General features: G+C 51.1%; 51 protein-coding genes, 1 tRNA gene and 1 riboswitch (2 of these 53 cut by a window edge). Of the genes, 21 read left to right on the forward strand and 31 right to left on the reverse strand.

The annotated features are described in order from the left end of the window. The 8 genes from ABDW36_RS01575 to ABDW36_RS01610 form a co-directional block, all read left to right on the forward strand. Positions 1-198, forward strand: partial view of an aminotransferase class V-fold PLP-dependent enzyme gene (locus tag ABDW36_RS01575; protein WP_343700124.1) — the end only. Its footprint begins 999 nt before the window's first position; the window shows 198 of its 1,197 coding nt (coding positions 1,000-1,197); its start codon lies beyond the left edge, outside the window; the stop codon is at positions 196-198. Between the two features lie 70 nt (positions 199-268). Then, on the forward strand, positions 269-595 hold the full coding sequence (locus ABDW36_RS01580; RefSeq protein WP_343700125.1) for an iron-sulfur cluster assembly accessory protein: 327 nt from the start codon (positions 269-271) through the stop codon (positions 593-595). 235 nt (positions 596-830) lie between these two features. Further along, positions 831-1,568: a gliding motility-associated ABC transporter permease subunit GldF gene (gene gldF / locus ABDW36_RS01585; protein WP_343700126.1), complete on the forward strand. Its 738-nt coding sequence runs from the start codon at positions 831-833 to the stop codon at positions 1,566-1,568. Positions 1,569-1,571: 3 nt separating this feature from the next. After that, positions 1,572-3,287, forward strand: a complete 1,716-nt coding sequence (gene gldG / locus ABDW36_RS01590; protein ID WP_343700127.1) for a gliding motility-associated ABC transporter substrate-binding protein GldG — start codon at positions 1,572-1,574, stop codon at positions 3,285-3,287. A gap of 49 nt (positions 3,288-3,336) precedes the next feature. Then, complete coding sequence (locus tag ABDW36_RS01595) at positions 3,337-4,287, forward strand: TerC/Alx family metal homeostasis membrane protein (protein WP_343700128.1); 951 nt, start codon at positions 3,337-3,339, stop codon at positions 4,285-4,287. A gap of 63 nt (positions 4,288-4,350) precedes the next feature. Next, a complete protein-coding gene (locus ABDW36_RS01600; RefSeq protein ID WP_343700129.1) occupies positions 4,351-6,843 on the forward strand; it encodes a bifunctional UDP-N-acetylmuramoyl-tripeptide:D-alanyl-D-alanine ligase/alanine racemase in 2,493 nt (830 codons plus the stop codon). Between the two features lie 62 nt (positions 6,844-6,905). Beyond that, positions 6,906-7,574, forward strand: coding sequence for a lipoprotein signal peptidase (locus ABDW36_RS01605; protein ID WP_343700130.1), 669 nt, complete (start codon positions 6,906-6,908; stop codon positions 7,572-7,574). Positions 7,575-7,798: 224 nt separating this feature from the next. Then, positions 7,799-8,770 (forward strand): sulfite exporter TauE/SafE family protein, encoded by a 972-nt coding sequence (locus tag ABDW36_RS01610; RefSeq protein ID WP_343700131.1) that lies wholly within the window; start codon positions 7,799-7,801, stop codon positions 8,768-8,770. Positions 8,771-9,044: 274 nt separating this feature from the next. On the opposite strand, the gene fumC is transcribed toward ABDW36_RS01610, so the two are convergent. The 4 genes from fumC to ABDW36_RS01630 all read right to left on the reverse strand — a co-directional run bounded on the left by fumC (position 9,045) and on the right by ABDW36_RS01630 (position 12,705). Further along, entirely contained in the window at positions 9,045-10,442 is a 1,398-nt protein-coding gene (fumC, locus tag ABDW36_RS01615) for a class II fumarate hydratase (protein WP_343700132.1), read from the reverse strand. 66 nt (positions 10,443-10,508) lie between these two features. Continuing rightward, complete coding sequence (locus ABDW36_RS01620) at positions 10,509-11,285, reverse strand: enoyl-CoA hydratase-related protein (protein WP_343700133.1); 777 nt, start codon at positions 11,283-11,285, stop codon at positions 10,509-10,511. 92 nt (positions 11,286-11,377) lie between these two features. Continuing rightward, entirely contained in the window at positions 11,378-12,178 is an 801-nt protein-coding gene (locus tag ABDW36_RS01625) for a hypothetical protein (RefSeq protein WP_343700134.1), read from the reverse strand. Between the two features lie 107 nt (positions 12,179-12,285). Beyond that, a complete protein-coding gene (locus ABDW36_RS01630; protein WP_343700135.1) occupies positions 12,286-12,705 on the reverse strand; it encodes a cobalamin B12-binding domain-containing protein in 420 nt (139 codons plus the stop codon). 87 nt (positions 12,706-12,792) lie between these two features. Here ABDW36_RS01630 and ABDW36_RS01635 point away from each other — a divergent pair, with 87 nt between their 5' ends. Then, positions 12,793-14,460 carry a glutamine--tRNA ligase/YqeY domain fusion protein gene (locus ABDW36_RS01635; protein WP_343700136.1) on the forward strand — a complete coding sequence of 556 codons (1,668 nt, stop codon included), beginning with the start codon at positions 12,793-12,795 and terminating at the stop codon, positions 14,458-14,460. Positions 14,461-14,531: 71 nt separating this feature from the next. On the opposite strand, the gene gltX is transcribed toward ABDW36_RS01635, so the two are convergent. Continuing rightward, positions 14,532-16,061 carry a glutamate--tRNA ligase gene (gene gltX / locus ABDW36_RS01640; RefSeq protein ID WP_343700137.1) on the reverse strand — a complete coding sequence of 510 codons (1,530 nt, stop codon included), beginning with the start codon at positions 16,059-16,061 and terminating at the stop codon, positions 14,532-14,534. Positions 16,062-16,116: 55 nt separating this feature from the next. Between gltX and ABDW36_RS01645 the strand changes: the two genes are divergently transcribed. Next, a complete protein-coding gene (locus ABDW36_RS01645; RefSeq protein ID WP_343700138.1) occupies positions 16,117-16,731 on the forward strand; it encodes a polysaccharide deacetylase family protein in 615 nt (204 codons plus the stop codon). Positions 16,732-16,788: 57 nt separating this feature from the next. Here ABDW36_RS01645 and ABDW36_RS01650 read toward each other — a convergent pair whose 3' ends face one another. Continuing rightward, on the reverse strand, positions 16,789-17,667 hold the full coding sequence (locus tag ABDW36_RS01650; protein ID WP_343700139.1) for a hypothetical protein: 879 nt from the start codon (positions 17,665-17,667) through the stop codon (positions 16,789-16,791). Between the two features lie 118 nt (positions 17,668-17,785). Here ABDW36_RS01650 and ABDW36_RS01655 point away from each other — a divergent pair, with 118 nt between their 5' ends. Then, positions 17,786-18,562, forward strand: a complete 777-nt coding sequence (locus ABDW36_RS01655) for a TatD family hydrolase (RefSeq protein ID WP_343700140.1) — start codon at positions 17,786-17,788, stop codon at positions 18,560-18,562. Positions 18,563-18,604: 42 nt separating this feature from the next. Further along, the gene (locus ABDW36_RS01660) at positions 18,605-19,639 is read left to right on the forward strand and encodes a type I asparaginase (protein WP_343700141.1); all 1,035 of its coding nucleotides are present in this window, start codon (positions 18,605-18,607) and stop codon (positions 19,637-19,639) included. On the opposite strand, the gene ABDW36_RS01665 is transcribed toward ABDW36_RS01660, so the two are convergent. Then, on the reverse strand, positions 19,634-20,566 hold the full coding sequence (locus ABDW36_RS01665; protein WP_343700142.1) for a TIM barrel protein: 933 nt from the start codon (positions 20,564-20,566) through the stop codon (positions 19,634-19,636). The two genes, ABDW36_RS01660 and ABDW36_RS01665, sit on opposite strands and share 6 nt — an antisense overlap. Before the next feature lie 94 nt (positions 20,567-20,660). Here ABDW36_RS01665 and ABDW36_RS01670 point away from each other — a divergent pair, with 94 nt between their 5' ends. Together ABDW36_RS01670 and ABDW36_RS01675 are read left to right on the forward strand one after the other, a co-directional pair. Continuing rightward, entirely contained in the window at positions 20,661-20,906 is a 246-nt protein-coding gene (locus tag ABDW36_RS01670) for a YdeI/OmpD-associated family protein (RefSeq protein ID WP_343700143.1), read from the forward strand. Between the two features lie 66 nt (positions 20,907-20,972). Then, positions 20,973-21,059, forward strand: a tRNA-Ser gene (locus ABDW36_RS01675). A gap of 47 nt (positions 21,060-21,106) precedes the next feature. Here the strand turns inward: ABDW36_RS01675 and ABDW36_RS01680 are convergent. From ABDW36_RS01680 to ABDW36_RS01710, 7 genes are all read right to left on the reverse strand, one after another. Further along, on the reverse strand, positions 21,107-22,237 hold the full coding sequence (locus ABDW36_RS01680) for a HigA family addiction module antitoxin (protein ID WP_343700144.1): 1,131 nt from the start codon (positions 22,235-22,237) through the stop codon (positions 21,107-21,109). A gap of 2 nt (positions 22,238-22,239) precedes the next feature. Then, positions 22,240-22,581: a type II toxin-antitoxin system RelE/ParE family toxin gene (locus ABDW36_RS01685; protein ID WP_343700145.1), complete on the reverse strand. Its 342-nt coding sequence runs from the start codon at positions 22,579-22,581 to the stop codon at positions 22,240-22,242. A gap of 168 nt (positions 22,582-22,749) precedes the next feature. After that, positions 22,750-23,853 carry a type I restriction endonuclease gene (locus ABDW36_RS01690; RefSeq protein WP_343700146.1) on the reverse strand — a complete coding sequence of 368 codons (1,104 nt, stop codon included), beginning with the start codon at positions 23,851-23,853 and terminating at the stop codon, positions 22,750-22,752. 39 nt (positions 23,854-23,892) lie between these two features. Further along, a complete protein-coding gene (locus ABDW36_RS01695) occupies positions 23,893-24,882 on the reverse strand; it encodes a DUF4407 domain-containing protein (protein ID WP_343700147.1) in 990 nt (329 codons plus the stop codon). 9 nt (positions 24,883-24,891) lie between these two features. Then, positions 24,892-25,458, reverse strand: coding sequence for a hypothetical protein (locus ABDW36_RS01700; RefSeq protein WP_343700148.1), 567 nt, complete (start codon positions 25,456-25,458; stop codon positions 24,892-24,894). Between the two features lie 1,010 nt (positions 25,459-26,468). Further along, positions 26,469-27,134, reverse strand: coding sequence for a response regulator (locus ABDW36_RS01705; RefSeq protein WP_343700149.1), 666 nt, complete (start codon positions 27,132-27,134; stop codon positions 26,469-26,471). Continuing rightward, positions 27,131-28,966 (reverse strand): tetratricopeptide repeat protein, encoded by a 1,836-nt coding sequence (locus ABDW36_RS01710; RefSeq protein ID WP_343700150.1) that lies wholly within the window; start codon positions 28,964-28,966, stop codon positions 27,131-27,133. Before ABDW36_RS01710 ends, ABDW36_RS01705 begins: the two co-directional genes overlap by 4 nt. Positions 28,967-29,423: 457 nt before the next feature. Here ABDW36_RS01710 and ABDW36_RS01715 point away from each other — a divergent pair, with 457 nt between their 5' ends. After that, complete coding sequence (locus ABDW36_RS01715) at positions 29,424-30,368, forward strand: hypothetical protein (protein ID WP_343700151.1); 945 nt, start codon at positions 29,424-29,426, stop codon at positions 30,366-30,368. Between the two features lie 119 nt (positions 30,369-30,487). Here the strand turns inward: ABDW36_RS01715 and ABDW36_RS01720 are convergent, their stop codons facing one another. The 3 genes from ABDW36_RS01720 to ABDW36_RS01730 form a co-directional block, all read right to left on the reverse strand. Then, positions 30,488-31,528 (reverse strand): aldo/keto reductase, encoded by a 1,041-nt coding sequence (locus tag ABDW36_RS01720; protein WP_343700152.1) that lies wholly within the window; start codon positions 31,526-31,528, stop codon positions 30,488-30,490. 48 nt (positions 31,529-31,576) lie between these two features. Beyond that, on the reverse strand, positions 31,577-32,461 hold the full coding sequence (locus ABDW36_RS01725; RefSeq protein WP_343700153.1) for a dihydrodipicolinate synthase family protein: 885 nt from the start codon (positions 32,459-32,461) through the stop codon (positions 31,577-31,579). A 63-nt stretch (positions 32,462-32,524) separates the two neighbouring features. Beyond that, entirely contained in the window at positions 32,525-32,998 is a 474-nt protein-coding gene (locus tag ABDW36_RS01730; RefSeq protein ID WP_343700154.1) for a cupin domain-containing protein, read from the reverse strand. 109 nt (positions 32,999-33,107) lie between these two features. Here ABDW36_RS01730 and ABDW36_RS01735 point away from each other — a divergent pair, with 109 nt between their 5' ends. Continuing rightward, complete coding sequence (locus tag ABDW36_RS01735) at positions 33,108-34,553, forward strand: PLP-dependent aminotransferase family protein (RefSeq protein WP_343700155.1); 1,446 nt, start codon at positions 33,108-33,110, stop codon at positions 34,551-34,553. Between the two features lie 54 nt (positions 34,554-34,607). Here ABDW36_RS01735 and ABDW36_RS01740 read toward each other — a convergent pair whose 3' ends face one another. Then, positions 34,608-34,838, reverse strand: coding sequence for a thioredoxin family protein (locus ABDW36_RS01740; protein ID WP_343700156.1), 231 nt, complete (start codon positions 34,836-34,838; stop codon positions 34,608-34,610). A gap of 113 nt (positions 34,839-34,951) precedes the next feature. Further along, positions 34,952-35,830, reverse strand: coding sequence for a retropepsin-like aspartic protease (locus tag ABDW36_RS01745; protein ID WP_343700157.1), 879 nt, complete (start codon positions 35,828-35,830; stop codon positions 34,952-34,954). Between the two features lie 58 nt (positions 35,831-35,888). Between ABDW36_RS01745 and ABDW36_RS01750 the strand changes: the two genes are divergently transcribed. Further along, the gene (locus tag ABDW36_RS01750; protein ID WP_343700158.1) at positions 35,889-37,355 is read left to right on the forward strand and encodes a glycosyltransferase family 39 protein; all 1,467 of its coding nucleotides are present in this window, start codon (positions 35,889-35,891) and stop codon (positions 37,353-37,355) included. A 6-nt stretch (positions 37,356-37,361) separates the two neighbouring features. On the opposite strand, the gene ABDW36_RS01755 is transcribed toward ABDW36_RS01750, so the two are convergent. Further along, a complete protein-coding gene (locus tag ABDW36_RS01755) occupies positions 37,362-38,372 on the reverse strand; it encodes a LacI family DNA-binding transcriptional regulator (protein ID WP_343700159.1) in 1,011 nt (336 codons plus the stop codon). Between the two features lie 104 nt (positions 38,373-38,476). Here ABDW36_RS01755 and ABDW36_RS01760 point away from each other — a divergent pair, with 104 nt between their 5' ends. Together ABDW36_RS01760 and ABDW36_RS01765 are read left to right on the forward strand one after the other, a co-directional pair. Beyond that, entirely contained in the window at positions 38,477-39,367 is an 891-nt protein-coding gene (locus ABDW36_RS01760; RefSeq protein WP_343700160.1) for an inositol oxygenase family protein, read from the forward strand. Between the two features lie 34 nt (positions 39,368-39,401). Continuing rightward, positions 39,402-41,033 (forward strand): sodium/sugar symporter, encoded by a 1,632-nt coding sequence (locus ABDW36_RS01765; RefSeq protein ID WP_343700161.1) that lies wholly within the window; start codon positions 39,402-39,404, stop codon positions 41,031-41,033. Here the strand turns inward: ABDW36_RS01765 and ABDW36_RS01770 are convergent. Next, positions 41,013-41,705, reverse strand: a complete 693-nt coding sequence (locus ABDW36_RS01770) for a hypothetical protein (protein WP_343700162.1) — start codon at positions 41,703-41,705, stop codon at positions 41,013-41,015. The two genes, ABDW36_RS01765 and ABDW36_RS01770, sit on opposite strands and share 21 nt — an antisense overlap. Positions 41,706-41,848: 143 nt before the next feature. Here ABDW36_RS01770 and ABDW36_RS01775 point away from each other — a divergent pair, with 143 nt between their 5' ends. Then, positions 41,849-42,937, forward strand: coding sequence for a metallophosphoesterase (locus ABDW36_RS01775; RefSeq protein WP_343700163.1), 1,089 nt, complete (start codon positions 41,849-41,851; stop codon positions 42,935-42,937). A gap of 87 nt (positions 42,938-43,024) precedes the next feature. Here ABDW36_RS01775 and ABDW36_RS01780 read toward each other — a convergent pair whose 3' ends face one another. Then, the gene (locus ABDW36_RS01780) at positions 43,025-44,344 is read right to left on the reverse strand and encodes a sorbosone dehydrogenase family protein (RefSeq protein ID WP_343700164.1); all 1,320 of its coding nucleotides are present in this window, start codon (positions 44,342-44,344) and stop codon (positions 43,025-43,027) included. A 125-nt stretch (positions 44,345-44,469) separates the two neighbouring features. On the opposite strand from ABDW36_RS01780, the gene aqpZ reads away from it, so the two are divergent. Then, positions 44,470-45,177 carry an aquaporin Z gene (gene aqpZ, locus ABDW36_RS01785; RefSeq protein WP_343700165.1) on the forward strand — a complete coding sequence of 236 codons (708 nt, stop codon included), beginning with the start codon at positions 44,470-44,472 and terminating at the stop codon, positions 45,175-45,177. A 59-nt stretch (positions 45,178-45,236) separates the two neighbouring features. Here aqpZ and metE read toward each other — a convergent pair whose 3' ends face one another. The 9 genes from metE to ABDW36_RS01830 all read right to left on the reverse strand — a co-directional run. Then, positions 45,237-47,543 (reverse strand): 5-methyltetrahydropteroyltriglutamate--homocysteine S-methyltransferase, encoded by a 2,307-nt coding sequence (gene metE / locus ABDW36_RS01790; protein WP_343700166.1) that lies wholly within the window; start codon positions 47,541-47,543, stop codon positions 45,237-45,239. A 150-nt stretch (positions 47,544-47,693) separates the two neighbouring features. Further along, positions 47,694-47,889, reverse strand: a riboswitch (cobalamin riboswitch). A 102-nt stretch (positions 47,890-47,991) separates the two neighbouring features. Beyond that, a complete protein-coding gene (locus ABDW36_RS01795) occupies positions 47,992-49,194 on the reverse strand; it encodes a thioredoxin family protein (RefSeq protein WP_343700167.1) in 1,203 nt (400 codons plus the stop codon). A gap of 12 nt (positions 49,195-49,206) precedes the next feature. After that, complete coding sequence (locus ABDW36_RS01800) at positions 49,207-50,604, reverse strand: RagB/SusD family nutrient uptake outer membrane protein (protein WP_343700168.1); 1,398 nt, start codon at positions 50,602-50,604, stop codon at positions 49,207-49,209. A 9-nt stretch (positions 50,605-50,613) separates the two neighbouring features. After that, a complete protein-coding gene (locus tag ABDW36_RS01805) occupies positions 50,614-53,889 on the reverse strand; it encodes a TonB-dependent receptor (RefSeq protein ID WP_343700169.1) in 3,276 nt (1,091 codons plus the stop codon). A gap of 102 nt (positions 53,890-53,991) precedes the next feature. Continuing rightward, positions 53,992-54,939 (reverse strand): FecR domain-containing protein, encoded by a 948-nt coding sequence (locus tag ABDW36_RS01810; protein ID WP_343700170.1) that lies wholly within the window; start codon positions 54,937-54,939, stop codon positions 53,992-53,994. A 67-nt stretch (positions 54,940-55,006) separates the two neighbouring features. Continuing rightward, on the reverse strand, positions 55,007-55,594 hold the full coding sequence (locus ABDW36_RS01815; protein WP_343700171.1) for an RNA polymerase sigma-70 factor: 588 nt from the start codon (positions 55,592-55,594) through the stop codon (positions 55,007-55,009). A gap of 84 nt (positions 55,595-55,678) precedes the next feature. Next, complete coding sequence (locus tag ABDW36_RS01820; protein WP_343700172.1) at positions 55,679-56,446, reverse strand: LytTR family DNA-binding domain-containing protein; 768 nt, start codon at positions 56,444-56,446, stop codon at positions 55,679-55,681. Beyond that, positions 56,443-57,459 carry a histidine kinase gene (locus tag ABDW36_RS01825; RefSeq protein WP_343700173.1) on the reverse strand — a complete coding sequence of 339 codons (1,017 nt, stop codon included), beginning with the start codon at positions 57,457-57,459 and terminating at the stop codon, positions 56,443-56,445. Before ABDW36_RS01825 ends, ABDW36_RS01820 begins: the two co-directional genes overlap by 4 nt. Positions 57,460-57,473: 14 nt before the next feature. Then, positions 57,474-57,671, reverse strand: the 3' end of a protein-coding gene (locus ABDW36_RS01830; RefSeq protein WP_343700174.1) for a TonB-dependent receptor. 2,133 nt of this gene lie beyond the right edge of the window; the window shows 198 of its 2,331 coding nt (coding positions 2,134-2,331); the start codon falls outside the window, past its right edge; its stop codon occupies positions 57,474-57,476.

A 57,671-nucleotide genomic window follows, 5' to 3' on the forward strand; every position in this document is an offset into this window, starting at 1 on the left:
CCGGAGCCCAGCCATGTACTGACAGCTATGGGGCTGGAAGAGGAACTGGCACATTCTTCGCTGAGGTTCAGTGTAAGCCGTTTTACCACCGAGGAGGAGATAGATCACGCCATCCGGTCGGTAACAGCAGTGGTGGAAATGCAGCGGAAACTGAGAATTGACATGCCGCCAGCTGCGGCCACACAAGGAAAGCAATAAACTGACATCTAATAATATATGCGGGCAAGGCTACCAAACCCTGGCCTGTTAAAAGGAAAAGGAGGATAATATGATTTATATAAGTGACAAGGCAAGGCAGAAAGTGGAAAGCCTGCGGGCTGAGGGCTCCCTGGGCCCGGATTATTTCCTGCGGGTATCCGTGGTAGGCGGCGGCTGTTCAGGCCTCAGCTACAAGCTTGATTTTGATAACGAACCCAAGCCTAAAGACCAGGTATTTGACAACGACGGCATCAAAGTGGTAACAGACCTGAAAAGTTTCCTGTACCTCTGCAATACCACGCTGGAGTTTTCCGAAGGCCTGAACGGCAAAGGTTTTTACTTCAATAATCCCAACGCTGCCCGTACCTGCGGATGCGGTGAAAGTTTCTCCGTATAAGCAGGTTGTGGACGCATTATGCATCCGCCCATGTGCAACAAGTTGCTGATTTTCAGCTATCATATAATTGCCCGGCTATGGCCGGGCTTTTTTCTGCCCAACAGGCGGCATTCTTTCATACGGTGGACAGCGCACACAGCGCCTTATGCCCATACCTGTCTCCGTTCCATCAATTAACAAATATTTTTATTCCGTAATTCGAAATTGGTGACCGGTAATTATATATTTGTCTGCAATGTCAGCAATATTCAAAAAAGAGATTCACCAGTTCTTCAGCAGCGTCACCGGCTACGTGGCCATCATCCTGTTTTTGGTGGCCAACGGGCTGTTCCTCTTCGTATACCCGGATACCAGCCTGCTGGATGCCGGTTACGCCAACCTGGACGGGCTGTTTGAAATGGCGCCCCTCATTTTCCTGCTGCTGATACCGGCCATTACCATGCGCTCCCTGGCAGACGAGTTCAAAACCGGCACCATGGAGCTGCTGAGCACCAAGCCGGTTACCTGGTGGCAGACCGTATGGGGAAAGTTCTGGGCCTGCACCACCATTGTGATCATTGCGCTGCTCCCCACCCTGGTGTATTACCTGGCCATGTCTCAACTGGCCGCCACCAACAACGGGCTGGACAATGGCAGCATCATCGGCTCCTACACAGGCCTCTTTTTACTGGGCGGCACCTTTACCGCCATCGGGCTCTGGGCATCCTCTCTCAGCAGCAACGCGGTAGTGGCCTTCCTGGTGGCCATTTTCACCTGCTACATATTTTATAACGGGTTTGATGCGTTAAGCAAAGTGCCGGTGTTTTCCGGCGGGGCAGACTACTACCTGCAGATGGCCGGCATCCGTTATCATTATAATTCCATCAGCCGCGGCGTCATAGACAGCAGGGACGTGATCTACTTCCTGAGCATTACCGGGCTGATGCTCTATCTTACAAAAATGTCGCTGGAACGCAAGATCTGGCAGGGTTGAACTATGGAACTCACTGCAAAAGAAAAAAGAAAAAAATACCTGCAACGTACACTGGGCGTAGTAGCCGTACTGATTGCCCTGAACATTGCAGCTTCGTATATACACGGCCGTTGGGACCTTACCGCAGAAAAGCGGTACACCCTGGCCGCCTCCACCCGCAACATGCTCCGCCAGCTGGACGCCCCTGTATACATTGAAGTATACCTGAAAGGCCAGTACCCCGCCAGCTTCCGCCAGTTGGGAGACGCCACCAGGGAGCTGCTGGAAGAGTTTCAGGAATACGGCGGCAAAAATATCCGGTTTTCTTTCGTAAGCCCCGGCACCAACCTGCCGGACTCGCTGCGCATGAGCTTCCAGGACAGCCTGATGGCCAAAGGTATTTTGCCTTTCAACCTGCAGGTGCAGGAAAACGGGCAGGACAGCTATGCCGAAAAACTGATTTTCCCCGGCGCCACCATCCGCTACAAAGACCGGGAAAACAGCGTGAACCTGCTCAAAAGCCAGGGTGGCATGGACCCCATGCAGGCGCTCAACAGCTCAGTGGCCCTGCTGGAATACAGATTTGCCAACGCCATTTACCAGCTGCAGCAAACAGAACGCCCGCTGGTGGGCTATATGCTGGGGCATGGCGAGCCGGAGGGCCCCAATATTTACGATGCCCTCAAAACCCTGCACGAGCTGTACCAGGTAGATACCATCAACCTGAAAACAGACAGCCATATTCCGCAGGAGTTTGACGCCGTGCTGTTTGTGCGGCCCCTGGAAACCTTTACAGACGAGGATAAGCTGAAAATAGACCAGTACGTGATGAACGGCGGCAAGGTGCTGTGGTTCATAGACAACCTCACCGCTTCGGCAGACAGCCTGCGGGGCCGCGAGTTTGTGGCTTTTGACCGCAACCTGCAGCTGGAAGACCTGCTGTTCAAATACGGCGCCCGTGTGAACCTTGACCTGGTGCAGGACCTGCAGAGCGATATGATCCCCCTCGTGGTGGGCAACATTGGAGACAAGCCGCAGATCAGGCCCATCCCCTTTCCCTTCTTTCCCCTGCTCACGCCCGGCAATACGCATCCCATCGTCAAAAATATGGACCTCATCATGAGCCGCTTTGCCAGCTCAATAGATACCATTAAGGGCGGCGGCATCCGAAAAACCGTGCTGCTGGCCACCTCAGACCATAGCCGCACCCTTGGCGGCCCGGTGCGCATCAGCCTGGAAAGCGTGCAGCAGCAGCCTAACCAGCGGGATTTCAGGCAACGCGCCATTCCCGTGGCGGTACTGCTGGAAGGGCGCTTCCCATCGCTCTTCAACCACCGCCTCAGCCGGGAGCAGCACCAGGCCCTGCAAAGCGCCAGCGGCCGGCCTTTCAAGGCAATGGCGGATACGCTCAACCGCATGATCGTTGTGGGCGATGCGGATATTGTGACCAACGCCCTCTCTCAAAAAGAAGGCCCGCTGCAAATGGGCGTAAATGAGTTTAATCCGCAATATGTTTTTGCCAACAAGGAGTTTTTCCTCAACAGCATGGAATACCTCACCAGCAAAACGCCCATCATGGACACCCGCAGCAAGGAGCTTACCCTCCGGCTGCTGGACGGCGAAAAGCTGAAAAAAGACAAAACCCTCTGGCAGGTGCTGGCTTTTGCCCTGCCCATAGGCGCTATACTGCTGTTTGCCATGGTGTTCCAGTTTATCAGGCAACGTAAATACGCCGGATAAGCAACCGGAATCCATTATCTTTGCTCTTCAATAAAAATTTTCCGCCTGCATGACACCGCAACAATGGACGTATGCCGTCTTTGGAATTGTTATCATCCTGGCCCTCATTTTTGACCTGGGGCTGCTAAGTAAAAAAGGACAGGTCATCTCGATCAAGAAAGCATTAATTCAAACCTGTTTCTGGGTTGCGCTGTCATTTGGTTTCTTCGGGTTCATCTGGTATGAAGACGGGTCAAAGATGGCCATTGAATACCTGAGCGCCTACCTGATGGAATGGTCGCTTTCCATAGACAATATTTTTGTGTTCATCCTCATTTTCGGTTTCTTCAAGATCAAGGAAACCGCCTATGCCCGTGTGCTGCTTATCGGCATCCTGATGGCCATTGTGTTCCGTGCCATTTTCATTACCGTAGGCGTGGCCCTCATTGCGCAGTTTGGATGGATACTCTATATTTTCGGGGCTTTCCTCGTATACACCGGCTTTAAAATGTTTGTGGTAGACCAGCACGAAGAGTTTAAACCCGAGGAGAACTTTGCCTACCGCTTCATGCAAAAATACATGCGTATTTCCCACGCAGAGCCGCACGGCAGGTTCACCATCAAGCAGAACGGCAAGGTGTACTTCACCTCTCTGGCCGTGGTGGTGGTAATGCTGGCGGTGACGGACATTGTGTTTGCGCTTGATTCCATTCCCGCGGTGTTTGCCATTTCCAAAGAGCCGCTGGTGGTGTACACCTCCAACATCTTTGCCGTATTGGGCCTGCGCTCGCTGTTCTTCCTGCTGCGCGGCGCTGTAGACAAGTTCGATTACCTGCAGCAGGGTATTGCCATTGTGCTGATATTCATAGGGCTCAAAATGCTGGCGGAGATCTGGCACTTCAAGCTGCCTGTGTGGATATCACTGGTGGTGATAGTTACATGCCTGGCAGGTTCTATCGTATATTCCATCCTGTATCAGAAAAAATTACCGGTGCAACCGGAAGCAGATATTGAGAAGTAGTTGATCGCAAAAAGCGTCCTGGTGAGAGTTTCCGGACGCTTTTTTTATTAAAACCATATAAAATTGTATACCGCAGAAAGTATCAGCAAGATCCTGAAGGGTGAATTGTTGCAACAGACCGGGCATCCGGAGATCGAACATATTTTGCTGGACAGTCGCAAACTGCTTGTTGCAGAAACATCCGTGTTCATCCCACTTGTTAGCGAACGCCGCAATGCCCACCAGTACATAGACGAACTGTACAAAAAGGGCGTTAGCAATTTCATTGTAAGCGAGCCCGTATCCATTGGCCTTTACCCGAAGGCCAATATCATCATGGTAAAAAATACCCTGCAGGCCCTGCATACCCTGGTGGCCTGGCACCGCCAGCAGTTCCAGGTACCCGTGATAGGCATTACCGGCAGCAACGGCAAAACCATTGTGAAAGAGTGGCTGTACCAGCTGCTGGAAAAAGACTACAACATTGTACGCAGCCCGAAGAGCTATAACTCGCAGATAGGCGTACCGCTGTCTGTCTGGCAAATGAAGGAAGAGAACGACCTGGCCATTTTTGAGGCCGGCATTTCCCAACCCGGTGAAATGGTGAACCTGGAAAAAGTGATCCGGCCCACCATCGGCATCTTCACCAACATCGGGGAAGCCCACAACGAAGGTTTCCTCAACATCCGCCAGAAGGTAAACGAGAAGCTGATCCTTTTCATGAAAAGCGATGTGCTGATCTACTGTAAAGACTACCTGGCCCTCAACGAGTGCGTGAACAACTTCCACAACCTGGTGGGGAAAAGGGAAATCGATAACGATCTGCAGCTGCTTACCTGGAGCCGTAAAACGGACGCAGACCTGCGTGTCATCGGCGTAGACAAGAACGATAACCACACCCGCATAGACGCCCTGTACAAACAGGAGCCCATCTTCATCCGTATCCCGTTTGTAGACGAAGGCTCCATTGAAAACGCCATCCACTGCTGGGCGCTGATGCTCTACCTGGGCAAATCTCAGCAACTGATACAGGAGCGGATGGACCACCTGGGCAATATAGCCATGCGGCTGGAAATGAAGCAGGGCATCAACAACTGCAGCATCATTAATGACAGCTACAATTCAGACCTTGGCTCGCTGGCCATTGCCCTGGAGTTTCTGCAGCAGCAGCGCCAGCACCCCGTGCGCACCGTTATTCTCAGTGATATACTGCAGAGCGGTAAAAGCGAAGGCTCATTGTACGAAGAAGTGGCCGGCATGCTGGAGCAAAAAGGCATCCAGAAACTGATCGGCATCGGTAAAAATATTTCGCGGGAAAAGCAGAGCTTCAGCAAGGTAAAGGCCAGCTTTTACGCCAATACGGAAGAATTCCTCCAACAGGTAGACACCAGCGAGTTCCAGAACGAGTCCATTCTCGTAAAAGGCGCCCGCGTATTCCAGTTTGAGCGCATCGGCAAACTGCTGGAGCAGAAAGCGCACCAGACCATCCTGGAAATCAACCTCAGCGCCATTGCCCACAACATCAAGGCGTACCAGGCACTGCTGAAGCCCGGCATCAAGCTGATGGCCATGGTGAAAGCCTTTTCTTACGGCAGCGGCAGCTATGAAATTGCAAGCCTGCTCCAGTTCCATGGCGTAGATTACCTGGCCGTGGCCTATGCAGACGAAGGGGTTGAACTGCGCCGCGCCGGCATCACCCTGCCTGTTATGGTGATGAACCCGGAGCCCAGCACCTTTGAGGCCATCCTGCAATGGAACCTGGAGCCGGAGCTGTATTCCATGCATATACTGGAACAGTTTGAAGAGGTGGTACGCTACGCCAATAAAACCAATTACCCCGTTCACATCAAGCTGGACACGGGCATGCACCGCCTTGGCTTTGAACAGCATGAGCTGCCGGTATTGGTACAGCGTTTGCAACAGGAGGGCCTTTTCAGGGTACAGTCTATTTTCAGCCACCTGGCCGCCAGCGAAGATGCCGGCAAGGACGAATTTACCCGGAAGCAGTACGAGCTGTTCATCAAGATGAGCGCTACCCTGCAGCAGCAGCTTGGGCACGGCGTGATCAGGCACATTGCCAACAGCGCCGCCATTCACCGCCACCCGGAGCTGCAGCTGGACATGGTGCGGCTGGGCATAGGCATGTACGGGGTAGACAGCGCTGCTACCTTCCAGGAAAAACTCCGGAACGTCAGCACGCTTAAAACCACCATTGCCCAGCTCAAACATATACCCGCCGGAGACAGCGTTGGCTACGGCGGCCAATGGACGGCGAAGGCGCCTGCCGTTATTGCTACCGTACGCATCGGCTATGCAGACGGGTACTCCCGCCGCCTGGGCAACGGCACCGGCAAAATGCTGGTGCGCAACAAACTGGCCCCGGTTGTAGGCGTGGTGGCCATGGACATGTTAATGCTGGACGTGACCCATATACCTGATGCCGCGGAGGGCGATGAAGTGATCGTGTTCGGGGAAGCGCTGCCCGTACAGCAGGTGGCAAACTGGGCAGATACCATTCCCTACGAGATACTGACAGGCATTTCCCAACGGGTGAAACGCGTGTATTTCCAGGAATAAAACATATGCTAACGGGTTATCATCTTTGAAATAATACATTATTTTTGAGAAAATTTGAAGTTTTGAAATATCGTCACATCGTTTTAATTGTAGTGCTGATTCTGCTGGTAGACCAGGTGCTGAAGTTCTGGATCAAGACCAATATGACCATTGCGGAACAATTCCCTGTGATTTCCAACTGGTTCTTTATCCATTTCATAGAAAATGAAGGGATGGCATATGGGTTGAAATTCGGCGGTGAGTTTGGCAAAATAGCCCTGACCCTCTTCCGCCTGATAGCAGTAGTGATCGGTTTCTTCTACATGAAAAAACTGGTGAAGGAACAATACCATACCGGCCTGCTGGTATGCGGCGCGCTGATACTGGCCGGGGCCGCCGGCAACCTGATAGACAGCATGTTCTACGGCCTCATTTTTTCCGAAAGCACCCGCTACGAAGTGGCGCAGTTCATGCCTGCCGGGGGCGGCTACGGAACTTTCCTGCATGGCAACGTGGTAGACATGCTGTACTTCCCGCTGTTTGACGGTACTTTCCCCACCTGGGTGCCTTTCTGGGGCGGTGAGCATTTTATATTTTTCCGCCCGGTATTTAATATTGCAGATGCGTCTATTTCAGTAGGCGTAATTACCATATTGCTTTTCCAGAAACGGTTCCTCACCCGGAAAACAGACGGGCCTGACGGCGCTATTGAAACCGGGGCTGTTGTAGATGATACGCAGCAGGTGATGTAATGAATCAATAAAAAGATATTAAAAAGCGCGGCAGGTACCGCGCTTTTTTAGTGCATGCGGCCCCGTTGCACCACGCCGCAAGAGCAGCCGCGCCGCAGTACAAGCCCCGTGAGTATCAGGCCATTAGCCTTTTTTTAAATCCTCATCCAAAATATTTGGATAAACCGGGGATTAAGTCTATTTTTAGTCCACAATTCCTGTAGACTATATTAGTATTATAATTTATGTCGCATAATGAGGTGATCGATAAGGCGGAGCAACGCGTTGCCACCGTTGAAACACAAAAGGTGCTCATAGACCTCGTGAATGAGGACAATAAAAAGCAGCACTGGATATGGGTAACCATCGGCTTATCCATACTGGTAGTGGCTGCCGGCCTCTGGTTCACCTATTATTATGGTATCTCTCACGAGTCGCAGACCCGAATTGCCCGCTTTGTACAGGATACTTTCACCGAAAAGCTGCTTTTTTTCATGGGCGTGGGCCTGATGGCGCAGGTAATTGACGGCGCGCTGGGCATGGCCTACGGCGCCACGTCTTCGTCGCTCTTGCTGGGACTGGGTGTTTCCCCGGCTATGACCAGTACCAGCGTACACGTAGCGGAAGTATTCACCACCGGGGCTTCGGGCATTGCACACTTCAAGCTGGGCAACGTCAATAAGAAACTTTTCCTTCACCTGCTCATTCCCGGCATGATGGGCGCTATTATAGGGGCTTACCTGCTGTCTGACAAAATAGACGGCGATGTGATCAAACCCTTTATGAGCGCTTACCTCATGATACTGGGCGTGCTCATACTCCGCAAGGCGCTGCAGCGTAACAAGCCCAAGGCTAAAACACGCCGCCTGGGGCCGCTGGCATTTTTTGGCGGTTTTATGGATGCCATTGGCGGCGGCGGCTGGGGCCCTATTGTGACCTCTACCCTCCTGAGCAAGGGCCGCACCGTGAATTATACCATCGGCTCCGTAAATGCTGCGGAGTTTTTTATTTCCGTATCCAGTGCGGGCACTTTCCTGCTGTTTAACGGCGTAGGCAGCCTGCAGGTGATACTGGGGCTGATACTGGGCGGGGTGATCGCTTCTCCCTTTGCCGCCATACTGGTAAAAAAAATGAAGCGTAAACCATTGATGATCATGGTAGGTGTGCTGGTAATTGCTATGAGCCTGCGTACCATCATCATGGTATTCTGGAAATAATTCCCCTTCTTTTTGCTTCCATCAAACGCGGCCTCACCAGGGGCCTTTCTTGGTTTTTGCCAGACCTGGATGTATATCATCCTGGGGTCATCCTGGGGTTTTCTTAGGGTTATCTTAGGGTTTCTCGTACAATTTTTCTCAGGAATACCCTAAGAAAACCCCAGGATGACCCCAGGATGATGAATAAACGACCATTACTCCAGGTTTTCCGGCATAAAAAAAGGCCAACCCGTTATTCCAGGTTGACCCGCTTCAATGTTGAGCTTTTTGTATATCAGATTTTACCTACCATTTTGCTGGGGTCTACCCAGGCGTCAAACTCTTCAGGGGTTACATAACCCAGTTTCACTGCCATTTCTTTGAGGGTAGTACCTTCTTTATGCGCTTTCTGCGCAATTTCCGCTGCTTTATAATAGCCGATCCTGGTATTGAGGGTGGTTACCAGCATCAGGGAATTATCTACGTGCTTTTTGATGTTGGCTTCAATGGGCGCAATACCTTCCGCACATTTATCGTTGAAGCTCACGCAGCCATCTCCCAGCAAGCGCGCGGAATGCAGGAAGTTGTAGATCATCATGGGCTTGAAAACGTTCAGCTCAAAGTGGCCGGTGGCGCCGCCTATGTTGATGGCCACATCGTTACCCAGCACCTGCGCGGCAATCATGGTCAACGCCTCGCATTGGGTGGGGTTCACTTTGCCGGGCATAATGGAAGAGCCGGGCTCGTTGTCAGGAATGAACAGCTCGCCAATGCCGGAGCGGGGGCCGGAGCTGAGCATGCGGATGTCATTAGCAATTTTCATGAGGCTAACGGCTACGGTTTTGAGGGCGCCGTGCGCTTCCACAATGGCGTCATGTGCGGCCAGCGACTCAAATTTATTTTCTGCCGTCACAAAAGGCAGGCCGGTCAGCTGTGCAATTTTTTTAGCCACATTCTCTGCGTAACCTTCCGGCGTATTGATGCCGGTACCTACGGCAGTACCGCCCAGCGCCAGCTCTGCCAGGTGGGGCAGGGTGTTGTTGATGGCGCGCAGGCCATGGTCTAGCTGTGATACATAACCGCTGATCTCCTGGCCCAGGGTGAGCGGCGTGGCGTCCATAAAGTGCGTGCGGCCGATTTTCACCACATGCATGAACTCTTTGGACTTTTGCGCCAGCGTGTCCCGCAGCTTTTTGATGCCGGGGATGGTCACTTCCAGCAGCATTTTATAGGCCGCAATGTGCATGGCCGTGGGGAAGGTATCGTTGGAGGATTGTGATTTGTTGACGTCATCGTTGGGGTGTACGGCTTTTTCCTTGTCCGTCAGCTGGCCGCCGTTCAGCACGTGGGCGCGGTACGCCACCACTTCATTTACGTTCATGTTAGACTGGGTGCCGGAGCCTGTTTGCCATACTACCAGCGGAAACTCTGCGTCCAGCTTGCCTTCCAGTATCTCGTCACACACCTTGCCGATGAGGGCGGCCTTTTCCGCAGGCAATACGCCGGCCTCCTGGTTGGTAAGCGCCGCGGCCTTTTTCAGATAAGCAAATGCACGGATGATCTCTTTCGGCATCCTGTTAATGTCCTGTGCAATCCTGAAATTGTCGATGGAACGCTGGGTTTGTGCGCCAAAATACGCATTCGCAGGCACCTTCACCTCTCCCATCGTGTCTTTCTCTATCCTGAAATCCATAATGTGTTGTGTTATTTTGGGCCACAAGTTAATCAATTACAGGTTAGGAAAAGAGGCCATAGCCCCTTATTCTCCCCTGAAATTTGCCTGCCGTTTCTCCATAAAAGCAGCAGCGCCCTCCTGCAGGTCTTTGGTGCCGAAGCAGCTGCCAAACTCTGCTATTTCAGTTTCAAACCCGTTCATGTCCCATACAAAATAATTATTCACGCATTTGATCACCTTGGCAATGGCCACGGGGGCTTTGGTGTGGATCTTTTGCAGGATGGAGCGGGTTTTGGGCAGCAGCTCTTCAGCGTTGGTAACATGGTTCACAAGGCCCAGGCGGTGGGCCTCTTCAGCGCCTATCATATCTGCGGTCATCATCAGCTCCAGCGCCTTCCCCTTGCCCACCAGCTGTACCAGGCGCTGCGTTCCGCCGTAGCCGGGTATAATGCCCAGGTTCACCTCCGGCTGGCCAAACTTCGCATTGTCACTAGCTACCCTGAAATGGCAGGCCATGGCCAGCTCGCAGCCCCCGCCCAGCGCAAAACCGTTCACGGCTGCCGCAATGGGCTTGTGGCTGTCTTCAATGCGCTGGAATATCACATGCCCGCGCTTGGCCAGCTCCGTGCCCTGCTCCGGCGAAAGGGTCAGAAATTCGGATATATCGGCGCCGGCAATAAAGGCTTTGGGGCCGCTGCCGGTGATCAGGGCGCTCTTTACCGCTTTGTTCTTGTATACTTCATCTATGGCCAGGGCCAGCTCTCTCATAACTTCCTGGTTCAGGGCATTCATCTTGTCCGGGCGGTTAATGGTGATCTCCAGAATACCGTCTTTCAATTCAGTAGTGATCGTATTGTACATATATCGGGCTGTTTTTATCTTCAACTAAATTAACGAAAAAGGGACGCATTTACGGATGCGCCCCTTTTTTGCTTATAGTTGTTGGCTTGTGATTATTCGTCTTCTACCGTTCTTTTCTCGATGATCATTTTGGTGCCCTTGCGGTATTTGCCGCTGCTTTTGTGAGAGCCGGCATGGTGCTGGAAGCCGAAGTTGTAGCTCAGCGTCACAAACACCAGTTTTGCTTTCATGTCTTTATACGGCTGCTCTTTCACCCCGTTCACGGTTTGGGTGAAGTCTTTGTTGTAAAAATCATTCAGGTAATACTGCACTTTCAGGCCAAAGCCGGGGTTGAAGCGGAAACCGGCAAATACGGAAGGCATGAAGGCAGGCGTACGGTCACTGAACCACTCGTTGAACTTGCTCTTTTTATCACCATGCAGGAAATATTTCTCCTTGTAATTGAAGGCCAGGTCATATTCCCCGCCCAGGAAGAAAAAGAACCCGTCTCTCATGTTCCCGAACTTGAGGCCCAGGGGCACGCCCAGCGTATACACCCGCTGCTTCAGCTTCACAGAGTCATTGGGTTTGCTGATGAGGCCTATATTCTTGATATTCAACCCGGTAAAGATGCCGAAGTTGTTGGTAAAGTCATAGTTATAATTGGTGCCGACGTTAAAGAACAGGGTGAAACGGGGAATATTGCGGATGTGTTCCCCGGCGTTTGACATCCTGGCAAAAGATAGCAAGGCGCCGTTACCACCTGCCGTAACATAGCCGGTGCGCGGCTTGGGAGGGGCATAGAAATGGAAATGATAGGACACTTTCTTTTTGACAGCTACTGTGTCTTCCTGCGCCTGCGCGCCCGTTGCGGCCAGCAGCAACATCAATATTGTGTAGCGGAACACTTTCATAAGTCAACAAAATTTGGTTGTGATGGAATAGTTCACGGCAGGGCACTCCTTTAGCATGCTGCCGTTTGATAATAAGACGACCCGCATGGAAAAAAGTTTCAAAAAAGTTAAAATTCCCTGTTTTTTTTTGTCCAGTCTGTGATGTAGCCTGCTATTTCCTGGGTATTGGTGCCGGGCGGGAAGAGTTTCCCTACCCCAAGGGCGTACAGCTCCTGCATATCCGCGTCAGGGATGATGCCCCCGCCGGTAAGCAGCACATCGTCCATCCCTTTATCTTTCATAAGCGCTATGATCTTCGGGAAAACCGTCATATGCGCCCCGGAAAGGATGCTGATGCCAATAGCGTCCACATCTTCCTGCAGGGCTGCGTTCACCACCATTTCCGGCGTCTGGCGCAGGCCGGTATAAATCACCTCCATCCCCGCATCACGGAGGGCGGCGGCTATCACTTTGGCGCCGCGGTCGTGGCCATCCAGGCCTACTTTGGCTACCAGTACGCGGATGGGGCGTTGAGCTGGGTTGACCATATTCTTCAATTGGATTGTAAATGTAGGGTTTTCCGGGGGTTTAGACCGTATTTTGCTACATTTGCACTTCGGAAAAAGCTGTAAAATATGAGCGAAGAAAGGTCACTGAACTTTTTAGAACAAATTGTTGAAGACGATATTGCCAACGGCGTGAACGGCGGCCGGGTGCTCACCCGCTTTCCGCCGGAGCCCAATGGCTACCTCCATATAGGCCATGCCAAAAGCATCTGCCTCAACTTCGGTCTTGCCCAAAAATACAACGGGCAGACCAACCTCCGCTTTGATGACACCAACCCTGTTACGGAAGATACGGAGTATGTAGATTCCATCAAGGCAGACATCCGGTGGCTGGGCTTCCAGTGGGCCAATGAGTTCTATGCGTCAGACTATTTTGAGCAGCTGTACAGCTTTGCCGTAGACCTCATCAAAAAAGGCCTGGCCTACGTAGACGATTCTACGCCGGCCGAAATAGCCGCCCTCAAAGGCACACCCACGGAGCCGGGGAAAGACAGCCCTTACCGCAACCGCAGCGTGGAAGAGAACCTCCAGCTGTTTGCAGACATGCGGGCCGGCAAATATCCTGACGGCGCCAAGGTGCTGCGGGCCAAAATAGACATGGCCTCTCCCAACATGCACTTGCGTGATCCCCTGATGTACCGCATCAAACACGCCCGTCACCACCGTACCGGTGATGCCTGGTGCATTTACCCGATGTACGATTTTGCCCACGGCCAAAGCGACAGCATTGAACATATCACCCACTCCATCTGTACGCTGGAGTTTGTGCCGCACCGGCCGTTGTATGACTGGTTCATTGAAAAGCTGGGCATTTTCCCCTCTCACCAATATGAGTTTGCGCGCCTGGCACTGAACTATACCGTTACCAGCAAACGCAAGCTGCTGCAACTGGTGAATGAAGGTCATGTATCCGGCTGGGACGATCCCCGCATGCCCACCCTCAGCGGCTACCGCCGCCGTGGCTACACGCCTTCCAGCATCCGCACCTTTGCTGAAAGAATTGGCGTGCAGAAGCGTGACAACCTGATAGACGTAGGGTTGCTGGAATTTTGCATCCGCGAAGAGCTGAACAAAACCGCCAACCGCGTTATGGCCGTGCTGAACCCCATCAAGCTGGTCATCACCAACTACCCTGAAGGGCTGGTAGAAGAGCTGGATGCGGAAAACAACCCGGAAGACGAAGCCGCAGGGCACCGCAAGGTGACCTTCAGCGATACGCTGTATATTGAGCGGGATGATTTTATGGAGAACCCTCCCAAAAAATTCTTCCGCCTGGGCCCCGGCCTCGCTGTGCGGCTGAAGTACGCCTACATTGTGAAATGCGACAGCTTTGAGAAAGATGCCGAGGGGAACGTTACAACCGTATATTGCAGCTACCTGCCCGAAAGCCGCAGCGGCTCCGACAAGAGCGGCCTTACGGTAAAAGGCACCATACACTGGGTGAGCGCGGCGCATGCCGCACAGGCGGAAATACGGGTGTACGACCGGCTGTTCTCCGTAGAAAACCCGGCGTCTGAAGAAGGAGATTTCAAGTCTTTCATCAATCCCAACTCGCTGAAGGTAATACCCAACGCCATGGTAGAACCCGCCCTGCAGGAGGCCAAACCAGGCGACCGGTTCCAGTTCCTGCGGCTGGGCTACTTCTGTGCAGACCCTGATTCCACACCCGGCAAACCGGTGTTTAACCGTACCGTGACGCTGAAAGATACCTGGGCCAAGGAAGCTAAAAAAGCATAAGCTCACAACAAATAAAAAAAACTCCGGCAGCGCATCCGCTCCGGAGTTTTTCTTTTTATAGTATTGGCGCATCAGGCAAATGCAGCCAGGCCCAGTTTAATTCTTTCAATGGTTTCCGCCTTGCCCAGTGTTTCCGCAATAACGAATACCGGAGGGCCAAACTTGCCGCCGCAAAGCATAATGCGGAAGGGTAACTGCAGCTCACCCGGCTTGATGTTGCGGGAGGCCGCCAGTTGCTTGAAACTTTCTTCCAGCGGGGCAAAAGTGAAATCTTCCAGCCCGGCCAGCACGACGGCCCACTCTTCAAAGAAAGCCTGCTTCTCCGCGCTCCACTTGGGCTTTACAGCATCCACATCATACTTTTCGGGACGAATGAAGAAGAAGAAACCATGGTCCCATATCTCATTGATAAAATGACATCTCTCTTTTACCAGGCCGGCTACGAGGGCCACATAGCCCGGTTCCGCGGTTACGCCCTTTTCCAGCAGTACCGGTTTGAAAAGGTCTGCCAGCAGGGCGTTGTCTGTTTTGACGATGTACTGATGGTTGAACCACTTGGCCTTGTCATAATCGAACTTGGCGCCGCCTTTATGCACCCGCTCTATGGAAAAGCGGGCTATCAGCTCTTCGATGGAAAATATTTCCTGCCCCGTACCGTCGTTCCAGCCCAGCATAGCCAGCATGTTCACGAAGGCTTCCGGCAGAAAGCCTATTTCACGGAAACCGCGGGTCAGTTCGTTCGTTTTGGGATCAGTCCAGTTCATGGCGTATACGGGGAAGCCTAAACGGTCTCCATCCCGTTTGCTGAGCTTGCCGTTACCATCAGGTTTGAGAATGAGCGGCAGGTGCGCCCATTGGGGCATATCCGCTTCCCAGCCAAGGTATTTCCAGAGCAGTATGTGTACCGGTGCGGAAGGCAGCCATTCTTCCCCACGGAAGGCGTGGGTAATTTTCATCAGGTAATCATCTACCACCACCGCCAGGTGATAGGTAGGCATGCCGTCTGCTTTCAGCAGTACCTTATCATCTACCGTAGCGGTCTGGAAACTCACTTCCCCGCGGATCATGTCCGTAAACCGCAGCTCTTCGTTTTCCGGCATTTTGATGCGGACCACATGCGGCGTGCCTTTCTCCAGCAGCGCCTTCACCTCCGCAGCGTCCATTACCAGGGAGTTGCGCATGGTTTTGCGTACGCTGTGGTTGTATTGTGGGGAGTGGTTGCCGCGGGCTTTTTCCACCTCGCGCATGGCCTCCAGCTCTTCCGGTGTGTCAAAGGCGTAATAAGCATGGCCAGCCGCCACCAGCTGCTCCGCATACTGGCGGTAGAGCCCTTTTCTTTCGCTTTGGCGGTAAGGCCCGTAGGGGCCGCCTTTTGCAGGGCTTTCATCAGCCTCCAGGCCGCACCAGCGCAGGCATTCCATGATATATTCCTCCGCCCCCGGCACATAACGGGTTTGGTCTGTATCCTCAATTCTCAGTACAAACTCTCCGCCGTGATGGCGGGCAAACAGGTAATTGAACAACACCGTGCGCACGCCGCCCAGGTGTAAACCGCCCGTAGGGCTGGGCGCAAAGCGCACCCTTACTTTTTTCTGACTCATACGGCGCAAAAATAATAATTTCGGGTCAGGGAAAGCGTTGTAAAACCCGATTCATATGTTCTATTTGACGAAAACGCCCGGCATCCTGAAATCGCTGTACAAAAGCTGTATCTGGAATTTTTCGCCGGCCACCAATGCCGTTTATCTCACCTTTGACGACGGCCCCCACCCGGAAGCCACCCCTTTCGTACTTGAACAGCTCAAAAAATACGATGCCAAAGCCACCTTTTTCTGCATCGGCAAAAACGTGGTAGAGCACCCCGATATTTACCAGCAGATACTGCTGGAAGGCCATGCCGTTGGCAACCATACCCACAACCACCTCAACGGCTGGAACACCGGAACGGACAAGTATATCGCCAACATTAGGGAAGCCGCCGGCTACATCCGCTCAGACCTCTTCCGGCCGCCGTACGGCCGCATATCGCCGTTCCAGGTAAAACAGCTGAAGCAGGATTACCGCATCATTATGTGGGACATTCTCAGCGGCGACTTTGATACCGACATTACGGGCGAGGCCTGTGTGCAGAACGTGGTGTTCAAGCTGCAGCCCGGGTCCATAGTTGTGTTCCATGACAGCAGCAAGGCCTGGGACCGCATGCAGTATGCGCTGCCCAGGGTGCTGGAGCATTGCAAACGGAAGGGCTGGAAGCTGGAAGCTATTGTATAAAAAAAGAGGATGCCGTGGTTAGCATCCTCTTTGCATCATGAGCAGGTTGTAATTATTTTATTTGGAGAGGGTGATCTCTTTTGTTTTGTCTCCTACGGTGATCATCGCCTTTTCATCACAATCACCGTTACCATAATCAATGGAAGCCGCGTGGCCGTTAACGGTTACCGTTACCGTGCCTTTGCTGATGTAAGAGCAGTCAAACCTGCGCTCCAGCGCTTTCGTAATGTTTACCGTAGCAGTGTTAACACTGTCTTTCAGCGTAGCGGTACCGGTCAGCTCATACATATCATCAATCACATCATACTTGGTATCAGCTCCTTCTTTTTGCACCAGGTTGCGTGTGCCTTCATACAGGTATACTGCGCCGTTGGGATAGGTGAGTTTGCCGTCCTTAACAGAGTACGAGTAGCCGAAACCGTTAGTACCGGAAAGGTTGGTCAGGGTTTGGGTGCCTTCCACCTTGATACCATTAACAGAATAGTTCTCGAACGTAATAACAGCTTCAGCGCCCGGCAAAAAGAAGAGCTCACTTACTACTACTTTGATCTTTCCCTTGCGGGTGGGGCCGCCTCCGTCTGTACACCCGTCACCAAAGTTCAGCTCTACTGTTTTGGGAAACACCCCCAGCTCCACCGGGTCAAATGAAAGGGAGTAGCAGCGTGCATGGGAAGGATTTCCCGGCGCCCAGCGGCCGCCGTCCGTGCCGTTCAGCCCGCTTTCATATGAATTGGCATCCAGCACTACGCCGAACGCATCATCGTATACAGCATTGATTTCTGTTTCTCTTTGTGCGGCAGCCATGGTTTGTGTGTCCCTGGCTTCGTCCGCCCCGGCCTTGTCATCCTTCTTGCAGGCAAAGAAAATGGTGATGGCCCCAATGGCAAGCGCGGTAACGGAGAGCACCTTATTGGTGTTAAAATAGTGTTTCATCATAGTAGTTTTTATAGGTATTGGCTAGTTGGCAATGTACCTTTGTGAAAAGGCCGATCTTAAATATTATATTTTTTGTAAAAATAAAGATAAAACAATTAATTGAAAAAAACCATATATAATGATCTGGATTGACACGCATGCCCATTTATACTCCCGTGAATTTGATAAAGACAGGCCGGAAATGATTGACCGCGCCATCCGGCAGGGGGTGAACAGGCTGCTGCTGCCCAATATCGATGAGGAGTCTATACCCGGCATGCTTCAGCTGGAGGCCGATTACCCGGGGGTATGCCTGCCTATGATGGGGTTGCACCCCTGCTACGTGGGAGAAAACGTGGAAGCGCAGCTGGCTATTGTGCAAAACTGGCTGGAGAAGCGGAAATTCTGGGCGGTAGGTGAAATAGGGCTTGACTTTTATTGGGACAAAAGCGAGCCTCACCTGGAGCGCCAGTACCAGGCCTTCCGCCGGCAGATCAGCCTGGCCCTTGAGCATGGCCTGCCAATTGCCATTCACAGCCGGGAAGCTACACGGGCCTGCATAGACGTGGTAAAGGAGCTGCATAACGGTCAGCTCACCGGCGTATTCCATTGTTTTTCAGGCACAAAAGAAGAAGCGCAGGAAATTATTGACATGGGCTTCTACCTGGGCATAGGCGGGGTGGTCACCTTTAAAAAGGCCGGACTGGACGTGCTGATGGGGGATATTGACCTCCAACACATTGTGCTGGAAACAGATGCACCCTACCTGGCGCCGGTACCCTACCGGGGCAAAAGGAACGAAAGCGCCTATATTCCATTGGTGGCTCAGCAGATCGCTGATGTAAAAAATCTAAAAATTGAGGAAGTAGCTGCAATTACGACAGGCAATGCCCGGAAATTATTCAAAATGCTCTAACTGATAAGTGAATACATTTGCATGCAATTCCATAAGAGATAAATGACGAAGATTCTTATCATCTATACCGGGGGTACCGTGGGGATGATTTACGACGAAAAAACGACAGCACTGCGGCCCATCGGCTTCAACGAGATCCGGAACAACCTGCCTGAGCTCTACCGCATGGGAATTGATTTTTACGTATACGCCTTCAATCCGCCCATGGATTCATCAGACATGAACCCGGAGATCTGGTCTGAGCTGGCCGGCATTATTGAAGACCGGTATGACAGGTATGATGGTTTTGTGATCCTCCATGGTTCAGACACCATGGCCTTTACCGCCTCCGCGCTCAGCTTCATGCTGGAAAACCTGTCAAAGCCCGTGATACTCACCGGCAGCCAGCTGCCCATCGGCAAGATCCGGACGGACGCCAAGGAAAACATCATTACCGCCATGGAAATTGCCTCTACCAAAAGCAATGGCCATTGCATGGTACCGGAAGTATGTATCTATTTCGACTTTATGCTGTTCCGCGGCAACCGCGCCAAAAAGTACAACGCGGAAAAGTTCGAGGCTTTCTACTCCATGAACTACCCCGCCCTGGCAGAAGCCGGCATCGATATCAAATACAAGAACAACTATATGCTGCCCGCGCCCAGGCAAGGCCTCATTGTGCATAAAAACATGGACCCCAACATCGGGGTGCTGAAAATATTTCCCGGCATCACCCGCCGCGCTGTAGAAGCCATTGTCAATACGCCCGGTATGCGCGGCCTGCTGCTGGAAACCTTTGGCAGCGGCAACGCCACCACGCAGCCCTGGTTTACGGAGTGCCTGCAAAAAGCGGCAGACAAAGGGATTATAATGGTAGACATTACCCAGTGCGACGGCGGCTCTGTAGAACTGGGGAAATACGAGACCAGCCAGCACCTGCTGAAAGTGGGTGTGGTAAGCGGGCACGATATGACCTTTGAGGCCGCCACCACCAAACTGATGTTCCTCCTGGGCCAAAACCTGCCGCCGGAAGAGATCAAGCGCCTGATAGAAGAACCGTTGCGCGGTGAGCTTACGCCCGCAACACCGGAGCTATAAACCGGCTGCTGCCAGCATGCCCCGGAGGGTCTGAACGTCTTTCCGGAGCTTTTCCAGCACTATACGCTGCTTCTGCGCCACCGGCAAAGTCTCTTCCTGTTTTGTCAGCAAAGTATACTCCAGGTGAAGGGAAATGGGCACATGGATGTTCAGTTCCTTCACTTTTTTGAAAAAGGCCGGGAAATTTACCATGCCCTCCCCGAGCGGCGTGTTTTCCAGCACATATTTCCCGTTGCGTTCCACCCACTTCACATCCTTGATAACCAGGGTATTGATATGGCGGCTTATCAGCTCCAGGCCCAGCGGCCAGCTATTGGCGCCTTCTACCGTGGCATGGCGTATGTCATACTGCACGCCGGTATAAGCCGGGTCAATATCTTTTATCATTTCATAGAGGTCCCACACCGGCCCGCCTACCTTCACGCCCGCATGGTTCTGGTAAGCACTGCGGATGTTGAATTGCCGGTTCAGCTTGTCGAGCCCCTTTAGCTGTGCATTACAGCGTTGCAGACTCTCCTGCAACGGCTTCCCCTTCTGGTAATCGAACCAGCCCAGCCGGTAGTACCGGATGCCTTCCCCGGCGGCGGCCTTCAGTACGGCGGCGGCATGAGGCTCCGAGGCGTCCAGGATGGCCGTAGTCATCAGCGTGGTTTTGATACCTGCCTTACGCGCCGCGGCGGCGGCTTTGGGCAGGTCTGCCGCTACTTTTTCGGGCAATACGTGCCCTCCGGGCCTCACCGTATAGTCTACCCCCTGCAGGCCGGCGGCTGCAAAGGTTTCGCAGAGCAGGTTGTAGTCCATCCACTGAAAGGGCTTGGAAAAGCAATGCACTTCCCAGTCCCTGGCCGGCAGGGCAAAAGAGCGCAGCGGCCAGGCAGCGCCTGCTACAGCCATATTCCGTATAAATTCCCGGCGGGTATGTGGCATAAATATTGGGTTTTGGAACAAAATACAAAACGCGGCCCTGCCGTGCAAGAACGCCCGGTTTTGGCTATTTTTGACACCTGAAACCCTGTGTACGATGAAAAAAGACCTTAGTTCACTGAAACGCCCGAAGCACCCCATGCCGGAGTTTGTGGCGGAAGCCCTCAGCAAACACAAGCTGTTTGAGCGGTACGAAAAACGCCCCGCCTACCAGCAAAACGACTACATTGGCTGGATCAGCAACGCCAAACGGGAAGAAACCCGGCAGAAACGGCTTGACCAGATGCTGAAAGAGCTGAAGGAAGGGAACCGGTATATGAACATGGTTTACAAGGGGGATTAAAACTTTTCTTGGATTTTTTGGACAAAGGGTTATCTTTGCAGCCCTGAATGAATAATTCAACCGTACGGAGGAGTGCAGGAGTGGTTGAACTGGCACGCCTGGAAAGTGTGTATAGGTGAAAGCCTATCAAGGGTTCGAATCCCTTCTCCTCCGCTAAAAACTAAAACGCCTTCAAGTCTTTAGATTTGAAGGCGTTTTGTTCAAAAGTTTGCTCGCTTATTCACCTTTTGCCACTTTATGTCTTTTTCGAGTATTACAGGTTCAAAATATTCTCTCCCCAATGAGTAGGGAATCAGTTTTTTATGCTGTAACCGCCCAATAATAATGGCTGGATGGGTATTGAACTGCTTTGCAAAATTTCTTATATCTTCCTCACTAAGAGGTGCTGCGGCTAGTATCTCCGCTTCTTCGTCTTCTGTCAATGTCCATTTTACAGCAAATTCATCTGCTTCCTTTTCTTTTATAAGGTCTTTATCAGAATACTCTACCTTCTCTAAGAAAATATCTTTTTTTCCATGTAGGAGAATATGCCCTGCTTCATGAAAAAAAGTGAACCAGAAGCTGTCATTTCGGTTGTATCGACCTGTCAGCTGGATGAGAGGAGTATCATTTAGCCAACGGGTTGAGCCATTTATTGGAGCTTTGTTGATGCACGGAGTATGCACCACTTTTACACCGGCCTTTAGGCAAATGCCTTGCAACTGGCGAAAAAATCCATCAGGGTGATTTGCCATAATTGATTTCAACTCCGGTAGTGCTTCTTTAAATTTCTTCTCCGAATAGTCGCTTGCTTCTAACTCTGCCGCTTGTAATTCGCCCTTCCGAAGCCACGCAGATATGGCATAAGGCTCATTAGTTTGCGCAAGAGAAATACGGAAAGCTACTTTAAGCTGTTGATTAAAATAATAATCTACCCATGCTTTGTGATTCGAGAACCCAAAGAAAGCAAGCATTTCCATTGTTTTTTCCTGAATAGTGGTTACCGGCGGCAACCAGCCTTTTTTTATCATATCTGACAATGGGAACTGTTTTGCCCATCCTACCGCTTCCTGAATAACCGTTTGCCTTTTTTCTCTTGCAATGTATTCATCATAGCCTCTTTGGTAATTCATCCAAAAGTTTGCAGGAATCTTTGTAACATTCTCAAATTGAACCGCCATATCCGGGGTAATGGAACTATCCCCCTTGAGTATGGCAATTATCGTTTTCTCAGGCTTCCCGGTACGAAGGGCAAATTCTTTCGGCCCCATACCCATTTCTTCCAGTTTCTCCACTAAGGTTTCACCCGGATGTGGAACTGATTGCGGGTAATATTGATTTTGCTTGGCCATGATCATTTCTCCTTATGATAGTTTACTATTTCTATAACTTCTATCCCTGTGATTTCCGCCCAAACATACTGACCATGTTGATTGACGGGGATAGGAGTTTCGTGGGGTGTGAAAACCAATCTGTACGGCTGGTCTAAGTCGCAAGCCCATTGCCCCTTCCGGTTATTGGAAAGTTCATGAAAATTCCCTGGCGAATACCTTACTTCCTCCAGATTAGCGGCAAACCGTAATTGTGCCAACCTGGCTTTGATCTTATCTGCGCGGGACTTACCAAACTCCTTTACCCGCATCCGGTCGTCATTCGCCAGTTTCTCCAATTTTTTATCAGTAAAGCTTATTTCCACTGCAAAGGTATGTTTATTTTGGTTAACACCAAATGTAAGTTAAAATAAAAAAAGCGAGCCCCATGTTATGCTTTATCGTCACTTTAGTATACTAGCAAAAGATAAGTATTTGATTTGCAGGCTAGTTTATGACTAAACTATCTGTTAAACAGCTATTATTTGATTGGTTTATAAAGTGCCTCCTAAATTTACCGAAACTTTCTCCGCATCATACCATTCAACAGTCTTATAAAGTATCTCTTCAAATTTAAAGATGTCGTCAACAGTTAAAATCTCTGTCTTTGTTTCCTTTTTTTGCTCATCAAAAGTGCCAATGTATCTGCGGGAACCGTTCAAATATAATCTGCATATCGTTTTTCTATTATTATCATCCAATAGTATCGCAAAGTAAGATTGGGCGTCCCGAAATGCTATCCTGACTGGCTTTATTTTTTGGCGGAGAATTGTCTTCACAATCATATAGCCTTCTTTTTCCTCATCAGTAGTTTCGATCAGTGAACCCTTTTCTTCAACATCCGCTGTTACCACCTCTTTTTCTGAACCAGATTGGTCAGCATCATTTTCCTTTTTCAGTGCAGATTTAAGCCTTTCAGTTATCAAATCATTTATGTATTGTTGTATTGACTTTTTAGTAAGAGCATTGAACTGGTCAACAACTTTTGAGGTTAACATTCCCCGGTATATCTGTTTGGCAAATAACTTAACAAACGCCTCAGAGGGGTTCTGAAACTCAACACCTATCAGTAGTTTGAGCTCATTCATATATTTCAGATCGCTTGCAGTAGTTTGAATGTTTTCTATGTTGAAATATGACTTGTGGAATTTCTTTAACTCTTCGATCTGGTTGTCTTTGATGTCCGTAATATTGAACTCAAAAAACGGCTTGTCATCCATTTTATTTGCCTCAGCAAGATCTGTATAAAACCTGTAAATTATTCCGTTGGTCAATAAGCCAAACTTAGCGGTTGTAGTATGAAAGTACCGGAAAAGCTGAGAATTATGTGGATCAAGGCTTTCTCCCCAATGCTTACATTCGATTAATATAGAGGGCTGCCCTTCTTTCAGAATCGCATAATCGACTTTTTCACCCTTCTTGATCCCGATATCTGCAATAAATTCCGGCATTACCTCAAAGGGGTCAAATACATCGTAGCCCAATACCTTAATGAAGGGCATGATAAAAGCATTTTTAGTTGCTTCTTCTGTCTGAATCTGGCTTTTCAACTTTTCGACCTTACCGCCGAAGAGCTTAATTTCGTCTTTGAAATCCATGTAAAATTTTTTCAGTATTGATTGTTGGAAATTTTAGCACTAAAATCCCTTCCCAAGGGCATCCAGCCGTCGCATCTGCAAATTCATATGATGCATTACGGTCTTTTCATAGTCATTAGACTTGTCTCCCATCTTACTGAATAACACCAGCATTTCTATAAACAGGAAAAACAAGATCCAGAGAAGCCAGAAAGCCAATGCGACATAAGATGCTGATAACATTCGCGCCATGATCGTTAATTCATCCAAAAAACCTGTACTAGCCTTCATTTCCTTTTCAAGAGAAGGTTTCATATGAAGCAGTTCATTTTCCTTTTGGGATTTTTGCTGCCGCAAGGCGCGAATGGTAGAGTCGAGGGACGGTATCAGTGCAATTTTAGGATTAGGTATGAGCGTGGTTCCAACGGTGACATCACTTACTGTCCTCCAAATTGTAGTATCCTTGCCTGAGGGCGTTACACTGCGTACAGGCTCGCGCCTTGTTGCTGTTGTCGTGGTAGTGGCAGTTGTTGTCGGCCTTTTGCTGATATCGTCTACATAACTTTCTTTCTCTTCTTCCTTTTTACTTATAGTCGTGTCCAGCACTGCAATTTGTTTTCTCAATTCTTCGGTTTTAGACGGCAATATCTTGTCTACTTTTTCCGATATGTAAGAAATCTTTTCGATCTCAATATCCTTTTCAAACAATATCTGGTCAATGATCACCGCCCCAAGAATCGACATCATGAAAGCCAAACACCCCCTGAATATGAGCAGGAGCCGGCCCGGATTGATGGATAAAACGATCTGCTTTTCAACCTGTACAATGACCACCGTTGAAAGAACGCCGGCCAGTATACAACCCGGCAGGCCTAATGCCAGGTAGCGATGTGCAAAAGTAAAACCAATAAAAAACCACAGAATGCAAACAATCAGCATAGCCGCGGTGTATTTCTTCACAGATTTAAAAGCGGCTTCACTGCAATTTCGCAAGATGTTGTAGTTGTAACCGGTTAGGAAGCAGCCGAAACGGATCCATAAATGTTTCATATGAGTTATTTAAAAGTTCTTGTTCAGGATGACGTGGCCAGAAATTGCCGCAAGGCCGTTCCTGAACCCACGGGTGTAACTGATAATAATACCATGTCCCACCCCCTCGTTCTGTTTCGCCTGCTCTTCAATTTCTATGACCTGCCTAATATGACTCTCGGCAGTTTCTTTCTTGACTGTTAGCTCTTCTACAGTATCTATCATTCCACTTCTACTTCTGCTGGTGATATGGAAATTGATTTGCCTGATAAAGTCTTCGTAGAATGTTTTTACCTTTCGGATAGACCTCTCCAGGTCGTTTTTCAAGGCAATCACATTTTGTTCCAGATGCGTTGTATCTGGGTTGATCAATGCATCATTGTACCCTTTGGATTCATAATTCTTGTCAAGAAAATCGTACAAAAGAAGTATTCCACCACTACTTGCCGCAACTGCCTTTTCTTCAGGCTGTTCTTTTCCCGTGTTTTCCTTTTCAATAAATGTTTCTTCAGGAATATCGGGTATAGCGGTTTCAGGGTTCATAGTGTGGTTATGGCCATTTTGGCGTTGCCGGTTGAAAATATCGAATAAGCCCATACATATTTTATTAAATGGTTATTGTTGGCACTTTGTATTTATTATGTCCTCTGCTATGGCAAGGTTCGCAAAGGGTAATAAGCAGATGACCGGGATACTCCCAGGGAAGGCGGTATTTTTGCTGGCTCACAAGGAAGTGATACTGCCGGTGATGTACCTGAAGGTCTTTATTACTATTGCAATGAACACAGCGATTTCCGTCACGGTTAAGTATTTCGATTCGACGGGCTTTCCACTTAGGGTGAAGCAAAAGTGCACCATAACTACCATGAGATTTACCATTCAGGGCATCATTTTCATTTGGTTCTCCTGGAGCAGGATTTTGGGCAATTCCCCTCTGAATGTACCTGCGATAAGATTCATGCCCCTTAAATTGCAAGTACTTATACGGCGGGTTATTTGGAGTTGTCATAATCACACAGGTAAGAGTTCATATAAATATAGTTGCCGTTGCAGCCGATTCATTGTTCCCATTTACAAAGGGTCCTGTTCGTTGTTTTCGCTTTCTCAATCGGCATGCTGATGATGCGCTGCTTACAATTGCGTAGTCCACGGCAATCTGGTTTATAATGATATTTTGTGGCTTTCTTGCTGTCGCAGACATACACTGTAATCTGACTGCAGTTAACATAGCTTGTAAGCAGCCAGACGTATAGGAATTTCATGAGTCAATCAATCAAATGGGCTACAAAAAACAGATCTTTGGGATTATCTCGTATGGCAAGGCCGGCAACAATAAAAACAGCCATTCGCAGCCGGATAGCGCCTTTTTGCCACACTAACAGCATCCTCACAAGAATCGAATTCCCCCAGGTATGTCTTTCTAATCATAAGATAAGCATAGTTGCAGCCCTCAACATGTACTTCATGATCGCCGTTGGACTGAGGAATGTCATTGACGTAATAACTTTGTTTCATGTTAATGATTAATTTTTATGAACCAAAAGTATATTTCCAAAAAGTACTTTTTTTATGGGAAACCGTAATTGAAGACAATTTCTTTAAAGATATTATATGGCGCCCAGATCCTTGCAGTAAGCCACTAGCTGCTCATTCTTGGTGAAACCAAGTGCATCTTTCATTTGATTAAGCCTTTTCTCTATGCTACTTAAGCCAGATGGCTTTATCCGGTGGTGTTGCAGGTATGCCGGTATATCCTTTTGCAACATTCCCTGTGCAAGCAATGTGATAATCGTAATATCAAATTCCGAAAATGCATAGGCATTCTTTTTGTCTATCAACTGCTTGATATGACGAGGAAAATAACGGCGATGCCGGGCTATTTCACAGATTGCCTCTTTAAGTTCTCTGGCGTCATGCCGGGCTTTACGCACAAAACCGTCTATATCAAACTTGCTGTAAAGCTGATCAATGGCGGCGGGTCTGTTTTCGGCGGAAAAAACCAGGATCTTCAGGTCGGGTTGTACTTCCCTTGCGGCTGCAATTAGCTCTATTCCTCCGGAAAGAACCTGTTTACAATCATCCGGTTCGAAGTAAAGATCAGTAATAAGAAGATCGAAAGAGTTACCAGATTTAACTGCTTTCGTTATTTTGTTCATTGCATCATCACAATAATAGGCATACTCTGTATTGATAATGGCCAGTTCCTCCAGCGTTTTTTGAACGGAAATATTGGCACTTTCGTGATCTTCAGCAATTAAAACCTTTGTAATCATGATGATTGAGCTGTTGGGAAAGAAATGTGAATTTTTAATCCTTTAGCAGGGCGCTCAAATATATATTGACCATGAATTCTTTTAATACGGTTTTCCGTATTCAGCCATCCGTTCCCATACTTAAATTGCGGTGGAAGCCCGATGCCATCATCGGTGTAGTGAATGTGGACCTGGTCGTTTTGAAGCTTAAACTTTATTAGAACAGCATGAGCCTGACTATGCTTCTTCATATTGATCATCAACTCCTGCAGTATATGTTCAATTTCCGCCTGTACCTGTGCATTGGTGTGGCTCCAAAGCGTAGGGTCGTTTCCTACAATAAGGACTTTGGTATCATTGGATCCAAAGGGAGTCAACAATTCTTTTATCTTTTCATCAAACGGAAGATCTGAGATAGTAGGCTGCTCATAGGATATATCGCGAGACCGCTCATACAGGTCTTCGATCTTATCGACCAAGTGATCTTTATCGATAGCTTCCTTATACTGTATGTCTGCCATGATGCGGTACAAGCCATTTGCCACCACATCATGAACTTTTTGAGAGGTTTTGAGTTGATGTTCCTGGATGGCCAGCCGGGATGCAGCTTCAAGCTGTTGCCGGCGCCTGCGATACCAGAGGAAGATGACAATACCTGTAGAAATGAACAACAAGGTAGTCAGCACCAATATAAACCGCTGCTCGACCAGTTGCGTTTCTTTTTGTGCATTATCCTTTTGCAGTTGAAGATTGTCTGCCTTGTTCTTCTCTGCCTCATACCGGATTAATGCAAATTGGTTCTTGGCCGCGTTTTTTGCTGTTTGGATACTATCCGTGAGGTATTCGTAGCGAATAAAATAGGGCTTCAGCAGCTTCGGCGGGCTGAGTGTAATAAGTTTTGAAAGCGCTTCGGCTTCGTTACCTGGGCTATTAATTTGCCTGGCAATTTCGTACCTTTTTTCGGCATAATAAAGTGCCGAATCAGGCATTGAGGTTGAGTAGTAATCTGACAGATGGGCGTAGCTGGCATTGAGCCCCCTGATGTCATTTGAGTCCTTGCGGATTTGCAATGCGTAATTCAGTTCAGGCGCAGCAAGGTAACTGGAGTCTTTAAGCCACATGGTTTTGGCATAGTTGGAAAGTGCCCTGGCATATTCTTTTTTCTTTTCTGTATTTTTAGTCAACAGAGACTTGAATACGTCAATGGCCTGGTCATAGTCTCCCTTCTTCTGGTAGGTCAGGGCTATGCTATTTAAAGCAATAGCCTGTGCGTTGGGATGTTTTATATATTTGAGCGCCTTATGATAGTAGTCAATTGCTGCTGTATAATTTTTGAGGTTAAGACAAATGTTGCCTAATTCGTGATAATTTGAGCTCAGGCACTCTTGGTCCTTTTCGCGGTGTTCATCAAGGTAAGTGAGGGATTTCAACAAGCTTTCCAGGCCCCCATAATAATCCCCTTCGTACGCCTGGATGATGCCCATATAAGTATAGGCCATTGCCATTTCCAAACTGTCTGTTGCGTTCGTAGTGACCAGATTGAAATAATAAAAGGCTGAATCGTTATTAATATTGAAGAATGATTCCCCTTTTTCTAAAGTAGGTGCGGAAATCGGTTGCGGGACATATCGCTTTGATTTACAGGCTAAAAGACCTGCAAACAGTATGGGCAGGATAAAGTTTAGGGCTCGCACTGATGGGTTATTTGCCTTAAAAGTATAGAATTCCCAAATTTCAAGGGAATTATTATTAATCTGATGAGAAAAGTGAGGCAAGAAGATTCTTGCCTCACAGGAATATACATCAGGGGTTTCTTGGAGGGATCGTTCCGGTTTCTCCTTCTGTATCGTCATCCATAGTAGTGACCTGATCGCCATTCCCATTATTACAATGAGTGGAATGGTTAGGGCAAGCGAATGCCAGTAAAAAGCTCAATATAATGTGTAGCATTTTTTTAATTTTTAAATGTGAGTAATGAGGCTGCCGGTTGCCGGGGCATCCGGCAGCGGTGTCAGTGTGTGCGTGAAGAAGCGCTTCTTACTTGTTTTGGGAAGTGTAGGCGCAGATCGCGGAAGCCTCTAATCGCTTCCCAAGCCGTTTATCGGCTTCCGGTTTCTTTGCCTGGTGAATTGGCCCTGTACAGAAATGCCTCTTAGCTATGGAGGCGCCGGCCGATTACGAAACAAAAATAAAGTGAGGTAACAGACTGATTTACAAACAATTCCAATAATTCTGGTAATTCCCGATATTCCTTACTTAATTCCAGAAATACGGGGCTAATTCCGATTATTCAACTTTATAATTTCCCTTATGGCAACGCTTTTTATTGATTACGAGCAACTAGTCTTGCAAGCCTATGAACAAAAGAAGATAAATAACACTCTGCCCCACGGTTTGAAGCACCTTACGCCCGCTAAGCTTAAAGATGAGTGTGTGATGAGATGTGAAAAAGGTGTAAGCAAGCGGGACGAAAAGGCCATTAGAGACTTCTGTGGAGACTTGAATGAATCAAAAACTGCTCTCGCTATCATTCAACGCTGCGAAACGGATAAGTTCAGGCCGCTGGTAAACTTTCTGAAAAAGAAGTCTGAAAGTACAGATCCGAAGAATATAGAACTTCTGGCCTTTTTAATTGATTTTCCCGGCAGACCCTGGGAAATCGGGAAAACGTACTCCGGCAGCATAAATGACGATATAGATGAGGGTGTCGTAAGAGGTGGCGTGGTGGGAGGCATAACGAACGCGCCCGACAATCCGGTAAAAAATCCGATAATTCCTGAAATTCCGGCCGGTGGCGGACACTCAAACGTGGAGACTAAAATGCTGGAGGCCAACGGGCAAGACAAAGTAAAAGGGAAATCCACGAAAAGACTAACGGCGGCCGTTGTGTTGTCGCTGGTGCTGGGAACAGGTGGCATTTGGTGGTGGAAAGATAAAAACCACCCGTCGCATGTCAATGGCGGTTGCATGTACTGGATGGAAGATCATTACGAGCCTATAGCTTGTAACCAGAAAATACCCAATACATTGATTATAGCGTTAGATACAGTGAAGTTGAAAAACTTCAGGAAGATAACTATACCTGACACCATAACCTATCAGGCCAAGGGCAAGGTATGGTATTCCAAAATTGATGGAAAAATTGAGTTCTATACATCAGGGGGAATGCATCCTGTGAACTTCGGCCACCGGTTGAAGCCCATCACCGACTATATGATCGATAAATACATACGCTCAGGCGTGGTTACGAAATGAAAGCGACAACTTTTGAGACTATCACGTTCCATGCTACGGGCATGCAACAGAGGTCGATCTGTGTACCAGGCATTATTCAGGCAAAAAAAGGCCCCACCTTATCCGGCAGGGCCTCCTAGTTAGTAAAATACCGGTGGCGGGTTCAGCGTCAGGTTCTGCCGCTGGTGCCAGTAAGGGTAGATGGGCGGTATCTCGCTGGCCGCATCCAGCCGCTTCACCTGGTCTACGGTGAGCTGCCAGCCCACCGCGCCAAGATTCTGTTTCAGCTGCTCTTCATTTCTGGCGCCGATAATGATGCTTGACACGGTAGGGCGTTGCAGTAGCCAGTTGAGCGCCACCTGGGCCATTGTTTTGCCGGTTTCCTGTGCAATCTCGTCTAGCGTATCAATAATGTTGTAGAACACATCTTCCTTCACCACCATATCCGGTACGGGGCTGCCGCCCTGCGCAACGCGCCCCTCCTGCGGAAGCGGCTGGTTACGCCGGTATTTCCCGCCCAGGCGCCCGGCTGCCAGCGGTGACCAGATGATGCCGCCTACCTTCTGGTCAAGCGCCAGGGGCATCAGTTCCCATTCGTATTCCCTGTTGGCCAGGGAATAGTACACCTGGTGTGCCACATAACGGCTCCAGCCGTATTTCTCAGATATGCCCAGCGATTTCATAAGGTGCCATCCTGAAAAGTTGGAGGCGGCAATGTAGCGCACCTTGCCGCTCTGCACCAGGTGTTCCAGCGTATGCAGGGTTTCTTCCACGGGCGTATTGCCGTCAAAGCCATGCATGTGGTACACATCAATATAATCCGTGCCCAGCCGCTTCAGGCTGCCTTCTATCTGCCGCAGGATGTGAAACCGGGAAGAGCCCTGGTTGTTGGGGGCCTCTCCGAAAGTAAAGGTGCTCTTGGTGGAAAGAATGATCTTGTCCCGCTGGAGGCCAGCAATGGCCTTGCCCAACACTTCTTCCGCCAACCCGTCTGAATAAATATCCGCCGTATCAAAAAAATTGATGCCGGCGTCCATGCAAATACCGATCAGCCGTTTTGCCTCTTCTGCCTGGGTGCTGCCCCAGGCCTTGAAAAACTCCGTGCCGCCCCCGAAAGTAGCGGTGCCAAAGCTCAATACCGGCACCTGCAAGCCGGATGCGCCCAATTGTCTGTATTCCATCTTCAGTAATTTTAAAACAGTGATATGGCCAATGTACGCCATCCTGTTTCAACGCACGCCCAGCAATATGCTCTCCAGCTGCCGGTAATCTGCCTCTGCCAGCGGCTGCAGCGGACTGCGCAGGTACCCGCTTTCCACGCCCTGTATTTTCAGCCCTGCCTTGATGGTTCGCGGTAAACCTTTGGCCACTATAAATTGCAGCAGCGCAAACAGGCGGTCAAAAACCGCTCTTGCCGCTGCCAGGTCATTGGCCTGCACGGCATTGTAAAGCTCCAGTACGCTATCAGGCGCCAGGTTGGAAGCCGCCGTACACCAACCCTTTGCCCCTGCTGCAAATGCACAGAGGGCCAGGGGGTTGGAGCCGTTGTAAAAAGCCACGGCTTCGCCCAGCTCCCTCCGCAGGTAGTGCATGCGCTGCACATCACCGGTGCTTTCCTTGATCATGGTCACATTAGGGATCTGCAGCAGTTTTTTCAGCAGTGCGGCAGACATGTCTATACCGCCCGTAGCGGGATTGTTGTAGGCCATGATGGGGATGGAAATACTTTCCGCCACCTTACTGTAGTGGGTAAAAATTTCATCTTCCGTCAGTTTCCAGTAGCTCATCGGTATCACCATTACCGCATCCGCGCCGGCTTTCTCCGCAAACCGCGCATGATATATGGTACGCTCTGTGGTCAGGTTAGACACGCCTACTACCACCGGTACGCGCCGGTTCACCTGTTGAATAGCGGCTTCCGCTACAGCTTCCTTCTCTTCATCCGTGAGATAAGGCAACACGCCGGTGCTACCCAGCGGGGCCAGGCCGTGAGCGCCGGAGAGCACCAGCCGCTCTACCAGCAGCTTGAATAAAGACAGGTTAACACGTTCCTGCCTGTCAAAGGGAGTAATGGGATAGGCAATAATGCCCTGCAAAATATTTTTCTGATGCATGTTGATGGTTTGTTGATTCGCTAAAAACACGGCAGGCTGAAGCGGCCCGCCGTAGGGTTGTAATTAAAGGTCGCGGCCTTCTTCTTCCCTTAATGCCACGCCCAGGTTCTGCAACTGCGGCGCATTTTCGCAGGCAATGTACTTGGCTGGCTCCGTGTTGCTCAGGTTCTGATGCCTGTGCCAGGCCCAGCTTGGAATGTAGACTGCGTCTCCCGCCTGCCATTCTACTTTCTCCCCCTCTATTTCTGTATACCCCGCGCCTTCTATGACATACAGCACGGTTTCATAAGTATGCCGGTGGCGGTTGGTCAACTGGCCGGGGAGCAGACCGCCAATGGTCATGCTTACGTTCTTGGTGGGCAGGTCTACAAAAAATACCGGGTGCTTGCGCTCCGTTGAAAACTGGTTGTGCTCCCCGGCCTGCTCCACATTTCGGTGAATCAGCTTGCCGGGTTTCACGTACTTGGGGCGGGCAAAAGTTTGATGAAAGTCTTTAGAGGAAAACTGCGCCTGCTCTTTTTCTTTTAACTGTTCCATGTTCAAATTGTATTTACTGTGAAGAAATAATTGCGTGTTTGACAATGCAAAATTTGTGTAAATTTGGATGACCTGGATAATCCAGTTTTCAGTTAAATAGATGGGCCAGATGTTAAGACCATGGAACACCATTCTAGCTATTGATTTCGGGCACGAGCGGGCCGTTTACCAGCAGATAGCGGACGGTATAGTAACCGAAATAAAAAAGGGCCGGTTGCGGCCCGGCACTCCTTTGCCCGGCAGCCGCGTATTGGCGGCAGATATTGGCGTGAACCGCAAAACGGTGGTGCTGGCCTATGAAGCGCTGATTGCCGAAGGCTGGCTGGAAACAACCGGTAAAAGCGGCACTTTTGTTTCAGCGGAGCTGCCGCGGTTTAAGGACAAGTCGCCTGAAACGGGCTACCGGTTCGAGTTTAATCAACATGCCATTCAGCCGCTGCAGGGCCCTGTAATGGCCAATCTCATCACTTTTAACGATGGCTTGCCGGATGTACGCCTGGCGCCCATGGAGGAACTGTCAAGGGCCTACAAACGTATATTCCAGCAAAAAGCCCGCTGGTGCATGCTGGGGTATGGGCATGAAAAGGGCGAAGAGCGGCTGCGCGCGGCGCTGGCTGCCATGCTGGCGCATAAAAGAGGCATGAACGTGGGGCCTCACAACATCTGCATTACCCGCGGCAGCCAGATGGCGTTGTACCTGGCCGCACATACCCTTATTGCCAAAGGTGACACGGTGGCCATGGAATGCCCCGGCTACCTGCATGCCTGGCAGATATTCGGGAAAGCTGGCGCCAAAATGGTGCCCATACCGGTAGATGACAAGGGCATGGTAACAGACGCGCTGGAACAGCTTTGCAGAAACCGCCGCATAAAGGCCGTATATGTTACGCCTCATCACCAGTTCCCCACTGCCGTAAGCATGAAGGTGGAGCGCAGGTTGAAGCTGATTGAACTGTCTAACCGCTACGGCTTTGCCATTATTGAAGACGATTATGACCACGAGTTCCACTTTGAGGCCAAAAGCATGCTGCCGCTGGCCAGTATGGAACATGCGCAGAACGTTATCTACATCAGCTCGCTGAGCAAGCTGGTGGCCCCTGCGGTAAGAATAGGCTACATCACCGGCCCCAATGCATTCATTGATTCGCTGGCGCAGCTGCGCTCTATTATTGACCGCCAGGGAGATACTATTATGGAACTGGCTGTGGCGGAGCTGATGGAAGAAGGAGCTATTCACCGCCATGCCAAAAGGGCCTTCGGTATTTATGCGGAAAGGCGTGAGCTGATGGACCTGTACCTCAACACTTACCTCTCCCGCCAGGCCAGTTACCAGCAGCCCGAAGGTGGCCTGGCATACTGGGTTACCTTCAACCGCCCCGTCAACACCGAAGAATTGCAACAAAAACTGTTGAAAAAAGGCGTGTCCGTTATTCCCACAGAACGTTTTTCGTTTGACGGCAAGCCGCTCAACGCACTGCGGCTGGGCTACGCTTCTCTCACACCGGCAGAGCTGGAAGAAGGCATCAGGGTGATAGGCGCTACTGTTAAAAAATAAAAACGGGCATACCGGTTTGGGTACGCCCGCTCCACCCGGAGGATGGCCTGTTTTCTATTTCAGATCGTTAATACCGGCGCCGTAATTAATATGCAGCACATTGCCGGAAGGCGCCACCAGTGCGGGAACTGACTTTACCCCAGATGCTTCCGCCTCTGCTATCCTGCCTTTGTCACTTCCAAGATGAACCACTTCTACATTGTCTTTACCGATCAATGAAATGATTTCCTGCTCAGCGGTTACACATACCGGGCAACCTGCATGATAAAATTTTGCTTTGCTCATAATAAAAATGCTTTTAAATGCAATCGCAAATTAAATCACGCCCGACTCCGGTGGGCCATCCAGAAAAATCTGATACGGCCAAAAGAGGACCATGTACTGTATCGAAGACAAAACTATTTCCGCTGTACCACCATTTCAGCGGCCGATATATTGATGGTGATCTTTGAGCCCATCCAGTTGATCCAGATGATACCGTCATAAATAAGCCCGTCCACAAACTGCGCAGGAATACCGGATACACTCACACCAGCGCTTTCTGCGGCAGCCAGCTTTTTTACAGGTGTGTAATAGGTGTGAGAAACAAATGCAGGGTTGATCTCGCTCTTTTTGGCCCGCCGCTTCACCTTTACCGTATCTGTAGCATCAATGCCCAGGCGCTGCATGTATTTTGCATTGAACTTATATACGTCCTTACCCGCTCCGCTGTCAAGCGCCAGTTGCAGGGTAAGGGTATCGTTCACGGAAAAGAACGCGAATATGTCCAGCGCACGGCCCCTGGACTGCTCTATCTGCAGCGGCACCACTGTTCCGGTTTTGCGCAGGGCGGCCAGTTGCCTGGGTGTTTCAAACCGCAGCACCTGCCGGTCAAAATCCATTGTAAAAGGCTGCGTTTCCAGCAGTTTCAGGGAAAGGATACCATCCAGCCCGCCCAGGTTAAAATCGAGATAACTTACTGTTTCTTCCGCCTTTTTAAGGCTGCCCAGCACCATGTCCGGCACGGTATAGAGGTCTGCATCAACACGCTCGCCGGTGGCGCGGAACGCTGTATACCCGCCGTCCTGCAACTTTGCATGGCGCAACTTGTCAAAAAAAGTTTTGGTGAATACGGTGAGGCCGGCGCCGGTGTCCAGTATAAAATTGCCCGCTACCCCGTCTACAGAAGCCCTGACCTGCACGTGCCCTGAAGGCAGTACGGTCAGCGGTATTTCCTGTTGCGCATAGCTGCAAACAGTTATCAAACAAAGCAGCAAAGAAAAAAACGAACCATTCATATTGTGAAATTAACCGCTTTTTATATATTTAATTAAATGTTCTTTAACACGCCACGCTTTGAAAAAATATCTGCCTGTTATCATACCCCTGCTGCTGGTGAAACTGGCCGTACACCTGGCAGGCAACGCCAACTATGGCTTTCACCGGGATGAGTTGCTGCATCTCTCCGCGGGTGAGCACCTGGCCGCGGGTTACATGGAGTTCCCGCCTTTCATTGCATTTGCGGGCCGGTTTTCTCACCTGCTTTTCGGTTATGACCTCTCCGGCATGCGCATATTTGCCACGCTGGCGGGGCTGGGCATACTCTGGTTATGCTGCCGCATGGCCGTGGACATGGGCGGTAAAAAAATGGCCGTGTTCGTGGCGGGTATCAGCATACTGGCTTTTCTGCCTTACTACCGCAATCATCTGCTGTTTCAGCCGGTGGCTTTTGACCAGTTCTTCTGGACGCTGGGGTTCTTTTTCCTCCTCCGCTACATCAACACCGGGGAGCCGAGGTACCTGCTTTGGCTGGGCCTTGCGGCAGGGCTGGGGGTGATGAACAAATACACGATGCTGCTGTGGGCAGGGGGAGCGCTTACCGGCCTGCTGTTTCACCGGCACGGCAGCACGTTCAGCAGCAAATGGCTGTACATAGCGGGAGGACTGGCATTACTCATCGTACTGCCCAACCTCATCTGGCAATGGCAGCACAACTTTCCGCTGGCGCTGCATGTGAAGCGGCTGGATGAGCTGTCTGCTCCCAATACTTTTGCCCGTGACCAGCTGCAGCTTCCGTTTACGCTGTTATTGAGCCTGGTGGGGCTCTTCGCCCTCTTCTTCCACCAACGTCTGCGTAAATACAGAAGCGCTGCAGTGGCTGTGCTGTTTATCTTTTTTATGTTGTGGTTATTAAACAGCAAAGGCTATTACTTTTTTGCGGCCTATCCCGTACTTTTTGCCGCAGGCGCCGTACAGGCAGAACAGTGGCTTGCGCGGCGGCCGGCCTGGAACTACGCGGTAGCTGCGTTCCTGCTGCTGCCAGTGGTACCGTTTGTGCCTGACGCCATCCCCATACTGCCCATAAAAACCTTCATTGAATACAAACAAAAGCAGCCTGATGCCGAAGGCCACTACCAGCTTACCAGTGACTATGCGGATATGTTCGGATGGGAAGAGCAGGTACGGCTGGTAGACAGCCTCTACGCCACGCTTTCTGCGGATGAGCAGGCGGAGTGCGTACTATGGGCAAGCAATTACGGGGAAGCTGGCGCCATCAAGATATTGGGCGGAAAGGAGCCGCTGTGCCGCCATGGCAGCTTCTGGCTGTGGGGACCGGGCCGCAAAAGCGGGCGCATTGCCATCAGCATCGGCAACAGTAAAGAAACGGTGAACAAAGTGTTCGAACACGCGGAGCTTGTAGCTACCATTCGCCACCCCTACGCTATAAAAGAAGAGAACAACATCGGCCTTTACCTTTGCCGCGGCCCCAGAATAAGCCTGCCGGCTATATGGCCCACATTGGCCAACCAGGTATTTGAATAGTTATTTTCACCGCAAGCTGCTGCCGCGGGGTATCAGCACGGAAGGGATCACCATTTCAGCGCTCATCACGTTATTCCCTTTTATTGCTTTCAGTAACAGGCTGGCGGCCGCCCGCCCCATCTCAAATGCAGGCTGGGTAATGGTGGTCAGGGAGGGATGGAGGATGGTGGCAATTTCAAGGTTGGAGAAACATACCACCTTTACATCTGCAGGAATACGCAGCCGCAGGTCGTTACAGGCCTGGTATACCGTGGTGGTCAGCTTTTCCACAGAGGCCACAATACCGTCTGGCCGGGAGGCTTTGCGCTGCAGCATTTTTTTTACGGTCTTGTAGTTTTCAGCGGCATCGTTGGTGCAGGCCACTACGTTGCCGGCGCGGCATGTGAGCCGGTGGTCTGCCAGCGCCTGGCGGTAGCCCTCCATGCGGCGGTTGCTGATAGAAAGGCTTTCGGAAATGCCCAGGTATACAATTTCGCGGCAGCCGTTCTCTACCAGGTGGGCCGTGGCGGCATAGCCGCTTTCAAAATCGTTGGTTACAATACGGGCAGCCTGTACTTCATCCAGCACGCGGTCAAAAAATACTACCGGTACGTCTTGCGCCGCCAGGTCGCGGATGTGCTCTCCGGAAAGCGTTTCGCGGGATACGGACAGCAGCACCCCGTCTACCCGCCCGCTTTGGAACTCCTTCAAAATCAGCCTTTCATTGTCAAACTGTTCATGGGTGAGGCAGATCAATACGTGGTAACCCATCGCTTTCATCACAGATTCTATACCGTTGATGGCCAGTGAAAAGAAACTGTCCGCCACCTCCGGCACCACCACGCCTATGGTGCGGCTTTTTTTGCCCCGCAGGCTGCTGGCGTAAGGGTTAGGCGTATAGTTAAGCGTGGCCGCCAATGCCAGCACCCGCTGCTTTGTTTCAGCGCTTATTTCATAACTGTCCCGCAACGCCTTGGATATTGTGGAAACAGATAAATTCAGCTCCCGGGCCAGCGCCCTGATAGTGACATGCTTCATGGAAAAGACGAAAACGGTTTCGTAAATAAAACTACTGTTATTCTGGAAAGAATCTGCAAAAAACCTGATATTTAGGGAAGTACCTCACCGTAAATTCTCGCGTCATGAACACCCGACAAAACGATTTCACCGCCAAAGAGATTAACCCGCTGAACAGTCTCGATGAATGGGAAGATGCCGTATTGCAGCGTTACCCTGAGCCGGGCACCATTGCCAAAGAGAAAACGGAGGCGGAGTTCCGCAATTATGAATCCCCGGAAAGGGATACGGTGAAAGAGTTTTACCGCCTGAACCACACTTACCAGACGTATGATTTTGTGCAGGAAAAAAGGGCCGCCTATCTTTCTTTTGATAAAAAAGAAATGCCGGTATGGGAAGCGTTCGACTTCCTGAACCAGCTGGTAGATGATTCTGACCCTGATACCGACCTGGACCAGTTTCAGCATCTGCTGCAAACCGCAGAGGCCATCCGTACAGACGGGCATCCTGACTGGATGGTGCTGGTAGGCCTGGTACATGACATGGGCAAGGTACTTTGCCTCTTTGGCGAACCGCAGTGGGCTGTGGTGGGAGACACCTTCCCCGTAGGCTGCGCCTATTCCGATAAAATAGTATACCCTGAGTTTTTCCATCATAATCCTGACTTTGCTAACCCCAAATTTCAAACCCAGCTGGGCGTTTACAGCAAAAACTGCGGGCTGCGCAATGTGAACATGTCATGGGGGCACGATGAGTATGTGTACCAGATGATGAAAGACCATTTGCCGGAACCGGCCCTCTACATGCTGCGGTACCACTCCTTCTACTCCTGGCACCGGGAGGGAAGCTATGACTACCTGCTGGATGACCACGACCGTGAAATGCTCAAATGGGTAAAGCTCTTCAATCCTTACGACCTTTATTCAAAATGCCCGGTGCCCCCGGACTGGAAGCAGTTGCGGCCGTATTATGAAGACCTGGTGGCCAAATACCTTCCCCGTACCCTGAAATTCTGATCTTTACCAGCCAGGCTAACTGATTCCACTGCGTATGAATAAACTGCAAGCTGCGGATTACATCGTATTCTTTATATACTTTATTGCCGTTGCAGCCTACGGGTACTATGTATACCATAAAAAAAGAAATGCCTCCGCCAGTGCCAGCGAATTTTTCCTGGCCGAAGGCTCTCTTACCTGGTGGGCCATTGGCGCATCCCTGATAGCTTCCAACATTTCCGCGGAGCACTTTATCGGCATGTCTGGTTCCGGCTTTGCGCTGGGCCTGGCCATTTCCACCTATGAATGGATGGCCGCCGCCACGCTTATTATTGTGGCGGTATTTTTTATTCCGCTGTACCTGAAGAACCGCATCTTCACCATGCCCCAGTTCCTGGCCAAGCGGTATAACGACAAGGTGAGCACCGTTATGGCCGTGTTCTGGCTGCTGGTGTACGTGTTCGTGAACCTGACCTCCATCATCTATCTCGGTGCGCTGGCCATTGCTTCCATCTCTACCATTTCCTTTGAATGGTGTATTGCTGGCCTCAGCATATTTTCCGTGATCGTAACGCTGGGCGGCATGAAGGTGATAGGCTATACAGATGTGATACAGGTGCTGGTGCTGATAGTGGGAGGATTGGTAACCACTTACCTGGCCCTGTCGCTGCTGGCAGACCATTTCGGGTTTGGCGGCAACATCCTGAAAGGGCTGTCTGTATTGCGGAAGGAAGCCCCTTCACATTTCCACATGATATTCGACAAAAGCAATCCTTACTATAAAGACCTGCCGGGGCTTTCGGTACTGGTAGGCGGTATGTGGATCAATAACCTGGCCTATTGGGGCTGCAACCAGTATATTACACAGCGTGCATTGGGCGCAGACCTGAAAACGGCGCGGAAGGGCATCTTGTTTGCCGCCTTCCTCAAATTGCTGGTGCCTGTTATTGCCGTGTTGCCGGGTATTGTGATGTTCGTACTGCACAAGAACGGCCTGTTTGCACAGGAAATGCGTGACGCCAACGGCGTGCTGAAGCCAGACCATGCCTACCCCACCCTCATGAACCTGCTGCCCCCAGGCCTCAAAGGCGTGGCGTTTGCAGCGCTCACAGCCGCTATTGTGGCCTCCCTGGCAGGCAAGGCCAACAGCATTTCCACCATTTTTTCGCTGGACATTTACAAGAAGTACTTCAATAAAAACGCTACAGAACGGCAGCAGGTGCTCACCGGGCGCTGGGCCGTGATCATTGCCATGCTGCTTGCAGCCATTGTAACGCCCGCGCTGCGCTCGCTAGATCAGGCCTACCAGTTCATACAGGAATATGTAGGCTTTATTTCTCCCGGGGTGCTGGCCATTTTCCTGATGGGCTTCTTCTGGAAGCGCACCACCGCTGGCGCCGCCATGACAGCGGCCCTGCTCACCATCCCTATTTCTACGGTGCTGAAATTTTTACCTGCGTGGACGGGCGGCGCCTTCCCTGATTTTCCATTCCTTGACAGGATGAGCATCACCTTCGGCCTGCTCATTCTGCTGATGATCGTGATCAGCCTGTCCAAACCCTACAAGGCGCCTGAAAAGCCCATTATAGAAATAGACACCTCCATGTTCCGCACATCTCCCGGCTTTATTGTGGGCTCCGTGATCATCATTGGCATTCTGACGGCCTTATATACCGTGTTCTGGTAGCTCATTTTTTTTGATCAGCGCCCTGATGGCGGCCAGGTGGCTGAAAAGTACCAGTGGTACAATGCAGCCCGGCAGCCACACAAAAGGGAAGTACAATACCGCCCGGTTGGGCTGGTCAAATGCCAGCTGCTGGATGGGCGTAGGCGCCGAGAGTATGGCATGTATGACTACATTGAGCAGCAGGGCCATGCAGAAAAGGTTCCAGCCTATGAGCATCCCCCTGGGCAGCCGTGGGCGCATATAACCATACCAGGCAATAAAGGGGGCTGTAAGCCCGCTCAGAATGTCAAAGTTGCGGCCTTCAAAAGTAATGAGCGCCGGTACCAGTTGCTGGCCATACAGCCAGAACAGCACCAGCTCCACAGGTACGCGCACCACGTGCAGCCAGGTAAGCCGCTGGTAATCCAGCCCGTTCATCCATGCCCTGCCGCCCCTGGTGAGAAAAATAAGGAGAATGCCCAGCACCAGTGGCAGCACCAGCAGCAGAAACCTTGGCGGGCGTGTATCCGTTACCGTATAGAAGCCGCTGCGCGCCAGAATGCCTTGCAGCGCCAGCCATAGCAGCAGAATGTACAGTACCGCGGCACTTTGCCCCGCCCGGTAAAAGAAAAACAATGCCGCAAAGGTGGTGAGCATGAATGTGAAGGGTATATAAAAAGGAATATCGAGCATGACAGGAATGTTTTTACAGGTTGAAAGTACGGCTTTCATGTTCTTTTCCCGCCATTGATCACAAAAAACCGCCTACCTGTTGCATGCCTGTAAAATTGCTGCTAACTTTCTCCCGCTAAAAAAATGAACTTAATCCACTTTCCATGATACTACAGCTTTTCACGCGCAGGCTGCGCCCCGCGCTGCTGCTATGCGCCACCCTGCTGGCGCTTTCGGCAACCGCCCAGCAAAAATACACGGCCCCGGCCCTGAGCCGGCCAGACTCCTGGTCTATGATACTGGTGCCCGACCCGCAGACCTACAACAAGTTCAGCCGCAACCAGCCCTTGTTTGAGTTGATGACGCAATGGGTGGCGGAAAGCATAGACTCCCTGAAAATAAAGCTGGTACTTTGTACCGGCGACCTGGTGGAACAAAACGAGTTCATCAACCCTGACGGCAAGGTGGGCAACCAGCCCAGCAAAAACCAGTGGGAAGCGGTAGCCCGCGCATTCAGCCACCTTGACGGGAAAGTGCCGTACATAGCCGCCACCGGTAACCACGACTATGGCTACAAAAGCGCGGAGATACGCATCACCCGCTACAATGAATATTTTCCGGTAGACAAGAACTTTCTCACGCAAAAAATGCTGCGTGAAGTAACACTGAACGGCCAGGGCATTCCCACATTGGAAAACGCAGCGTTTGAATTCACCTCTCCTCACGGCAAAAAAATGCTGGTGCTCAACCTGGAGTTTGCGCCCCGTGACACGGTGCTCACCTGGGCCGCCGGCGTAGTGAACCAGCCGAAGTATAAAGATCATTTTGTGATAGTGCTGACCCACTCTTACCTCAACGCCAAAAATGAGCATATTGTCAGCGAAAAATACCTGCTGAAAGACCGCAACTACGGCGCGGCCATTTTTGAAAAGCTGATCAAGCCATCAAAGAATATACGGATGGTGTTTGGCGGCCACATTGGTGCGCCGGACGATGCCCGTGCACATATTGCCTTCCGGACAGATCTGAACGCCGCAGGCAAAAAAGTGCACCAGATGGTGTTCAACGCCCAGGCGCTGGGCGGCGGCTGGTTCGGAAATGGTGGAGACGGCTGGCTGCGCATACTGGAGTTCACGGCCAACAACACGGTAAAGGTGAGAACCTTTTCGCCGCTGTTTGCCATTTCTCCTACCACGCAGCAGTTTGCATGGAGAACAGCTGACTATGACCAGTTTGAGATACAGCTTGATTAAACGGAACGGCGGTTTTGCCGCTGCATAAAAACAAAGGCCGGAAGCGATCTCCATCGCTTCCGGCCCTTTTGTGGCCGATTACACCTGTTATTCCTTTCGCACCTGCCATATTGTATTGGCTGCATCATCCGCTACCAATAAAGCGCCGCCGGGCAATACCGCCAGCCCCACAGGCCTGCCGTATACTTCACTGCGGGCGGCATCTGCAATAAAACCGGTCAGGAAGTCTTCCGGCTGGCCGGGCCGGCCTTCTGCAAACGGCACAAATACCACTTTGTAACCCGCCAGTGAAGAGCGGTTCCAGGAGCCGCGCTGGCCTATAAAGGCGCCGTTGTGGTACTTTTCAGGAAAGCTTTGCTGATCGTAAAACACCAGGCCCAGTGAAGCTGTGTGTGAGCCAAGAGAAAGGTCTGGCGTAATGGAACGTGCTTTCATCGTTGAATCCGGGTTGGTGAGGCGCGGATCTTCATATTGGCCCCAGTAGTACCATGGCCAGCCATAGAAGCCGCTGTCTTTCACGGCGGTCAGGTAGTCGGGCACCAAATCATCTCCCAGGTTGTCCCGCTCGTTAACCACGGTATACAGCGTTTGCGTACCAGGCGCCCAATCCATGCCTACAGGGTTACGGAGGCCGGAGGCAAAAATACGTTCGCCGCTGCCGTCAGGATTTATTTCAATAATACAAGCCCTGCGGGCTTCATTTTCCATACCATTTTCAGCTACATTACTGCCGGAGCCAACACTCACATATATTTTTGAGCCATCGTTGCTGGCAATAATGTTCCTCGTCCAGTGGTTGTTGTAACCGCCTGCGGGCAATGCCAGTATCTGTTTGCCCTTGCCGGAGGGCTTTTTACCCTGCTGGTAAGGAAACACCAGCAAGGCATCCGTATTGGCCACGTAGAATTGATTGCCCAGTACCAGCATGCCGAAGTTGGAATGAAGGTCTTTGAGGAATACTTCCCGCACTTCCGCACGCCCGTCACCGTCGGCGTCCCGCAACAGGGTGATCCTGTCTGCACTGCCACCGCCGCTTTCTGATTTGGCTTTGCCGCTGATCACCTCACCGGCCTTTTTAAGCAGCCCCTGGCTCTTTTTTGCTTCCGCCACCAGCACATCTCCGTTTGGCAGCACGTATAACCAACGCGGGTTTTCCAGGCTGTCCGCAAACTTTGTTACCACAAAGCCGGCTGGCGCCAGGGGCGTTTTGCCTTCCGGCCAGCCAATCACCTTGCTGAAATTTTTCACGGTATCTGTTGCGTATGGTCCCGGCAGGGAGTCTGCCGCTGCGTTTGTCATCACCGTACTGTCTGTTTGTGCGGCAGACCGCTGGCGGGCGTTATTGCACGCGGCCAGCAGCAAAACGCAGCATGCCAGGGTGCATGAAAAAAAGGGGGGCTGTTTCATAAGATAATGGCTTTGGTGTGCCAATGTCACCACAAGTATGTTGCCAAAAGCCACCTACTTATTCGGGGTTTTGTAAACATTTCCCGGTTTATTGTTGTTTATTGTGCAACCAAACCTCGATCTACATGGAAATCAAATCTTCAACAAAGTACTTCGCCGAAATGGTAGGTACTTTCTCTTTGGTATTGTTTGGCTGCGGAGCCGCTGTGGTAGCCGGCGTTAACGCAAGCGGGCCGGCAGGCCTTGGGCTGCTGGGCATCTCTTTCGCCTTTGGCCTGTCTGTGGTGGCCATGGCTTATGCCATCGGCGGCATCACGGGTTGCCACATCAACCCCGCCATTACTGTTGCCATGCTCACCGCAGGAAAGATCAAGGCCAATGAGGCGCTGGGGTATATTATTGCCCAGTTCATTGGCGCTACTATTGCCGCGGGAGTGCTTTATCTGCTCCAGTCAGGTCACCCGGACTGGGCATTGGGAGAATATGCCCTGGGCTCCAACGGCTGGGGCGAAGGGTATGGCGGTGGTTATAACCTTACCTCCGCTTTCCTGGCAGAGGCCATATTTACCTTCCTTTTTCTCTTTGTCATCTTCGGTACTACCTCTAAATGGGGAAATGGTACCATGGCCGGCCTGGCCATTGGTATTACGCTGGTGCTGATCCACATGGTGTGCATCCCCATCACGGGTACTTCCGTAAACCCTGCCCGCAGCTTCGGGCCGGCGCTGTTTGCAGGCGGCAAGGCGTTGCAGCAGCTGTGGCTGTTCATTGTGGCCCCCATTGTGGGCGGTGTTGCAGCAGCCATTGTATGGCGCGCATTAGAGAAAAAATAACTATCTATAAACAAAGGGGCTGACCAAAATAACGGTCAGCCCCTTTTGTATAACCCGGCCTATACCGTTACATCTACTCCTATTCCAAGCCTCGCTTCCCTGGCCGCAGCCACCATGTTCTCCAAAGCTGCTTTTGTTTCCGGCCACTTCCTGGTTTTCAATCCGCAGTCAGGGTTCACCCAAAGGTTACGTACCGGCAGCAGCTCTGCCGCTCTTTGCAGCAATGCCGTCATTTCCGCTACCGTTGGCACACGGGGAGAGTGAATATCATACACGCCCGGCCCTATCTCGTTGGGATAGCTGAAACCCGCAAAAGCCTCCAGCAGCTCCATCTGCGAGCGAGACGTTTCAATGGTGATCACATCTGCGTCCATGGCGGCAATATGAGCTATGATGTCATTAAATTCGCTGTAACACATGTGCGTGTGTATCTGCGTTTCGTCTTTCACCCCTGCGGCTGCTACCCGGAATGCCCTGATGGCCCAGTGCAGGTATGCCTCCTGCTCTGATTTGCGGAGCGGCAGCCCTTCGCGCACGGCCGGTTCATCTATCTGTATGATGCCGATGCCTGCCTGCTCCAGCGCCTGCACCTCGTCCCGGATGGCCAGTGCGATCTGGTAAGTGGTTTCGGAACGGGGCTGATCATCCCGCACAAAAGACCATTGCAAAATGGTGACCGGCCCGGTGAGCATGGCCTTCATGGGGAGGCGCGTCTGTGCCTGCGCATACTTCGTCCACCGCACGGTCATGTCTGCAGGCCGGCTAACATCTCCGTATATTACCGGCGGTTTCACACAGCGGCTGCCATAACTCTGCACCCATCCGTTTCGTGTAAAAACAAAACCGTTCAGCATCTCTCCGAAATACTCCACCATGTCATTCCGCTCAAACTCGCCATGCACCAGTACATCCAGGCCAATTTCTTCCTGCCAGCGGATGGCGGCAAGCGTTACCTCTTCAATGGCCGCATTGTACTGTTCGGCCGTAATAGCGCCTTTCCGGAGCTGTGCCCGCAATTGGCGCACTTCGTCTGTTTGCGGAAATGAGCCGATGGTAGTGGTGGGGAACAGGGGTAATTTCAGCCGCGCTGCCTGCACCTGTTGCCTTTCAGGAAAGGGGCTGTGCCGGCGGGCGTCAGCATCTGTAATGGCTTGCGTACGCGCCTTTACCGCCGCTACGTGCACCCTGTCAGACGCCCGCCGCCGTGCAAGGGCCTGCCTGTTCGCTTCCAGCAGGGCGGTATTGCCGGCATGGATCTCGTTCAGCTCATACACCTCCTGCAGCTTCTGCTTCGCAAATGCCATCCATGACCTGATCTCCCCATCCAGCGCTGTTTCAAGAGAAAGGTCTGCCGGGGAATGCAGCAATGAGCAGCCCGGCGCAATCATCACCCGGTCCTCCCCCAGTGCCTCCACCGCTTTTCGTATGTACGACAGCGATAGTTCGTAGTCATTCTTCCAGATGTTTCTTCCGTCTACCACGCCCAGGGAAAGAGACGTTTTAGGTGGCAGCGCCCGCAGTACTTCCTCCAGTTGCTGCGGGGCGCGGGTGAGGTCTACATGGAGGCAACACACCGGCAGGTTGGCGGCCAGCGCCACATTATCCCGCAGCCCTTCAAAATAAGTGGCCACCATCAGTTTGAGGCCTTTGCATTGCCGGGCAATTTCCGCGTAGGCACGGCGGAAAGCCGCTGCTTCCGCTTCGCTGAGGTCCATGGCCAGAAAGGGCTCGTCCAGCTGCACCCATACTGCGCCGGCTTCCTGCAGCTTTTTCAAGGCCGCTATATATACCGGCAGCAACCTTTCCAGCAGGCTGATACGGTGAAAACCGCTGCCCTTTTCCTTGCCCAGCAAAAGATAAGAAACAGGCCCTATCAGCACGGGTTTGGGAATAGTTCCCAGGCAATGGCGGGCGGCGTCAAAGGCGTTGAACACCTTGTTGGAAAGCAGGCGGAACTGCTGGTTGGCCGTGAACTCCGGCACAATGTAATGGTAGTTGGTGTCAAACCACTTGGTCATTTCCATGGCGGTAATATCCAGCCCGTGCTGCTGGTAGCCCCTTGCCATGGCAAAACAAAGGTCAATTTCCGCATTGCCCGGAATGTCTGTAACCACGGGGGCATAGCGGTCTGGCACAGCGCCCAGCAGCAGGCTCATATCCAGCACATGATCATAAAAACTGAAATCGTTACAGGGAATGAGGTCCATTCCTGCCTGTTGCTGCAGCAGCCAGTGCTCTTCCTGCAGCCTTTTGGCGGTCACGAATAATTCTGTACGGCCAATGCGGCCCTGCCAGTACTGCTCACAGGATTTTTTGAGCTGGCGGTGTGCTCCCATACGCGGGTAGCCAAGGTTGTGTTTAAGCATACGCATCAAACTTTTTAAGTGAAACATTAATGTGCATTAATGTTCCTTACAGTTTCCGGTACGCTTTCAGGATTGGGTAGAAGATAAGGAATGATGGGCACAGCGGGGCATGCCCTTCCGTTCCCGACTACTGCTTCAAAATCGCGAAAGCATTTGTCTTACACAGCGGGCAAGTATCCTGGCTTGTAACATTACTGCCGTTCTTCTCGTATTGTTCAGGTCAATACAATGAACATGCATGGCAGTAACCGGGAAGTTACTTACAGTTGCGCGACAGCCCGTGATTTGCACACGGTTCCTTATTAAAGGCGGCTTTCACCGCCTACCGCGCTGTGGAAAGAAAGAAATTAGTAAAGAACTCAGGGCAAATATAACAAGGTTCCGTATAAAACAAGCAGCCGGCCCCAAAAGTGGTGACCGGCTGGTTGTTTTACAGGATGGGTTCTCATTACATCGCTTTAATTTCGTCTATCAGCTTCTGCGCCAGCCCTTGTATTTTGGAAGTTTCTTTCAGCGCCAGCTGATAAGATTTCTCCGCGGCTTTCAAGGCCTCCGCTTTATAGCCCATTTCCTGGCAAACTTTTGCAAAGGTGCTCTGGTTGCTGTATTCTTCCGGGTTGATCTCCACGGCCCGTTTTGCCATTTTATAAGCCTGTTCCAGCACGCGGCGGTTTTTGCCGGCTTCGTACTGGCTTCTGCGGGCAATGAAGCTCAGGCCCATATCATCATCTTTCAGCAGGTCTGCCAGGCCTTTGTTGGTTACCCGTACAAAACCGTCAATATTGCCGCTGCCCAGGTAATAGTCGGCTTCCATTTGCAGGGCCCTTTTCTGCAGCTCCCTGTCCGCGCTCTGCTGCCAGGGCGCCAGCCGCGTGAAGAAGGCCAGGGAATCTTTTTTCCGTATCAGGCCGTAAAGGGTGGAAGTAGTAAGCCTGTCCTGCACTTTGCGCACAGCGGCTTCTCCATACAGCTTTGCGTATTCTGCGCGGTGCTGCAGGAAATAGGTACCCAGCCGGTCTGTTTCACTCCATGCAAACTGCTGTATGGTTTTCCAGCCGGTTTCTTTCAGCAGTTCTGCATCCGTCAGCTGCGCAACCAGCAGGCGGCTTACGGAGTCTGCCTTCTGGCGGTTAAACTTGCCCACCGCAATGGCATATTCCAGCAGTACCTCATTGCTGCGGTCTCCGCTCTCAAATTTCTTCTCCAGCGCAAAGAAGGAGCGTTTGGGATCAAGGGCCTTACGGGCCTCTTCCATAAATTCAGCTACTTCCATGCGGGAGGTAGATTTGTGCACCACTTCACCTTTGCCGTTCAGGAACAGGTAGGTAGGGTAGACTTTTACGCCGTAACGTTTTACCAGCGCCGGCCCTTCGCCCTTTTCCATATCCATTTTATAGTTTACAAAATTGGCGTTGTAAAAGGTGGCTACAGTATCGTTCACAAATACATTTTTCTCCATCCACTTGCAGGGTGCGCACCAGGAGGTATAACAGTCCATAAACACCAGCTTGCCGGTTTTTGCGCTCTCCGCCAGCACTTCTTTAAAAGCGCCCTGGCTGTTGAAGCGGATGCCTTCCTGCGCCCGGGCGTTTGCAAGTATGCAAACGCTCAGGAGGGCAGAAAGAGAGATGGTTTTCAATGATCGGTTCATACATTTAATTTTTTAGTAGCCCGGATTTTGTTCTGTAACGCCGTTAGACAAACGCACGGTTTCAAACGGCAGCGGCAAAATGTAACGGGTTTCGTTCTGTACATTCGGTTTATAGTCAGATATTTTCAGGTCTCCCTCTGTGGCATAACGTACCAGGTCATACCAGTCTTCGCCGCTCTCTGCGCCCAGCTCCAGTATTTTTTCTATACGAATGGCTTCCAGCAGGGCAGCTTTGTCTGTAGTGGTAACATTGGGCATGCCTGCGCGTTTGCGGATGGCGTTCAGGGCGGCCAGGGCGTCATCCGGCTGGTTGAGGCGGGCTTTGGCTTCTGCCAGGATGAGGTATATCTCATCCAGCCGCAGGAAGTATTCGGTGTCTGCCGTGAGGGTCTGGCCTCCGTAGGTAGAGCCGTTGTATTTGTTGTTGCGAACGGTGCCGGTACTGGTAAATGTAATAGCCGCGGCATAGCGCTTGTCTGCCTTCATCAGTTCCGCGTAGTAGTCAGATGGCAGATAATATGCACGGAGCATAAAAGCCTTGTTATTACGCCCCTGCTTGTCATCAAACGGCAGCTGGAATATTACTTCTTTGGTGCCGGTGGTCTTTTTCTTGAAGATGTCTGCAAAGTTAGCTTCCAGCGCATATTTACCTGATTTGATCACTGCTTCCGCAGCGGTGGCTGCTTCCGCATACTGGCGGTTGTACAAATGCACCTTGGCTTTCAGTGCCATGGCCGTTTGGCGTGTGGCATAAAGGGCCACCCGGGTATCCAGCGGGGCAGCTGAGTCCTGCATCTGCGGCCCCTTCTCCACTGCATAGGCCAGGTCTGCCAATACATGCGCATACACGGTTTTTACGTCTGCACGCGGCTCAGCTTTTACTTCTTTCAACGGCATGTCTCGCAGTGCAATGCCATATTTCGAATCCTGCCTGAAAAACTGGCCATAGCGGCGTAACAGGTAAAAATGGCATAACGCGCGGATGACGCGGGCTTCAGACACAATTTCCTCTTTACGCGGATCATTAGATTCCAGCTGCTGCGTCTTTTCAATAATGTGAGCGGCATTATTGAGGATTTTGTAGGAGGCAGTGTACAAAGCATCTACATGGTAGTCCTGGGCGGTCACGTCGTTCTCGAAATAGTTTTGCTCCGAGCTGGCGCTGGGACCGGGTTTCATGGTGAGGCCCATCAACGCCGCATCGGCTCCGAAGTAAGTCAGGTATTCCGTTCCCTTCAGCAGGCCGTAAGTACCCGCCAAAACGCTTTGAGCCTTAGGTACCGTGGTTATAACGTTCTCCTCAAATACTTCATTAACAGGGTCTACATCTGTTACGTTCACCAGGTTACAGGCACTGCAGGTAACTGCCAGCCCTGCCGCCATCCATATATTATGATATATCGCTTTCATGGTTCAGTTTTAAAAATTCACATTAAGTCCCAGGGAAACCGTTCTTGTTTGCGGATAAATATTATTGTCCAGCCCTTGCGCAAAAGTGTTGGCCGCGGCGGCGTTCACTTCAGGGTCAAGCCCCTTGTAACCTGTAAAGGTGAGCAGGTTGGTGACGGAAGCATAAGCCTTGATGTTGTTGATATATGCTTTGCGCAGGAAAGGCTTGCGCAGCACATAACTGAGCTGGATGTTTTTCAAACGGAAAAATGAAGCGTTCTCAATAAAATAATCCGATGTGCGCCTGTTGTTATTCGGGTCACCGGAAGCCACACGCGGCAGTATGGCGTCTTTATTGTCAGGCCGCCATGCATTCAGGATATCCGCACCGTAATTGGAGGTGTTGGAATTGAAGATGAGCAGGTTTTTGCGGCCTGTATTGTCGAGATAGTTACCTACGCTGAAGTTGAAGAATAGCGTCAGCTCCAGGTCCCGGTAACGGAGAATATTGTTCCAGCCGCCGTAGAAGTCAGGCTCCGCCTGGCCCAGGCGCACGTAGTCAGACGCATTGATGGTGCCGTCCCCATTCACATCTACAAACTTGAAATCACCGGGAGCGGTACGGGCAGTTTGATAGCGACCGTTGGGCGCTTTATTGTTCAGGGCGTCTATCTCCGCCTGATCCTGGAAAATACCGGCTACTTTATACCCTTCAAAGTAACCGATAGGCTCGCCTACTTTCATATTCATGTACTCTCCACCATTCAGGCTCACCACCTTGCTACGGTAGCGGGTGATATTGAAATCCGTCAGGTACGAAAAGTTCTTACCCGTAACCAGATCACTGCCTATCTGCAGCTCCCAGCCCTTGTTGGAGAAATCACCAAGATTAAAGTCCTGTGTGGTCATGCCGCTTTCGCGGATCACGTTGCGGTTGAGCACCTGGTCTCTCGTGAACTTGGAAAAATACCCGATAGAACCGCGCAGCTTGTTGCGGAGGAAAATAAAGTCTACTGCTACATCCAGCTGGTAGGTAGACTCCCAGCGTGCATCCGGGTTGGGAATACCGTCTGTGAAAACGCCGTTTACGTTGCTGTAAAAGCTCCCGTTCTTAAACCTGCTGGCGTAGGGAAAATCCGCAAAGTTGGCGGAGCCGGTTTTACCATAGGAAGAACGCAGCTTAAGGTCTTGCATCCACGTTGCGTCTTTCATAAAATCCTCTTCTGAAATGCGCCAGGCCAGCGCAGCAGAGGGGAAGAATGCCCAGCGGTAGTTGGGACCGAACTTGGTAGACTCGTCTGCCCTGCCGGTAAACGTTGCGTAGTACTTGCCTGCCCAGTTGTAGTTGGTACGCAGGAAGTAAGATTGCATCCCGCTGTTGGTACCTCCGCTGCCATAGTCCTGTATGGAGGTTGCACCACCCAGGTGGTTCAGCACGTCATCGTCCTGAAAGCCGGTAGACTCAATAAAATTGAAGCGGCTGCGCAGCGTGCTGAAGCTGGCGCCACCCACAATGTTCAGGTTGTGTTTACCGAAGCTGTTGAGATAAGTGAGCGTATTTTCAAACAAGCGGGAAATGGAACTGTTGCTCTCGTCTTCCCGGCTGCCGGTCCTGAAGTTGCGCGCCTCAAAGGGATCGTAGCTGGGTGTATAATGCTCATTCTCGCCCTTATTCATATTCAGGGCAATACTGCTCCTGAAACGCAGGCCCTTCAACAGTTCAAGCTCAGCAAAGAAAGTGGTCATGAGTTGCTGGCTGGCAATGGTGGAAAGGTAACGCGTGCGAACGTAGGGGTTGGCCGTTACGCTATCCGGCGCGGCGCCGTATTTACCATCTTCCTGGTATACCGGTACATCAGGCCGGTACTGCATGATGCTGTAGAACTGGCTCTGAGTGCTGCCGTTGTTGTTGAGCGCACTGAAGTTGATGTTGGTACCGATGCGGATCTTGTCAAACAGCGTGGTTTCCAGGTTGGTGCGCAGGTTGTAGCGTTTGAAGCTGGAGTGGCGTACTACGCCCTGCTGGTCTGTAATGCTGCCAGAGAAAGAGTACAGCGTATTGCCATCATTGGTGCCGCCATTAATGTTGAGGTATACGTTCTGGGAGCTGCTGGTGCGGGTGGCCGTTTTCACCCAGTCTGTATTGGCGCCAGGGTAGGCAATGTACCTTTCGGGCAGGGCAGCGTTGGAATTTTTATAGGCCTGCTCCACTACACTGTGGTACTGGTCTGCGTTCAGCAGGTTGTATGTTTTGGTAAAATCGTCAAATGCTACGTTGTAACCCGCGGTAATATTTGGCTTCGGGCCTGCCTTGCCGCGCTTGGTAGTGATGATCACTACGCCGTTAGCAGCACGGGAGCCGTAAATGGCGGCGGAAGAGGCATCTTTCAGGATGTCTATTCTTTCGATGTCTTCCGGGTTGAGGGAAGAAAGCGGGGAAATTTTACTTGTGAAATCGGCAATGTAGCGCTCGTTGCCATAACCGTCTCCCAGCTCTACGGGAATACCGTCAATCACGTACAGCGGTTCATTGGTACCAAAAGCGGAAGTACCGCCCCTGATGCGGATAGAGGCTACTGCTCCCGGAGCACCGGAAGATTTTACTACCTGTACGCCAGGCGCGCGGCCTACCATGGCTACGTCGAAATTAGAGGCGTTGAGCTTGTTCATTTCCTCCGGGTTGATGGAAGACACGGAGCCGGTAAGGTCTTTCTGCTTCACCGTTCCATAACCTACTACTACCACGCCGGAAAGTGTTTTGGTGTCTTCGTCCAGCGCCACGTTCATCTCCGGGTCGGTAATCACCACTTCCTTCGTCATCATGCCGATGGCGGAAAATACCAGCGTATGGCGGTCTGCCGGTACAGCCAGGCTGAAGTTGCCGTCCGCACCTGTGCTCACGCCTTTGTAGGTGCCTTTCACCAGTATGGACACGCCGGGTATGGGCTGCTTTTCCTTGCTGCTGGTTACCTGGCCTTTAATCACCTGGTCTGGCGCTTTGGGCTTCTGCTCCTGCAGTTTGCTGAAAATAGCGATCCCCTCCGGCATAGTACGGTAGGCCAGGTTGGTGTTTTTGAACAGGCCGTCAAGCACTTCGGTAACGGTAGCTTCATTAAAATTCAGCGTGTTAATGGAGTACTTTTTCACCTCATTTTCGTTGTACGAGAGGTTGACGTTGCTTTTAACCTGCAATTTCTTCAGGCAGGAAGCAATTGTTTCGTAACTGAAGGCAATAGTAACGCGCTTGTCCAGGTAATCCTGTGCGCGCGCCTGCATGTTGAAGCCTGCCACGAGCAGGCAGGCCATGATCCATAATTTTCCGGGAACTAGCCGGAACAACAGGTTGGTTGATTCAGATGCTTTCATCAGCGGGATGTGTTGATTATGATTTTGGAAAAGAGAGCATACTTAGCATCCGCTGCCCTGCAGCGTGATTTCTTTATCTTTTATGCGGTACTGTACTTTGTTGATCAGTTTCAGCAGCTCCAATACTTTGGTAACAGGCTCATGTTCCGAAAAACGCAGGCTGTTCACGCAGTTTTTGAGCCCTTTGTTGGCAAACACCACCTTGTAGCCATAGATCTGCTCCAGGCGGATGGCCAGTTCTTCCAGGCTGATGTTGGTGAGGTAGAACTCGCCTTTGCGCCAGCTGTCTGTTTGCTGCCCGTTAGCCGCCTGCTTCACAAAATTGCCGGCGCTGCTGTACACAATTTCTTCGTTGGCCTGGAGTGTTACATTACAGGACGCGGAATCAGACACCTGCACCTTTCCGCCGGTTACCGTGATCTTTTCTTTCTGCAGCTGGCCGTAGGCCGCTACGTTAAAGGCCGTGCCCAGCACGTTAATGGAAAGGCGGCTGGTGTGTACGGTAAAAGGATGTGCGGCATCAGGCACTACGTCAAAGAAGGCTTCGCCTTCCGTAAGGCGGCATTGGCGGTTTTCTTCAAAATTGGCGTTGTAGGCCAGCCTGGCGCCACCGTTCAGCCAGATGGAAGAGCCGTCTGGCATGGTCACTTTCATTCTTTTATGCGGTGGACAGTCTACCACCGTCCAGCTTTGAGCAGTGGCCGTTACCGGGGCGGGGCGGCGAAGCAGGGCGGCGGCGCCCAGCAGCAGTATGCAGGCCGCGGCGGCGGAAAGCGGCCAGCGCAGGCGGCGCAGCAGCGGCCGGGGCTGTATCTTCTTTTCGATGCGCTCCCAGCCTTCCAGCTGCAACATGGCGGCAGAAGGCGTTTCTTCCGCCGGCAGTGCATCAAGGCTCTGGTACCACGCGTCTACCACGGCGGCTTCTTCAGGCGTAAGCGGCTGCTCCTGCTGTTTTTTGAGCAGGTATTGGATATATTTTTCGTTGAGCATATACAGGGCTATGCTCTAGGTACAGGCTGGATGCCCGAACGTACCACGCTTTGCAAAAAAATAATTTTCAGGAAGCAGCCACCGGCAGTAACAGCAGTAGCAGGGAGGGGTTTACATGGATGCCCACTATCCGGCGCACTTTTTCCGTGGCACGGTAGAGCTGGTTTTTAACGGTTTGTACAGAGAGAGACAATTGTGCGGCTATCTGGGCGGGGGCCATCTGCTCTTCGCGGCTCATGCGGAAAATCAGCTGCATTTTGGGCGGCAGCTGCAATATGGCGTTTTCTATCAGCTCCTGCACCTCCTTGAGGGCCAGCGCCTGGGAGGTATTTTCCTGGGCCATGGCCGCACGGGTCTGCAACTGCAGAATGTACTTCAGCTTTACTTCATTACGGGCATAAATGTTGAGAATGCGGTTTTTGAGCAGCACCTGCAGATAGGGAAGCAGGGATTCCCGCGGTTCCAGGCCGGGCAGTTGTTTCCAGAGCGTCATAAACACCTCCTGCACCACATCCTGTGCTTCAGCCGCGTCCTGCAATCGTTTTACCGCTATATTGAAGAGCAACTCCCAATACCTGTCATATATCAGCCTGAAGCCGGCCACCGGTTCCTCTCTTGCCAGTGCCACCAGTTCTCTGTCCGTTTGAGTAGCCATAACACGTGCAAAGGTACGGCAGTTAGGCTGAAAGCGCAAGCCGGGCGGGTTTTCGTTAACAGGGCCATTAACATTTGAGGATGGTTATTTGCCCAGCCACTCTTTGAAACCGGCCACCCTGTCACGGCTCACCTCCAGCTCTACCGCCGGCGCCGGCTGCAGTTCCAGCTTGAGCCGGCCGCTGAACCAGGGATGTATACGGCGTACGCTTTTTACATGCACTACCAGGTGGCGGCTTACCCGGTAAAAGTCCCTCGGCGGCAGCTGCTGCTCCAGGCCGGCCAGGTTGCCGTCCATCATATGCCGTTTGCCGGCAAAATCAAGCCCATACACCAGCTTCCCGTCTGCATACACGCAGGCCAGGTCTGCCGTGTTCACATAATACAGCTGTTGCCCGCTTTTCACCAAAAAACGCTCTTTGTAAGCCTTGGGCTGCACCTGCTGCAGCAACAGGTTTATCTTTTCTTCCCAGCCTCCGCCGCCGCCCTGCGGCCGGCAAAACCGGCTGAACTTGGCCAGGGCCTGCTGCAGCTCCTGTGCATCCAGCGGCTTCAGCAGGTATTCTATGCCGTTGTTCCTGAAAGCGTGCAGCATGTACTGGTCATAAGCGGTGGTGAAGATCACCGGGGCGCTGATCTTTACGCGACTGAAAATTTCCAGGCTTACACCATCGGCCAGCTGCACGTCCATAAACACCAGGTCCGGATGCGGGAAGAGGTTGAACCATTTTTCAGATTCTTCCACACTGTCCAGCACGGCCAGCACCTCAATTTCCTCATCCTGCGTTTCCAGCATGGCCCTGAGCTTTCTGGCCGCGGGGGCTTCATCTTCAATGATCACCACTTTTATCATGATTCAGGGAATAATGGTAAAGTAACAATATAATGGTCTGCCGTAACAATATACTGCATTTCAGGGTGGTGCAGCAGCCTGATGCGGCCGTTGATATTTTCAAGCCCCTTGCCCGTAGAAGGCACGGGCTGCAGCTTGCGTTGCAGGTTGTTGGTAACCACCAGGCGCTCTCCCATGGTTTCTATGCGCACCGTTAACGGTTTTGCGGCGGAAACAATGTTGTGTTTAATGGCATTTTCCACCAATATCTGCAGGGCAAAAGGGATGATCTTTTTTTCGTGGCAGGCCGGCGGTACGTCAAGGCTCACCCGCAGGCTTTCGCCAAAACGTGTTTTTAAAAGATAGATGTATGCCTGCAGCAGGTCCAGTTCTTCCTTTACGGTGATGAGCGTGGTTTCCTGCATTTCCAGGATGTGACGGTACAATTTGGAGAGCTGCTGAATGAACTGCTCCGCCTTTTTAGGGTCCTCGTGCACCACGGAACTGAGGGTGTTAAGATTGTTGAACAGGAAATGAGGGTCAACCTGGCTTTTCAGCGCCCGTATCTGCGCCTGCAGGCTTTCATTCCGCAATTCTTCCTGACCTTGTATGGAAAGGCGTAGTTGCGCCTGGTAATAGATCACCTCATAAATACCGGCTATCACCAACGTATTGATCACGCCCAGCACGTTCAGGTCAGGATAGGGAGTTGGCTCCGCTTCCCAAAAGGGCGGGGTAAGGCCATTAAAATTAGCTACGGCCATCACAAACAGCAGCATCAGCAACGCGGTCAACGCTATACGCTTGCGGGACTGGGCCAGCTGCGGGTACCTGCGCCGCAGGAGGATAATGATCCACCGGTTGCCCAGCCAGAAAATGGTGGTGATGCCAATGGAAAACGCCATGGCCTGCCAGGGGTAGTGCGGCAGCCGCACGCCCAGGTAAATAATGGGCGTCAGAAAACCCAGCAGCGGGATGCCCAGCAGCACAAACCATTTATCATTGAAACCAAGTTCCGCATAATTCTTACGCATAGGCCGGTAATCTGTTAGAAGGTAAACTGGTAGTTAACATTCGGAAAGAGCCCGATCTGGTTCACACGGCTGATATTGCCTGTTTCCGTGTTGATCCTCCTGGTATAGATATTCTCTCTCCCTGTCAGGTTCTGTAAATCTATAAAGAATTTCTGAGTGGTTTTCCCCAGCTCCCAGGTAAACGAAAATTTCAGGTCCCAGCGGAAGTAGGC

Source organism: Chitinophaga sp., from assembly GCF_039596455.1.
Lineage (GTDB): Bacteria > Bacteroidota > Bacteroidia > Chitinophagales > Chitinophagaceae > Chitinophaga.

Coding starts and splice junctions, on each gene's coding strand:
- ABDW36_RS01580 (WP_343700125.1), top strand. CDS start 269: ATGATTTATATAAGTGACAAGGCAAGGCAGAAAGTGGAAAGCCTGCGG.
- gldF (WP_343700126.1), top strand. CDS start 831: ATGTCAGCAATATTCAAAAAAGAGATTCACCAGTTCTTCAGCAGCGTC.
- gldG (WP_343700127.1), top strand. CDS start 1,572: ATGGAACTCACTGCAAAAGAAAAAAGAAAAAAATACCTGCAACGTACA.
- ABDW36_RS01595 (WP_343700128.1), top strand. CDS start 3,337: ATGACACCGCAACAATGGACGTATGCCGTCTTTGGAATTGTTATCATC.
- ABDW36_RS01610 (WP_343700131.1), top strand. CDS start 7,799: ATGTCGCATAATGAGGTGATCGATAAGGCGGAGCAACGCGTTGCCACC.
- fumC (WP_343700132.1), bottom strand. CDS start 10,442: ATGGATTTCAGGATAGAGAAAGACACGATGGGAGAGGTGAAGGTGCCT.
- ABDW36_RS01620 (WP_343700133.1), bottom strand. CDS start 11,285: ATGTACAATACGATCACTACTGAATTGAAAGACGGTATTCTGGAGATC.
- ABDW36_RS01625 (WP_343700134.1), bottom strand. CDS start 12,178: ATGAAAGTGTTCCGCTACACAATATTGATGTTGCTGCTGGCCGCAACG.
- ABDW36_RS01630 (WP_343700135.1), bottom strand. CDS start 12,705: ATGGTCAACCCAGCTCAACGCCCCATCCGCGTACTGGTAGCCAAAGTA.
- ABDW36_RS01635 (WP_343700136.1), top strand. CDS start 12,793: ATGAGCGAAGAAAGGTCACTGAACTTTTTAGAACAAATTGTTGAAGAC.
- gltX (WP_343700137.1), bottom strand. CDS start 16,061: ATGAGTCAGAAAAAAGTAAGGGTGCGCTTTGCGCCCAGCCCTACGGGC.
- ABDW36_RS01645 (WP_343700138.1), top strand. CDS start 16,117: ATGTTCTATTTGACGAAAACGCCCGGCATCCTGAAATCGCTGTACAAA.
- ABDW36_RS01650 (WP_343700139.1), bottom strand. CDS start 17,667: ATGATGAAACACTATTTTAACACCAATAAGGTGCTCTCCGTTACCGCG.
- ABDW36_RS01655 (WP_343700140.1), top strand. CDS start 17,786: ATGATCTGGATTGACACGCATGCCCATTTATACTCCCGTGAATTTGAT.
- ABDW36_RS01660 (WP_343700141.1), top strand. CDS start 18,605: ATGACGAAGATTCTTATCATCTATACCGGGGGTACCGTGGGGATGATT.
- ABDW36_RS01665 (WP_343700142.1), bottom strand. CDS start 20,566: ATGCCACATACCCGCCGGGAATTTATACGGAATATGGCTGTAGCAGGC.
- ABDW36_RS01670 (WP_343700143.1), top strand. CDS start 20,661: ATGAAAAAAGACCTTAGTTCACTGAAACGCCCGAAGCACCCCATGCCG.
- ABDW36_RS01680 (WP_343700144.1), bottom strand. CDS start 22,237: ATGGCCAAGCAAAATCAATATTACCCGCAATCAGTTCCACATCCGGGT.
- ABDW36_RS01690 (WP_343700146.1), bottom strand. CDS start 23,853: ATGGATTTCAAAGACGAAATTAAGCTCTTCGGCGGTAAGGTCGAAAAG.
- ABDW36_RS01695 (WP_343700147.1), bottom strand. CDS start 24,882: ATGAAACATTTATGGATCCGTTTCGGCTGCTTCCTAACCGGTTACAAC.
- ABDW36_RS01700 (WP_343700148.1), bottom strand. CDS start 25,458: ATGGGCTTATTCGATATTTTCAACCGGCAACGCCAAAATGGCCATAAC.
- ABDW36_RS01705 (WP_343700149.1), bottom strand. CDS start 27,134: ATGATTACAAAGGTTTTAATTGCTGAAGATCACGAAAGTGCCAATATT.
- ABDW36_RS01710 (WP_343700150.1), bottom strand. CDS start 28,966: ATGACGATACAGAAGGAGAAACCGGAACGATCCCTCCAAGAAACCCCT.
- ABDW36_RS01715 (WP_343700151.1), top strand. CDS start 29,424: ATGGCAACGCTTTTTATTGATTACGAGCAACTAGTCTTGCAAGCCTAT.
- ABDW36_RS01720 (WP_343700152.1), bottom strand. CDS start 31,528: ATGGAATACAGACAATTGGGCGCATCCGGCTTGCAGGTGCCGGTATTG.
- ABDW36_RS01725 (WP_343700153.1), bottom strand. CDS start 32,461: ATGCATCAGAAAAATATTTTGCAGGGCATTATTGCCTATCCCATTACT.
- ABDW36_RS01730 (WP_343700154.1), bottom strand. CDS start 32,998: ATGGAACAGTTAAAAGAAAAAGAGCAGGCGCAGTTTTCCTCTAAAGAC.
- ABDW36_RS01735 (WP_343700155.1), top strand. CDS start 33,108: ATGTTAAGACCATGGAACACCATTCTAGCTATTGATTTCGGGCACGAG.
- ABDW36_RS01740 (WP_343700156.1), bottom strand. CDS start 34,838: ATGAGCAAAGCAAAATTTTATCATGCAGGTTGCCCGGTATGTGTAACC.
- ABDW36_RS01745 (WP_343700157.1), bottom strand. CDS start 35,830: ATGAATGGTTCGTTTTTTTCTTTGCTGCTTTGTTTGATAACTGTTTGC.
- ABDW36_RS01755 (WP_343700159.1), bottom strand. CDS start 38,372: ATGAAGCATGTCACTATCAGGGCGCTGGCCCGGGAGCTGAATTTATCT.
- ABDW36_RS01760 (WP_343700160.1), top strand. CDS start 38,477: ATGAACACCCGACAAAACGATTTCACCGCCAAAGAGATTAACCCGCTG.
- ABDW36_RS01765 (WP_343700161.1), top strand. CDS start 39,402: ATGAATAAACTGCAAGCTGCGGATTACATCGTATTCTTTATATACTTT.
- ABDW36_RS01770 (WP_343700162.1), bottom strand. CDS start 41,705: ATGCTCGATATTCCTTTTTATATACCCTTCACATTCATGCTCACCACC.
- ABDW36_RS01775 (WP_343700163.1), top strand. CDS start 41,849: ATGATACTACAGCTTTTCACGCGCAGGCTGCGCCCCGCGCTGCTGCTA.
- ABDW36_RS01780 (WP_343700164.1), bottom strand. CDS start 44,344: ATGAAACAGCCCCCCTTTTTTTCATGCACCCTGGCATGCTGCGTTTTG.
- aqpZ (WP_343700165.1), top strand. CDS start 44,470: ATGGAAATCAAATCTTCAACAAAGTACTTCGCCGAAATGGTAGGTACT.
- metE (WP_343700166.1), bottom strand. CDS start 47,543: ATGCTTAAACACAACCTTGGCTACCCGCGTATGGGAGCACACCGCCAG.
- ABDW36_RS01795 (WP_343700167.1), bottom strand. CDS start 49,194: ATGAACCGATCATTGAAAACCATCTCTCTTTCTGCCCTCCTGAGCGTT.
- ABDW36_RS01800 (WP_343700168.1), bottom strand. CDS start 50,604: ATGAAAGCGATATATCATAATATATGGATGGCGGCAGGGCTGGCAGTT.
- ABDW36_RS01805 (WP_343700169.1), bottom strand. CDS start 53,889: ATGGCCTGCCTGCTCGTGGCAGGCTTCAACATGCAGGCGCGCGCACAG.
- ABDW36_RS01810 (WP_343700170.1), bottom strand. CDS start 54,939: ATGCTCAACGAAAAATATATCCAATACCTGCTCAAAAAACAGCAGGAG.
- ABDW36_RS01815 (WP_343700171.1), bottom strand. CDS start 55,594: ATGGCTACTCAAACGGACAGAGAACTGGTGGCACTGGCAAGAGAGGAA.
- ABDW36_RS01820 (WP_343700172.1), bottom strand. CDS start 56,446: ATGATAAAAGTGGTGATCATTGAAGATGAAGCCCCCGCGGCCAGAAAG.
- ABDW36_RS01825 (WP_343700173.1), bottom strand. CDS start 57,459: ATGCGTAAGAATTATGCGGAACTTGGTTTCAATGATAAATGGTTTGTG.